Source organism: Pseudomonas resinovorans NBRC 106553, from assembly GCF_000412695.1.
GTDB lineage: Bacteria > Pseudomonadota > Gammaproteobacteria > Pseudomonadales > Pseudomonadaceae > Metapseudomonas > Metapseudomonas resinovorans_A.
The window spans coordinates 2,545,772-2,602,491 of record NC_021499.1 but is presented as its reverse complement, the minus strand read 5'-3'; the positions used below and the strand labels follow the sequence as shown (position 1 = coordinate 2,602,491).

The 56,720-nt window shown below is 65.5% G+C and carries 52 protein-coding genes (2 of these 52 running past the window's edge); 22 read left to right on the top strand and 30 right to left on the bottom strand.

Annotated features, from left to right (window positions below; translation table 11 throughout):
* From PCA10_RS11710 to PCA10_RS11695, 4 genes are all read left to right on the top strand, one after another.
* Positions 1–770, top strand: the 3' portion of a protein-coding gene (locus PCA10_RS11710) for an ABC transporter permease (protein WP_016492291.1). The gene continues 157 nt to the left of window position 1, outside the view; 770 of the gene's 927 nt are visible here — the last part of the coding sequence; its start codon lies beyond the left edge, outside the window; the stop codon is at positions 768–770.
* Positions 770–1,576: an ABC transporter permease gene (locus PCA10_RS11705; protein ID WP_016492290.1), complete on the top strand. Its 807-nt coding sequence runs from the start codon at positions 770–772 to the stop codon at positions 1,574–1,576. Before PCA10_RS11710 ends, PCA10_RS11705 begins: the two co-directional genes overlap by 1 nt.
* A gap of 16 nt (positions 1,577–1,592) precedes the next feature.
* Complete coding sequence (locus PCA10_RS11700) at positions 1,593–2,627, top strand: ABC transporter substrate-binding protein (RefSeq protein WP_016492289.1); 1,035 nt, start codon at positions 1,593–1,595, stop codon at positions 2,625–2,627.
* Between the two features lie 64 nt (positions 2,628–2,691).
* Positions 2,692–4,146 (top strand): amidase, encoded by a 1,455-nt coding sequence (locus tag PCA10_RS11695; protein ID WP_016492288.1) that lies wholly within the window; start codon positions 2,692–2,694, stop codon positions 4,144–4,146.
* 145 nt (positions 4,147–4,291) lie between these two features.
* Here PCA10_RS11695 and PCA10_RS11690 read toward each other — a convergent pair whose 3' ends face one another.
* Together PCA10_RS11690 and PCA10_RS11685 are read right to left on the bottom strand one after the other, a co-directional pair.
* Positions 4,292–4,594, bottom strand: coding sequence for a hypothetical protein (locus PCA10_RS11690; RefSeq protein ID WP_016492287.1), 303 nt, complete (start codon positions 4,592–4,594; stop codon positions 4,292–4,294).
* Entirely contained in the window at positions 4,594–4,803 is a 210-nt protein-coding gene (locus tag PCA10_RS11685; protein ID WP_051148031.1) for a hypothetical protein, read from the bottom strand. The genes PCA10_RS11690 and PCA10_RS11685 overlap by 1 nt, the downstream gene beginning before the upstream one ends.
* 219 nt (positions 4,804–5,022) lie before the next feature.
* Between PCA10_RS11685 and PCA10_RS11680 the strand changes: the two genes are divergently transcribed.
* Positions 5,023–6,162, top strand: a complete 1,140-nt coding sequence (locus PCA10_RS11680; RefSeq protein WP_016492285.1) for a YbdK family carboxylate-amine ligase — start codon at positions 5,023–5,025, stop codon at positions 6,160–6,162.
* A 16-nt stretch (positions 6,163–6,178) separates the two neighbouring features.
* On the opposite strand, the gene PCA10_RS11675 is transcribed toward PCA10_RS11680, so the two are convergent.
* Positions 6,179–6,865: an RES family NAD+ phosphorylase gene (locus tag PCA10_RS11675; RefSeq protein ID WP_016492284.1), complete on the bottom strand. Its 687-nt coding sequence runs from the start codon at positions 6,863–6,865 to the stop codon at positions 6,179–6,181.
* Positions 6,865–7,266, bottom strand: a complete 402-nt coding sequence (locus tag PCA10_RS11670) for an MbcA/ParS/Xre antitoxin family protein (RefSeq protein WP_016492283.1) — start codon at positions 7,264–7,266, stop codon at positions 6,865–6,867. The genes PCA10_RS11675 and PCA10_RS11670 overlap by 1 nt, the downstream gene beginning before the upstream one ends.
* 183 nt (positions 7,267–7,449) lie before the next feature.
* Between PCA10_RS11670 and PCA10_RS11665 the strand changes: the two genes are divergently transcribed.
* The 4 genes from PCA10_RS11665 (at position 7,450) to PCA10_RS11650 (ending at position 10,666) form a co-directional block, all read left to right on the top strand.
* Positions 7,450–8,073, top strand: coding sequence for a TetR/AcrR family transcriptional regulator (locus PCA10_RS11665; RefSeq protein WP_231866622.1), 624 nt, complete (start codon positions 7,450–7,452; stop codon positions 8,071–8,073).
* Positions 8,074–8,134: 61 nt separating this feature from the next.
* Positions 8,135–8,755 carry a LysE family translocator gene (locus PCA10_RS11660; protein ID WP_016492281.1) on the top strand — a complete coding sequence of 207 codons (621 nt, stop codon included), beginning with the start codon at positions 8,135–8,137 and terminating at the stop codon, positions 8,753–8,755.
* Between the two features lie 96 nt (positions 8,756–8,851).
* Positions 8,852–9,520 (top strand): phytanoyl-CoA dioxygenase family protein, encoded by a 669-nt coding sequence (locus tag PCA10_RS11655; protein WP_016492280.1) that lies wholly within the window; start codon positions 8,852–8,854, stop codon positions 9,518–9,520.
* Positions 9,521–9,631: 111 nt separating this feature from the next.
* A complete protein-coding gene (locus tag PCA10_RS11650) occupies positions 9,632–10,666 on the top strand; it encodes a sensor domain-containing diguanylate cyclase (protein ID WP_016492279.1) in 1,035 nt (344 codons plus the stop codon).
* Between the two features lie 71 nt (positions 10,667–10,737).
* Here PCA10_RS11650 and PCA10_RS11645 read toward each other — a convergent pair whose 3' ends face one another.
* From PCA10_RS11645 to PCA10_RS11585, 13 genes are all read right to left on the bottom strand, one after another.
* A complete protein-coding gene (locus PCA10_RS11645; protein WP_016492278.1) occupies positions 10,738–11,217 on the bottom strand; it encodes a VOC family protein in 480 nt (159 codons plus the stop codon).
* 65 nt (positions 11,218–11,282) lie between these two features.
* The gene (locus PCA10_RS11640; protein ID WP_016492277.1) at positions 11,283–11,798 is read right to left on the bottom strand and encodes a hypothetical protein; all 516 of its coding nucleotides are present in this window, start codon (positions 11,796–11,798) and stop codon (positions 11,283–11,285) included.
* Positions 11,799–11,867: 69 nt separating this feature from the next.
* The gene (locus tag PCA10_RS11635) at positions 11,868–12,575 is read right to left on the bottom strand and encodes an NAD(P)H-dependent oxidoreductase (protein ID WP_016492276.1); all 708 of its coding nucleotides are present in this window, start codon (positions 12,573–12,575) and stop codon (positions 11,868–11,870) included.
* 38 nt (positions 12,576–12,613) lie between these two features.
* The gene (locus PCA10_RS11630) at positions 12,614–13,249 is read right to left on the bottom strand and encodes a c-type cytochrome (protein WP_016492275.1); all 636 of its coding nucleotides are present in this window, start codon (positions 13,247–13,249) and stop codon (positions 12,614–12,616) included.
* Between the two features lie 25 nt (positions 13,250–13,274).
* Entirely contained in the window at positions 13,275–13,703 is a 429-nt protein-coding gene (locus tag PCA10_RS11625; RefSeq protein ID WP_016492274.1) for a c-type cytochrome, read from the bottom strand.
* 3 nt (positions 13,704–13,706) lie between these two features.
* Complete coding sequence (locus PCA10_RS11620; protein WP_041770661.1) at positions 13,707–14,225, bottom strand: methylamine dehydrogenase light chain; 519 nt, start codon at positions 14,223–14,225, stop codon at positions 13,707–13,709.
* Between the two features lie 8 nt (positions 14,226–14,233).
* Complete coding sequence (gene mauD / locus PCA10_RS11615) at positions 14,234–14,863, bottom strand: methylamine dehydrogenase accessory protein MauD (protein WP_016492272.1); 630 nt, start codon at positions 14,861–14,863, stop codon at positions 14,234–14,236.
* A complete protein-coding gene (locus PCA10_RS11610; protein WP_016492271.1) occupies positions 14,860–15,426 on the bottom strand; it encodes a MauE/DoxX family redox-associated membrane protein in 567 nt (188 codons plus the stop codon). The genes mauD and PCA10_RS11610 overlap by 4 nt, the downstream gene beginning before the upstream one ends.
* A complete protein-coding gene (locus PCA10_RS11605; RefSeq protein WP_016492270.1) occupies positions 15,420–16,640 on the bottom strand; it encodes an amine dehydrogenase large subunit in 1,221 nt (406 codons plus the stop codon). The genes PCA10_RS11610 and PCA10_RS11605 overlap by 7 nt, the downstream gene beginning before the upstream one ends.
* A gap of 116 nt (positions 16,641–16,756) precedes the next feature.
* The gene (locus tag PCA10_RS11600; RefSeq protein ID WP_016492269.1) at positions 16,757–17,701 is read right to left on the bottom strand and encodes a WD40/YVTN/BNR-like repeat-containing protein; all 945 of its coding nucleotides are present in this window, start codon (positions 17,699–17,701) and stop codon (positions 16,757–16,759) included.
* A 15-nt stretch (positions 17,702–17,716) separates the two neighbouring features.
* Positions 17,717–20,077, bottom strand: a complete 2,361-nt coding sequence (locus tag PCA10_RS11595) for an efflux RND transporter permease subunit (protein ID WP_016492268.1) — start codon at positions 20,075–20,077, stop codon at positions 17,717–17,719.
* Positions 20,078–20,160: 83 nt separating this feature from the next.
* Positions 20,161–22,014 carry a DUF1302 domain-containing protein gene (locus tag PCA10_RS11590; protein WP_016492267.1) on the bottom strand — a complete coding sequence of 618 codons (1,854 nt, stop codon included), beginning with the start codon at positions 22,012–22,014 and terminating at the stop codon, positions 20,161–20,163.
* Between the two features lie 20 nt (positions 22,015–22,034).
* Positions 22,035–23,396, bottom strand: coding sequence for a DUF1329 domain-containing protein (locus tag PCA10_RS11585; RefSeq protein WP_016492266.1), 1,362 nt, complete (start codon positions 23,394–23,396; stop codon positions 22,035–22,037).
* Positions 23,397–23,868: 472 nt separating this feature from the next.
* Here PCA10_RS11585 and qhpR (PCA10_RS11580) point away from each other — a divergent pair, with 472 nt between their 5' ends.
* The 6 genes from qhpR (PCA10_RS11580) (at position 23,869) to PCA10_RS11555 (ending at position 29,396) form a co-directional block, all read left to right on the top strand.
* Complete coding sequence (gene qhpR, locus PCA10_RS11580) at positions 23,869–24,864, top strand: AraC-like transcriptional regulator QhpR (RefSeq protein WP_041770224.1); 996 nt, start codon at positions 23,869–23,871, stop codon at positions 24,862–24,864.
* A 234-nt stretch (positions 24,865–25,098) separates the two neighbouring features.
* Positions 25,099–26,460 carry an NAD(P)/FAD-dependent oxidoreductase gene (locus PCA10_RS11575; protein WP_016492264.1) on the top strand — a complete coding sequence of 454 codons (1,362 nt, stop codon included), beginning with the start codon at positions 25,099–25,101 and terminating at the stop codon, positions 26,458–26,460.
* Between the two features lie 456 nt (positions 26,461–26,916).
* On the top strand, positions 26,917–27,729 hold the full coding sequence (locus PCA10_RS11570) for an AraC family transcriptional regulator (protein ID WP_016492263.1): 813 nt from the start codon (positions 26,917–26,919) through the stop codon (positions 27,727–27,729).
* A gap of 72 nt (positions 27,730–27,801) precedes the next feature.
* Positions 27,802–28,188, top strand: coding sequence for a cupin domain-containing protein (locus tag PCA10_RS11565; RefSeq protein ID WP_016492262.1), 387 nt, complete (start codon positions 27,802–27,804; stop codon positions 28,186–28,188).
* Positions 28,189–28,680: 492 nt separating this feature from the next.
* Entirely contained in the window at positions 28,681–29,148 is a 468-nt protein-coding gene (locus PCA10_RS11560; RefSeq protein ID WP_016492261.1) for a BRO-N domain-containing protein, read from the top strand.
* Positions 29,145–29,396, top strand: coding sequence for a hypothetical protein (locus PCA10_RS11555; RefSeq protein WP_016492260.1), 252 nt, complete (start codon positions 29,145–29,147; stop codon positions 29,394–29,396). Before PCA10_RS11560 ends, PCA10_RS11555 begins: the two co-directional genes overlap by 4 nt.
* Before the next feature lie 130 nt (positions 29,397–29,526).
* Here PCA10_RS11555 and PCA10_RS11550 read toward each other — a convergent pair whose 3' ends face one another.
* From PCA10_RS11550 to PCA10_RS11535, 4 genes are all read right to left on the bottom strand, one after another.
* Entirely contained in the window at positions 29,527–30,729 is a 1,203-nt protein-coding gene (locus PCA10_RS11550; RefSeq protein WP_016492259.1) for an SEL1-like repeat protein, read from the bottom strand.
* A 145-nt stretch (positions 30,730–30,874) separates the two neighbouring features.
* Positions 30,875–32,071 carry an SEL1-like repeat protein gene (locus PCA10_RS11545; protein WP_016492258.1) on the bottom strand — a complete coding sequence of 399 codons (1,197 nt, stop codon included), beginning with the start codon at positions 32,069–32,071 and terminating at the stop codon, positions 30,875–30,877.
* Between the two features lie 80 nt (positions 32,072–32,151).
* Positions 32,152–34,035 (bottom strand): phospholipase D-like domain-containing protein, encoded by a 1,884-nt coding sequence (locus PCA10_RS11540; protein ID WP_016492257.1) that lies wholly within the window; start codon positions 34,033–34,035, stop codon positions 32,152–32,154.
* A complete protein-coding gene (locus PCA10_RS11535) occupies positions 34,032–36,746 on the bottom strand; it encodes a type VI secretion system Vgr family protein (RefSeq protein WP_016492256.1) in 2,715 nt (904 codons plus the stop codon). The genes PCA10_RS11540 and PCA10_RS11535 overlap by 4 nt, the downstream gene beginning before the upstream one ends.
* 304 nt (positions 36,747–37,050) lie before the next feature.
* Between PCA10_RS11535 and PCA10_RS31125 the strand changes: the two genes are divergently transcribed.
* The 4 genes from PCA10_RS31125 (at position 37,051) to PCA10_RS11515 (ending at position 41,525) form a co-directional block, all read left to right on the top strand.
* Positions 37,051–37,173 (top strand): hypothetical protein, encoded by a 123-nt coding sequence (locus PCA10_RS31125; protein ID WP_269451139.1) that lies wholly within the window; start codon positions 37,051–37,053, stop codon positions 37,171–37,173.
* A 363-nt stretch (positions 37,174–37,536) separates the two neighbouring features.
* Positions 37,537–39,291, top strand: a complete 1,755-nt coding sequence (locus PCA10_RS11525; protein WP_016492253.1) for a BCCT family transporter — start codon at positions 37,537–37,539, stop codon at positions 39,289–39,291.
* Positions 39,292–39,483: 192 nt separating this feature from the next.
* Entirely contained in the window at positions 39,484–40,374 is an 891-nt protein-coding gene (locus tag PCA10_RS11520; RefSeq protein WP_041770657.1) for a serine hydrolase domain-containing protein, read from the top strand.
* Positions 40,375–40,595: 221 nt separating this feature from the next.
* Positions 40,596–41,525 carry a malate dehydrogenase gene (locus tag PCA10_RS11515; RefSeq protein WP_016492251.1) on the top strand — a complete coding sequence of 310 codons (930 nt, stop codon included), beginning with the start codon at positions 40,596–40,598 and terminating at the stop codon, positions 41,523–41,525.
* A gap of 304 nt (positions 41,526–41,829) precedes the next feature.
* On the opposite strand, the gene PCA10_RS11510 is transcribed toward PCA10_RS11515, so the two are convergent.
* The 9 genes from PCA10_RS11510 to qhpR (PCA10_RS11470) form a co-directional block, all read right to left on the bottom strand.
* Complete coding sequence (locus tag PCA10_RS11510) at positions 41,830–42,582, bottom strand: class II aldolase/adducin family protein (protein WP_016492250.1); 753 nt, start codon at positions 42,580–42,582, stop codon at positions 41,830–41,832.
* A 15-nt stretch (positions 42,583–42,597) separates the two neighbouring features.
* Positions 42,598–43,575, bottom strand: a complete 978-nt coding sequence (locus tag PCA10_RS11505; RefSeq protein ID WP_016492249.1) for a WD40/YVTN/BNR-like repeat-containing protein — start codon at positions 43,573–43,575, stop codon at positions 42,598–42,600.
* Between the two features lie 15 nt (positions 43,576–43,590).
* The gene (locus tag PCA10_RS11500; protein ID WP_016492248.1) at positions 43,591–45,951 is read right to left on the bottom strand and encodes an efflux RND transporter permease subunit; all 2,361 of its coding nucleotides are present in this window, start codon (positions 45,949–45,951) and stop codon (positions 43,591–43,593) included.
* A 55-nt stretch (positions 45,952–46,006) separates the two neighbouring features.
* The gene (locus tag PCA10_RS11495) at positions 46,007–47,860 is read right to left on the bottom strand and encodes a DUF1302 domain-containing protein (protein ID WP_016492247.1); all 1,854 of its coding nucleotides are present in this window, start codon (positions 47,858–47,860) and stop codon (positions 46,007–46,009) included.
* A 56-nt stretch (positions 47,861–47,916) separates the two neighbouring features.
* Complete coding sequence (locus tag PCA10_RS11490; RefSeq protein WP_016492246.1) at positions 47,917–49,275, bottom strand: DUF1329 domain-containing protein; 1,359 nt, start codon at positions 49,273–49,275, stop codon at positions 47,917–47,919.
* A 129-nt stretch (positions 49,276–49,404) separates the two neighbouring features.
* Positions 49,405–49,800, bottom strand: coding sequence for a hypothetical protein (locus tag PCA10_RS11485; protein ID WP_016492245.1), 396 nt, complete (start codon positions 49,798–49,800; stop codon positions 49,405–49,407).
* Positions 49,797–50,174 (bottom strand): c-type cytochrome, encoded by a 378-nt coding sequence (locus PCA10_RS11480; RefSeq protein WP_016492244.1) that lies wholly within the window; start codon positions 50,172–50,174, stop codon positions 49,797–49,799. The genes PCA10_RS11485 and PCA10_RS11480 overlap by 4 nt, the downstream gene beginning before the upstream one ends.
* Positions 50,171–51,628 carry a flavin monoamine oxidase family protein gene (locus tag PCA10_RS11475; RefSeq protein ID WP_016492243.1) on the bottom strand — a complete coding sequence of 486 codons (1,458 nt, stop codon included), beginning with the start codon at positions 51,626–51,628 and terminating at the stop codon, positions 50,171–50,173. The genes PCA10_RS11480 and PCA10_RS11475 overlap by 4 nt, the downstream gene beginning before the upstream one ends.
* A 193-nt stretch (positions 51,629–51,821) precedes the next feature.
* The gene (qhpR, locus tag PCA10_RS11470) at positions 51,822–52,823 is read right to left on the bottom strand and encodes an AraC-like transcriptional regulator QhpR (protein ID WP_016492242.1); all 1,002 of its coding nucleotides are present in this window, start codon (positions 52,821–52,823) and stop codon (positions 51,822–51,824) included.
* A 379-nt stretch (positions 52,824–53,202) separates the two neighbouring features.
* Here qhpR (PCA10_RS11470) and PCA10_RS11465 point away from each other — a divergent pair, with 379 nt between their 5' ends.
* The 3 genes in view from PCA10_RS11465 to PCA10_RS11455 are tightly spaced (at most 12 nt apart) and all read left to right on the top strand, a layout consistent with a single transcriptional unit that may run on beyond the window.
* Positions 53,203–54,519, top strand: a complete 1,317-nt coding sequence (locus PCA10_RS11465) for an amino acid permease (protein WP_016492241.1) — start codon at positions 53,203–53,205, stop codon at positions 54,517–54,519.
* Positions 54,512–55,786, top strand: a complete 1,275-nt coding sequence (locus PCA10_RS11460; protein WP_016492240.1) for an aspartate aminotransferase family protein — start codon at positions 54,512–54,514, stop codon at positions 55,784–55,786. The genes PCA10_RS11465 and PCA10_RS11460 overlap by 8 nt, the downstream gene beginning before the upstream one ends.
* A 12-nt stretch (positions 55,787–55,798) precedes the next feature.
* A protein-coding gene (locus PCA10_RS11455; RefSeq protein WP_016492239.1) for a phosphotransferase enzyme family protein crosses the window boundary here: on the top strand, positions 55,799–56,720 show its 5' portion. It continues 110 nt past the right edge of the window; 922 of the gene's 1,032 nt are visible here — the first part of the coding sequence; its start codon is at positions 55,799–55,801; the stop codon falls past the right edge of the window.

Genomic DNA, 56,720 nt, shown 5'->3' with positions numbered 1-56,720 from the left:
ACGGCGGGGTAAACCGCGTGTTCAGCACCGAGTCCTACCTGTCTTTGCTGTTCGAGCGCCAGCTGGACGACAGCCTGGCCTTCGCCGATTCCTACCTGGTGATCGCCCTGCGCTCGGCGGGCATCGCCGCCGCCACCACCCTGGTCACCCTGCTGGTGGGCTTCCCGGTGGCGGTCTGGCTGTCCATGCAGCCGCCCCATCGGCGTGGGCTGCTGATCTTCCTGATCACCGTGCCCTTCTGGGCCAACCTGTTGATCCGCACCTACGCCTGGATCCTCCTGCTGCGCGGCAGCGGCGTGGTCAACAACAGCCTGATGGGCCTGGGCCTGATCGACGCGCCGCTGCAGCTGCTCTACACCGACGGCGCCGTACTGCTGGGCCTGGTCTACACCTACGCGCCCTTCGTGGTGCTGCCCATCTACGCCTGCCTGGAGAAGATGGACATGCGCCTGCTGGAAGCCGCGCAGGACCTCTACGCCGGGCGGCTGCGCACCCTGCGCAAGGTGGTGCTGCCCATCGCCCGGCCGGGCATCCTCGCCGGCGCCATCCTCACCTTCGTGCCCTGCCTGGGCGCCATGATCGCCCCGGAACTGCTGGGCGGCGGCACCAAGATGATGCTCGGCAACCTGATCTTCCGGCAGTTCAGCGATGCCCGTAACTGGCCCTTCGGCGCCGCCCTGTCGCTGGTGCTGATGGCCGTGGTGATGCTGGTCCTGACCCTTTATGCGCTGCGTGCCGAACGCCAGCGCCTCGCTCGCGGAGGTGTGTGATGTTGCGCCTGTTCGGCAAGGCCCGCCTGGGCGTGCAGGATTTCCCCGGCTTCGGCGGGTTCAGCTTCCTGTTCTATCTCTACCTCTACGCGCCGATCCTGGTGCTGGTGATCTTCTCCTTCAACGCCAACCAGTCGGCCACCATCTGGACCGGCTTCAGCCTCGACTGGTACCGCGCCGCCTTCGCCAACCAGGCGTTGCGCCAGGCCGCCGGCAACAGCCTGCTGATCGCCGTGTGCGCCAGCCTAGCGGCCACCGCCATCGCCACCCTGGCGGCGCTGGGCACCTCGCGGGGGGCTAGGTTCAAGGGCATGCGCCTGTCCATCGGCGCCATCATGCTGCCCCTGGTGCTGCCGGAAATCGTCGTCGGCGTCGCCACCCTGGCGCTGTTCTCCACCCTTGGCCTGTCGCTGGGCTACGGCAACCTGATCATCGCCCACACGGTGTTCTGCATCCCCTTCGCCTACCTGCCCATCCGCGCCCGCCTCGACGACATGGACCTGTCCCTGGAACAGGCCGCCGCCGACCTCTACGCCGGCCAGTGGCGGACCTTCCGCAAGGTCACCCTGCCGCTGCTGATGCCGGGCATCGTCTCCGGGCTGATGCTGGCCTTTATCGTCTCGCTGGATAACTTCGTGATCTCGATGATGGTTTCCCAGGCCGGCACCACCACCCTGCCGATCTTCATCTTCGGCCTGCTGCGAATGGGCGTGACGCCCGATGTGAACGCCGTTTCCACCTTGATCCTCGGGGTTTCCGTGCTGTTCGTGACCCTGTCCTACCTGCTCGGCAAGAAAAAACACTGAATCGGAGAGCCAACCCATGAACGCAGTGATGAAAACCCTGGGCGCCGGCCTGGCGCTCGGCCTCAGCCTGTCGGCCCAGGCCGACGGCCAACTCAACGTGGTGAGCTGGAGCGGCTACTTCTCGCCGCAGCTGCTGGAGAAATTCCAGAAGGAAACCGGCATCAAGGTCACGGTGGATTCCTACGACTCCAACGAGACCCTGCTGGCCAAGCTCAAGCAGGGCGGCACCGGCTACGACGTGGCCATCCCCTCCCATCAGTTCGTGCCGATCCTGGTGCAGGAGAACCTGCTGGAGCGCTTCGACCCGGCGCAACAGCCCTACTACGCCAGCGTCGTCGACAACCTGCGCAAGCCCAGCTGGGACCCGGAAGGTGGCTACTCGGTGCCCTTCATCTGGGGCACCACCAGCGTCGTGGTGGACACCGCCACCTACAAGGGCCCGACCGACAGCCTGGCGCTGCTGTTCCAGCCGCCGGCGGAGCTGCAGGGCCGGATCAACATGTTCGACTCGGCCGGCGAGGTGATCGACACCGCCAGCGTCTACCTGGACATCCCGCTGTGCAGCGAAGACCCCAAGCAGATGCAACAGGTGCTGAACCTGCTCAAGGCGCAGAAGCCCTTCGTCAAGACCTACAGCTCCAAGGCCGGCTCCATCCGCGAGAACCTGGCCTCCGGCGAGATCGACATGTCGCTGTTCTGGGGCGGCTCATCGATGCGCGCCCGGGAGATGAAACCCAGCCTGCGCTACGTCTACCCCAAGGAAGGCGTGATGGCCTGGGTCGACAACCTGGTGATCCCCAAGGGCTCGCGCAACCCGGATAACGCCAAGCGCTTCATCGCCTTCCTCAGCCAGCCGGAAAACGCCGCGCTGACGCAGAACTTCCTCAAGCACCAGAGCCCGATCAAGGGCGTGGAGCCGTTCCTCGACGCCAGCCTGAAGGACGCCCCGGAACTGCACATCCCCACGGGCACCAAGGTGCTCTTCAGCAAGACCTGCAGCGAAGGCGCCATCCGCCTGGCCGACCGTGTCTGGACCAACCTGATGCGCTGACCACAAAGCCCCGCCCACCCCGGGCGGGGCCATCCGTACCCCGTCGTTTGCCCAAGGCAGAACCATGAGCAAGAACGCCCCCATCAGTGAGCTGGTGCAACTGCCGGCCCACCAGCTGTCCCTGCACATCCGCCAGCGCCAGGTGTCCTGCCGCGAAGTGATGCAGGCCTATCTGGACCAGATCGAACGCTTCAACCCCAGGGTGAACGCCCTGGTCAGCCTGCAGCCGGCCGACACCCTGCTGGCCGAGGCCGACCAACGCGACGCCGAACTGGCCCGTGGCGACTACAAGGGCTGGATGCACGGCCTGCCCCATGCGGTGAAGGACCTGTCCCTGACAAAGGGCATTCGCACCACCCTCGGCTCGCCGCTGTACCGCGACTACATCCCCGAGCGCGACGGCATCATGGTCGAACGCCTGAAGGCCGCAGGCGCCATCATCATCGGCAAGAGCAACACGCCGGAATTCGGCCTCGGCTCGCAGACCTACAACCCCTTGTTCGGCGCCACCGGTTGCGCCTACGACCCCACCCGCACCGCCGGCGGCAGCAGCGGCGGCGCGGCGGCGGCCCTGGCCATGCGCCTGGTGCCGGTGGCCGACGGCAGCGACATGATGGGCTCGCTGCGCAACCCGGCGGCCTTCAACAACATCATCGGCTTCCGCCCCTCCCAGGGCAGGGTGCCCTTCGACGACGCCGCCGACCTGTTCCTCGACCAGCTCGGTTATGAAGGCCCCATGGGCCGCAACACCCGCGACGTGGCCCTGCTGCTGTCGGTGCAGGCCGGTGGCGATGCCCGCGCGCCGCTGTCCATCAACACTGCCGGACAGGACTTCAGCGGCGACCTGCAACGGGATTTCAAGGGTGCGCGCCTCGGCTGGCTGGGTGACTTCGACGGCTACCTGGCCATGGAGGACGGCCTGCTGGGCCTGTGCCGCGCGGCCTTCAAACACTTCGAGGCCCTGGGCTGCAGCATCGACGAGGCCCGGCCCGACTACCCCATGGCCCGGCTCTGGGACACCTGGCGCACCCTGCGCCATTGGCAGGTGGCCAGTTCCCTCGGCAGCCATTACGACGATCCGGTCAGGCGCGAGCAGCTCAAGCCGGAAGCCATCTGGGAAGTGGAGAACGGCCTCGGCCTGTCGGCCCTGGACGTGTCCCGCGCCTCGGCCGCGCGCACCGACTGGTACCGCGCCGTCTGCCAGTTGTTCGAGCGCTACGACTACCTGCTGCTGCCCAGTGCCCAGGTCTTCCCCTTCGACAAGCACCTGCACTGGCCGAAGGAAATCGCCGGCCAGGCCATGGACACCTACCACCGCTGGATGGAAGTGGTGATCCCCGGCACCCTCTCCGGCTGCCCGGTGGCCAACGTGCCGGTGGGCTTCGACAAGCGCGGCCTGCCCATGGGCCTGCAGATCATCGGCCCGCACCAGGCCGACCTCGCGGTGCTGCAACTGGCCCATGCCTATGAACAGGCCAGCGGCTGGACGCACCATGCACCGGGATGCCTGGCGATCTGACCGAGCGAGATTGGTGAGTTCTGGATGCTAGGTAGGATGGGTAGAGCGCAGCGAAACCCATGCAGGGTACAACGCTCGGAGTGATGGGTTTCGCTCTGCTCTACCCATCCTACAAGTACAGGTTTCGTGCAAGGTTCAACGAGCGCTACAACTGCACCCGCGCCGGTCGCTCTTGCTCCGCCCGACTGCCCTGCTGCGGCCGCTGGCCGGACGACGCCGTGCGTTCGGCGGGGTTGGCGCTGAGGCGCTGGAACTCGAACACCGGCGTACTCGCCGGCTTGCTTTGGGGTGGCGTGGCACCCGAGCCGTGGCCGGAATACTGGCCGTAGATACCCAGCATGAACATGCCCATCAGCATGTACACGCCGACCCGTTCGAGGGACCTGGGGTTCTTGCCGGAGGGCTGGTGCAGGACCTGCAGCTTCGGCGACACAGGTGTGCGCTTCATCAGTCGTCCAGGAGCCTGTCCATCAGTTCCAGGCCCAGGCGCTGCGGGTCCCCCAGCTCGCGCTGGCTGATGCCGGCCACCTTGGTCCGCGGAATGGCCAGGTGCTGGTTGCGCAGCGTGATGGAATAGCTGCCATCGGGCTCCCACAAGCACTCGAACTGGAAGCTGACGCTCATTTTGTTCAAGGTGTCCTCAACCTGGCGAAGCATCAAATTATTCATTCTCAGTCATCCCCACCAATCGAGTGGCCGGACTGAAAAACCTAGCAGGGAAAATCGCCACGTACATGTCATCCGGCGGCTATTCATCGGAAAGAATCGCCCGACCGCATGACAACCCCGTTGCAGAGCCCTTGCAGACAAACGGTCCTTGAAACATGGACCAGCGGGTACATCACTTGCCAGTAAGGCAAGATCGAGGCGCCCCGCATGCCCAACGATCCACTCGCACCCGGTTTCGGCGTCGAGGAAACCTTCTTCCTGGTGGACAAGCGCAGTGGCAACCTCCCCGCGCAGTTGCCCGAGGCCTTCCTCCAGGCAGCCCGTGGCGCGTTCCGCGAAGGCTTCAGCCAGGACCTGTTCCAGAGCCTGGTGCGCCTGGACATGGCGCAACCCAGCCTGCTGGAAATCGCCGAAGCCCGCGCCTGGCTGCTGGAGCGACGCACCCGCCTTGCGGCCCTTGCCGCCGAGCACCAGTTGGCGCCCCTGTGCGCCGGCTCCCACCCCTTCGCCAACTGGCACGTACAGGTGCCCTCGGACGACCCGCACTACCAGCCGCTCTTCGAGGACCAGCGGATGATCGCCCACCGCAGCCTGGTCTGCGGCATGCGCGTGCAGGTACTGGTGCCGCCGGAGATCGACCGGATCCAGGTGATGAACCGGGTGCTCGGCTGGCTGCCGCTGCTGATGGCCCTCAGCAGTTCGTCGCCGCTGTGGAACGGCCGCCCCACCGGGTTGATGAGCTATCGCCAGGCGCTCGTTGGGCAGTGGCCACACCGGGGCATGCCCGAGCACTTCCCCGACGAGCCGGCCTTCGCCGCCTATCTGCAGTGGTTGCTCGCCACCGGTTCGATACGCCGGGAAGGCGACCTCGCCTGGTGCGTGCGGCCCTCGCCACGTTTCCCCAGCCTGGAGCTGCTGGCCGCCGATGCCTGCCCCTCGGTGGAGGACGCCCTGTGCGTGGTGGCGCTGTTCCGCGCCCTGGTCAGCTGGGCCATGACCCAGGACGACGGCGACCCGCAGGACACCCCGCTACAGCGCCTGGTGCTGAAGGAAAACCACTGGCGCGCCATGCGCTTCGGTATTCATGGCATGTTCCTCGACGCCTCGGGCGAAGCCAGCCTCTCCGCCGGCACCTGGCTGGCCCGGGCCCACGCCTGCTTCGGCGCACTTGCCGAGGCCGAAGGCGACAGCCAGGCCTTCGTCCGGGGCCGGCATGTGCTGCGCTACGGCAGCAGCGCCGACCGCCAGTTGCTGCGCTACCGCGAAGCCCTGCAAGCGGGCCTGCCTCGGCAGCAGGCGCTGGTGGCGGTGGTGGATGGGTTGGTCGCGGAAACCTGCGGCGGCTAGGCTCCGAGTTTGGTGCTCAACCCACCTGGCTGACTTTCAACACGCAATCGATGCGCTGGGCGCGGCCGTCCCAGATGTAGCGAAAGTGCGGCCCCTGCACCGGCAGGGTTACCGCCGGCGGGCGGAACGCCGCCACGCACTCGTGCCCCGGCAGGCGCACGCTGCGGTACAGCAGGCCCCACTTGCCGGCGTTGCGGTGCAACCCGGCGAAGGCCTGGCTGGCGCCGTAGCTCGTCGGGTCCGGGTCGTGCAGTTCGGCGCGATCACGGACGTCGAGCATCGGGCTGACCACCTTGTTCACGTAGGCGCGCAGGGTGATCTCGATGCTCTCCTCCTGGGTCGCGCGCCAGAAACGCTCCTGGTGGTAGCGGGTTTCGGCGATGGCGGCGTCCAGGGAGCTGGCGCAGTAGTAGACGCCGAAGCTGCCATCGGTGAAGCGACTGGCGCGGCCGATATGGGTGAACACCGCCATGACCACCGTGGCGCCGGCCCCGCTGACGCGGTCCCCCGGCGCGACGCGGGTGATTTCACCGGCCTGGTCGCGCAAGCGCTCGTTGGTCATGGCCTCGAGGGCGTAGGCCAGTTCCAGATCCTCGGGGTCGAGGGTGTCCTCGAACACGGCGATGGGTGGGAAGGCGCTGTTGACCAGGCGATAGGCCTTGCTCCATTCCGGAATCCGTTCCACCAGCAGTTCCTGGGTCATCAACCGCGCACTCCGTCGAGGTAACGCCGCACATCGGCCACATCCACCACCTGGCCGCCGAGCATGTACTCCAGGGCGCTACGGCCGTTGAAGGGCGCGGCGCTGTTGGGCTTGTGCACCCACTCGTAGGCACGCGCCTCCTGATTGCTGAAGAGGATGCGCAGGGACTTGTGGATGCCCATCAGGTAGGAAATGCGCTCCAGGGTGTCGTGGGGCAGGCGCACGTTGGGCAGCTTCTTGTAGCTGTAGTAGGTGGTGTTGCCGACCGAACCCAGCAGAGTGCGCTGCTGTTCGTTGTTGCAGCCCCACTTGTCCATCAGGTTGAAGAAGAACTTCAGCGCAACGCGGCCGGCTTCGCCGCTCTGCAGATCGGGGCTGGCATGGCTGGCGGGAATGCTCATGGTTTCTCCAGGACGAAATACACCTGACTCAACCTTACTACTGATATGAATTATTTCAACACATCAATTCATATCAGAACACGGCATCCTCCATCACTCCGGCCTTGATGGCCGATCAATGGAAAAAAACGCCAAGCTTGCCAAGCGCTTTCGACATAGGCCCTACTAGCCGCGCTGGCTAAAGTGCCAGCGCATGCCTATCGCGAGGCCACCGTCATGCTCGGCGTCACCGTCCACCGCTCCCGCTACCTGGAAAACCGTCATCTGGCGCTGGCCCTGTTCGCCGAGCAGGGCTATGGCCAGGTGAGCATGCGCGACCTGGCCATGCAGCTGGGCATCAAGGCCGGCTCCATCTACCACCATGTGGAAAGCAAAGAGGCGCTGCTGTTCGAGTTCATCGAGGAACTCTACGAACAGCTGCTGCACAACGCCGCCCTGATCGCCCGCCACAACGCCGAGCCGACACAACGCCTGGCCGCGCTGATCGACGCCCACCTCGACCTGCACGGCGACATGGGGCTGCACTTCCGCCTGGCCGAACAGGAAGCCCGCTGCCTCTCCGGCGAGCGCCTGGAGCAGGCCCTGGCCTTGCGCCAGGCCTACGAAGACACCCTGCTGGAGCCGCTGCAAAAACTCGCCAGCGAGCCCCTGGACGCCGGCGGCAAAGCCGCGGTGGCCAGCGTAGTCTCCCTGCTCAACCAGCTGCCGCGATGGATGGATGCCAGCAAACTGCCGGCGGAACAAGGACGCGAGCTGATGACGCGGATGATCCGCGGGACGCTGCGCGGGGCATTGCGCCTGCGCTGAGCATCGTTGTCCGGCCGGGCATGTGCTAGCGTGCCTGGACTCCGCCTTGCAGATGCCGCCCATGCCCTTTCAGGAAAACCTCCTCGCGTTCACCCTCGCCGCCATCCTGCTCACGCTGACGCCCGGCCTCGATACCGCCTTGGTACTACGAACGGCGGCGGTGGAAGGCCGCCAACAGGCCTTGCGCGCCGCCCTGGGCATCAACGCCGGCTGCCTGCTCTGGGGTGCCGCCGTGGCCTTTGGCCTGGGCGCCCTGCTGGCGGTATCGGAACTCGGCTACAACCTCCTGAAGTACTGCGGCGCCGCCTACCTGGCCTGGCTCGGGCTGAAGATGCTGATGCGCCCGCGCAGCTCGCTCGCGCCCGTCGAAACCGGGCGCAAGCAGGGTTCCAACTGGTTCCTCAAAGGCATGCTGGGCAACGTCCTCAACCCCAAGGTGGGCATCTTCTACGTCTCGTTCCTGCCCCAGTTCATCCCCCAGACGCAATCGCTGGTCGCCTGGACCTTCGGCCTGGTGGGCATCCACGTAGCGCTCAGCCTGATCTGGTCCCTGGCCCTGATCGGCTCCACCCGGGCGCTGGGCGATGTGCTACGCCGCGAACCGGTGATCAAGTGGCTGGACCGCACCACGGGCATGATCTTCGTCCTGTTCGCCGCCCGCCTGGCGCTGAGCCGACGCTGAGCCCAGCCCCGTAGCCCGGATGGAATCCGGGAGCGGCGGTTGAGCGTTCCCCGGATTTCATCCGGGCCACGGACTTTCAAGAGCGCAAGGATTCGCATGACAGACCGCGAACAACTCCATCGAGACGGCTTTGTGCTGCTGCGCCGAGCGATCCCGACCCAGTGGCTGGATGAGCTTCGCGCCGTGTTCGATGCGGGCGTCAAGCCGTCGGACCAATGGCCGGTGCCGCGCGGCCAGGACTGGCGCCACTCGCTGCTGGATGTCGATGCCAGGGTTCAGGCGCTGTGTCGTCTGCCGGCGCTGCTGGCCGTGGTGGGCGAGTTGGTGGGCGAACGCTTCTTCCTTTCCCAGGTGGAGGGTCGCGAACCGCTTGCCGGTGGCGGTCATCAGCGGTTGCACCGTGATTTGTCGGCCCAGCGGCCCGGCGACATCGCCAACGCCCTGGCCTACCTCGATGACTATGGCCCCGAGAACGGCGCGACACGCCTCGTCCCCGGCAGCCATCGCCCCGGGCCAGGGGAGCCGCCAGTGGACTTCAACGACGAGTCCCGCGCCAAACAGTTGTCAGGTTCGGCCGGCGACATCCTGGTGTTCGACGTCGACCTGGTGCATGCGGGCAGCCTGAACGTCATCGGCGCGCGCCGTCGCACCCTGCTGATCAGCTATTTCTCGGAGAACCTGTACGCGACGCACCTGGAAACGGCGGCCCTGCGAAACGTTCGGATGAACACCTCCGCGCGATTCGACCCCGCGAACATCACCTGACCCGACCCTGGCTTCGTCGGGGTTTTATTCACTCTGGTGAAACCTGCACCTGTTCAGCACCCCGCCGATTGGCTAAAAATCCCGGTACCCCTTCGCCACCGAAGTGCCTCAATGGACCCGATAATTTCCCTGCTCTGCGAAACCGTTCCCAAAGCCCGAACGCTGGAGGAGCTCACCCGGCCGTTGCTGACCCTGCTCAGCCAGGTCACCGGCATGGAATCGACCTACCTGACCACCATCGATACCGACGAAGGCGTCCAGCGCGTCGAGTTCGCCCGCAACATCGGCGAGATGGTGATCCCCGAAGGGCTGGTGGTGCCCTGGGCGGATACGCTGTGCAAGCGGGCGCTGGACGAAAACCGCCTGTACTCGGACAACGTCGCCGAATGCTGGGGAGACTCGGAGGCCGCCGCGGCCCTGGGTATCCGTACCTACGTGAGCGCCCCCATCCGGTCCCAGGACGGACGGGTACTGGGGACGGTCTGCGCCGCCAGCTCGGACCAGGTGGCACGCACACCGGACGTGGAGCCCCTGCTGATGCTGCTGTCGGGGTTGCTGAGCTACTCCCTTGAACGGGAGCAACTGGTGGATCAACTCCAGAGCGCCAACGCCGAACTGGCCAAGCTGGCCCTGACCGACGCCTTGACCGGCCTCTCCAACCGTCGTGCCATCCTCAATGACGTCGCGCGCCTGTTCGCCCTGGCCCAGCGGGAGCACAAGTACCTGCTGGTGGGGGTCATCGACCTGGATGGCTTCAAGCTCATCAACGACACCTACGGGCACCAGGCCGGCGACCAGTTTCTGCGCGGCGTGGCCGCCCAGCTGCAGCATGGCCTGCGGGCCAGCGACATCCTCGGGCGTACCGGAGGCGACGAATTCGTCGTGCTCGCCCTGGGCACGCCGGCCGAGCACGCGGACCTGGCCGCCGGCATGCAACAGGCCGCCGACCTGCTGCAGGCTCGCCTGACCCAGGCGACGATCGGGCGCTATGCCTTGGGCCACGGCCACGACGACCTCAGCTACAAGGGCGCGAGCGTCGGTGTCGTGGCGGTGACCCCGGACAGCATGACGGCGGAAGACGCCATCAAGCTGGCGGACCACGCCATGTACAAGGTGAAACAGCAGCGCAAGCGCCAGGCCCCATAGGCCGGGGCAAGGGGCACCTGGGTCATTCGATGCAGAAACCTCCGCGCTCAGGACAGGCCCCTGAGCGCCGGTCAGCCCTTCAGCGCCGCCTCGATCGCCGCGATATCGATCTTCTGCATGCCCATCATCGCCTCGAAGGCGCGCTTGGCCGCTGCCGGGTCTGGATGAACGATCGCGGCCGTCAGCACCCGTGGCGTGATCTGCCACGACAGGCCCCACTTGTCCTTGCACCAGCCACATGCGCTTTCCTGGCCACCGTTGCCGACGATCGCGTTCCACAAGCGGTCGGTCTCGGCCTGGTCGTCGGTGGCCACCTGGAACGAGAAGGCCTCGTTGTGCTTGAACGCCGGCCCGCCGTTGAGCCCCAGGCACGGGATGCCCATCACCGTGAACTCGACCGTCAGGACATCGCCCTGCTTGCCCGAGGGATAGTCGCCCGGCGCGCGGAAGATAGCGCCCACCGAGCTGTCCGGAAATGTTTGCGCGTAGAAGGTCGCCGCCTCCAACGCCGCGTCGTCATACCAGAGGCAAATCGTGTTTTTGCTGGTCATCCTGGTTCTCCACGATTGGGATCGACATGGATTCTAGTCGCGCAGCCAGCCTGGGGCGCACCCGATCATCCAGGCCTGTCCGCCGCGCCGCCATCGAAGAACCGCACCGAGCTGCCGTACTTAAGGAAGAAGTCATCCGCGCAGCCCGCGATCTCGGTATAGCGGCCCGCCAGGGCCAGCCGCATCATCTCAAGCTGCACCTCCTCCTGCTCCACCATGTACTCGAGGAACCCCCTGGCATTCGCCGGCCCCTGGCGCCGCAGCTTTTTCAGCCACTGGAGGTACTTCAGGGTTTCGCGGTAGATGAACCTCAGCAACGGCCCGTGCAGCCTGGCGGGCAGCGAGGACACGGCCAAGGCTTTCAGCCGGGTGAACAGTCCGGGCGCCGTGCCCAGCCCCCAGCGCCTGGCGGCATGTGCATAGCGCGGACCATTGAACACCTCCAGGTCCAGGTAGGACTTCCAGAACAATCCGTGCTCATGCCCCGCAAACCGCTCGGCCATACGCTCGATGGCCAGGAACGCGAAGGCACGGTTGGCCAGCTCGTGACGGAACCCCTTGATAAAGGCTTTGGACGCCATTTCGATCAACACCTCATAGAGAAAGACAACGCTCGGCGCGCTGGCCGGCGAACGGGACCGCCCGGCCGATCACAGGGCATTCCTGGGCCTGAGCGCGTCATCGAAATCGTCCAGGGACGGAAACTCCAGCGCCGGGAGCTGGTGCAGGCCGAGCAGGTGCTGGCGGTACTGTTCCAGGTAATCCCGTCTCTCGGCTTCACTGATGTAGGGAACGTGATAGGCCACGAAGGGCGGCAGCACCTCGAGGCCGACATAGGCCAGCATGCCGCGCTGGATGGGCTGCAACAGCGTGGCCAGCTCGCCATGCACCGCACCCGGACCGAACATGTGGCGCTGACCGCCCAGCGAGATGCAGAGCATCGCCTTCTTGCCCTTGAGGCCGCCCCGGTCGTAGATGCGCTTGCCGCCATAGCAGTAGCCGGAGACGAACACGCGGTCGATCCAGCCCTTCATGATCGCCGGCATGCCGAACCAGTAGATCGGGAAGTTGAAGATGATCAGGTCCGCCCACTTGATCCGGTCCAGTTCCACCTGGATATCGGCGGCCAGGGTTCCCTGGCCGTGGCTGTGGCGCTGCTCGAGTGCGTAGACGAGGTACTCCGCATCGGCCCGGGTGGCGAAGTCGTTTGCCGTGGCAACCGGGTTGAAACCCTGGGCATAAAGATCGGAAACCACGACCTCATGGCCCTGTCCACGGAGCAGGTCGGCCGCCAGGCTCTTCATGGCGGCGTTGAAGGATCGGGGTTCGTGGTGGGCATGTACGATCAGGACATTCATGGTTGTTCCAGACAGCGAGTGGTGATGGGACGGTGAAGTCATTGCCCGGCAGCGGAGGTCGGCGCCAGCGTGCCGATGTAGTCGACTATGGCCTTGCGCTCGGCCGCGCCCCCCACCTGGAGGGAAATGCCCCGCATCCAGATGCCGTGCTGGTCGGCATGGGCATCGGCGCCGCGCAGGCCCTCGGCGTAATGGCTGAGCTGGCGCTCCAGGTAGGCGGCGTCGAGGATGCGCAGGTTGGGTGTCTTCAAGAGTGCGTAGCCGTCACCCACGGGGCCGTGGCAGGCGGCGCAAGTGCCCTGATAGGCGGCCTTGCCGCCGGCATTGGCCACGCTCGACTCGCCGCCCGAACCCAGGTCCTGCCCGGCATAGTGCAGGGCCAGGGACGCGAATTCGGCCTCGTCCAGGTTCGCCACCACCGCACGCATCTGGGCGCCATGGCTGTCGCGCGCGTCGTAGCCTCGACGGCCCGTCTTGAAGCCCTGCAATTGCTGGAGGAGGTAATCGGCCTGCTGGCCGGCCAACCGGGGGGCGCCGAGGGCCGGGTTGCCCTGGCCACGATCGCCATGGCAGGCCGCGCAGGTTTGCAGGGTTGCGGCGGCCGGAACCGGCCCGGCCTGGACGTGCAGGGTCGCGGCGAGCAGGAGCGCGCCGCTGCAGATGCAGTACTTCATGTGGTCAGTTTCCCTTGCGCTGTTGTTATTCTTGCCGGGCGATGCGCTCCAGCAGTTCCCGGCGTACGCGCTCGACATCCGCCGGGGGCGACTGGCGCCAGGCGTGCAGTTCGGCGCCGGTATAGGGGGTGAAGCCGGTCGGCAACTCGGCCGCGCTGAAGGTTTCCAGCATCCAGTTGAGAACGTCCGCCAGTGCCTCGTCGGAGAGCCCCGAAAGTGCCGAGCCCGGCACCTGCACCAGGTACTCGCGGCCGCCGGGTACGCCGAGGAACTTGCCCAGCTGCCCCGGGAAGGCCGGCACCTGCCGCGCCGGGTTGCCGCTGCCATCGGGAAGATGACAGCCCTGGCAATTGAGCATGTAGTCGAACTGGCGCGGCTCGGTGGCCGCCGCGCCGGGCGACCCCATCACCAGCGCCACGGCGAGCACCGGAGCGGCGAACACAGGAAGCCCCATGGCCTATTCCTTCACCCCGATCACCACCGACAGGGAGCAGTGATAGGGCATGTCTGCGTGACTGCCGGAGCACCAGTTGATGTCGTTGGAGCTCTGCGGCCGGTACAGCGGCGTGTCGCCTTCGTCGCGCTGGCACACGCAGCGTCCGCAATTGCCCTTGCCGCAGCAGTCGTTGTAGGAGATCACGTAGTCCTTGCCGTCCGCCGGGTTGCGGCAGGTGCCGATCCAGGTGATGTCCGAGCGCACGGTGCCGGGCGGGCAACTGGTGGGCGAACCGCCGCAGCAGCCACAGAGGAAGCCGTCGATGGCGCAGTAGCGCCAGTAGTCGCAGCTGTTGGAGTCGCCCTCCGCCACCAGGCCGCTGGCGGATTGGGCGAAGGCGTTACTGCGATACACCGGCAGCAGCGTGGTCGCGCCGACGCCGGCCAGCAACGTGCCGAGCCCGCCAAGGAACCCGCGCCGGGAGGTTTCCCGCGCCGTGCGCCGGGTGAAGAGTTCGGTGGCTTCGTCAAACCATCGGATCGCCATGTTCAGTGCACCTGCTGGTAGAGGGAAGGTTCGGCCGCCTGCCGCGAGGCCTGCCAGGCCTGGATCGAGGACACGCCCAGGGCCTGGGCCTCGAACAGGCTTTCCAGGTGCTCGCGGGTGTTGACCAGGCCATGGGCGGCCACGCTGCCGGCGGCGTCGATCAGCACCGCATAGGGCAGCTTGCTGATCTGGTAGGCCAGGCCCACCTCGCGGGACAGCAGGTAGGGGAAGTCCTGAAGCCGCTGGGCGGCGATGAAGGCCTCATGGGCAGCGACCTCACCGTCGCTGGCCAGCACGACGCGCAACCGCGCCCCCTCCCGCCCGCGTACCGAGCGCAGTACCGGCAGCAGGGTCTTGCACACCGGGCAGGTCTCGGAGAGGAAGAACAACAGGGTCGACCGGCCCCGCTCGCTGGCCCCGCCCAGGTTGACCGAGCCGCCGGTGAGGCTGGGCAGGTTGAAGCGCGGCGCGGTCTCGCCCGCCTTGATGGACTTGCCCAGGGACAGCGCACCCACCGGGCGGATGCGCTCGTGCAGCAGGCCGATCTGGCGGGCCAGGGCCCAGACGGCGATGGCCAGGCCCAGGGTGGTCAGCCAGGAGAAGATGCAGGAGATCATCAGTGCGTAGGTCATGGCGTGTTCAACTCGTGCAGGGAAGTCCGATTGGCGACCAGCAGGTTCGCCAGCAGGTAGAGGGCCAGGCCGCCACACAGGGCGCCGGCCAGGCTGATGGCGTCGAACCACACCAGGGGGCGGCTCATGGTCGGCAGCAGCAGGGTCAGGGCGGGCAACAGCAGCACCAGGTTGCGCAGCGCCAGGGCCAAACCGGGCGCCTGGGGGCGGCCGCCCCAGTGGCAGCCACAGTCCTGGATTGCCGCTCCGCGCCTCGCCGCCAGGGCGAGCACCACGGCATAGAGCGCCAGCAGCGCCACGGCTGGCAAAGCCGCCAGGGGCCACCAGACACTCGCCACGACGCCGGCGGCAGCCAGCAGTTCGAGGGCCGGCACCAGCACCTTGAACAGCCCGTTCAGCTTCATCAGTGGGCCGCCGAACGCCGCACCGTAGCCCCGCAGCACCAGGGCGAAGCCCTGGCCGTCGCGGACCTTGTGCAGGCCGGCGGAGCCCAGCAGCAACGACAGGCCGCCCGCGCTGGCGAAGTGGACCAGGGGGTCCTGGAGAAAGGCCGCGATCACCATGGCGCCACCAGGTTCATGAAGCCCAGGGGGATATCGCCGATGCTGCGCAGGTGCTCGCCGCTGTCGGCGTCGTAGAGGTTGATGCCCTGGCGCAGCAGCGGCCCCAGGCCGGCCTCGCCCTCGGTCAGGTAGATCCAGGCGGTGAACAGGCTGGGCATGGGCACCAGCCAATCGAGGCTGTACAAGCGCGGCCGCTCGCCCTGGCTGACGCCGATGGCGGTGCTCTGCTCCTCCAGTTCGACCCGCGCCAGGCGCCGTTGCGTGGCGACGTCGTAGACCCAGACCTCGGTGCCCGGCTTCTGGTAGTTCTCCGGCTTGTCCTGGTGCATCAGCACGAACAGGCGCCCGCTGCGTTCGTGCAACGCCGTGCCATGGTTGCCGGCCACGCCCCAGCCATCGGCGCGCTCCTCGTCGCTGACCAGGGACCACTGCCGCGTGGTCTCGATGCCGTCGGGCGTCATGCGGATGCCGTAGGCGTGGTTCTGCTGGGAGACGAAGTACCAGGTGTCGCCATGGCGCACGCCGGTGGTGAGGATCAGGTCCTTCAGCGGATCGAACGCCGGCGCGGTGCGCGATTGCACGCGTACCTGCCCGGCGTCGTCGAGGCCGAGGTGGAAGAAGCCGCCATTACCGCAGATGGCGTAGAAATCGCGCGGGCCGGCCGGATAGATGGAGGCGCAGCCCGGTGTCGGCACTTCGCCAACGAAGCGCCGGGATTCCAGGTCGACGATGGAAATGGACTGGGCCGGGGTGAAGTTGAGCACCAGCAGGAAGCGCTCGTCGTCCGAGAGGACACTCAGCCCGGTGGAGATCAGCGCCGTCATCCGCTTGGCGGGAATGGCGATCTCCTGCTTCGGGCTCAGGGTGCGGGCGTCGTAGACCGTCACCAGGTCCGAGCGGGTGCCACGCACACCACGGCTGAAATGGATCTCGGCGGCGTAGAGCTCGTCGCGGGTGCGGGAGAAGACCAGGCCGTTGGACCAGATACCGGTGTTCAACTGGCCGAGGTTGCGGCCGTCGTCGTCGAACAGGTAGGCGCGGCCATCCACCATGTTGGGGGCGTTGCTGCCCCAGATCCAGAACCAGCCCTGGCCCTTGTGGTCCCCCAGCGTTTCCACATGGGCCTGCTCCGGTTGGAAGGTGGCCACGGCGGGAAGCGCCAGGGCTGCAAGCGACAGGCCGCACAGCAGGTTTCGCAATGAAGGCTTCAGCATGGGGTCATTCCGATGGCGTCAATCGAGGGCCCGGCGGGTCGCGCCGAGCCTGCAGTCTAGGGACAGGGGCGTGGCGCCGGCTTGGCGGGCCGCGTCACCCCGTTTGTCATCTGGCGTCAGGGCCGTGGCAGCACGCCCGCGGGCCCGAACAGCAGCAGCTCACCGTTGGCCCGGGGCGCCAGCGCGGCCAGGTTCAGGCGGTCGTCGCGGATCGTCGCGGTGAAGCGCCCTACCCCCCGGTCCGAAACGCCCACCAGTCCACCGTTGCCCACCAGCGCCACGCGCCCATCGGGCAACTCGGCCAGGGCCGTGACGGCCTCGTGGGCGCCGCTGTCCAGTTCGCGCCAGGTGTCGCCCTGGTCGTCGCTCAGCAACACGCGGCCGCTCATGCCCGCCAGCAACACGCGACCGTCACGCAACCCGAGCCCCGTCCACAGCGAGCCACTGGCCCGGGTATCCAGGGTTTCCCAGGTCGAGCCGCCATCCTTCGAGCGGTAGGCATTGCCCGCCTCGCCGGCGATGAAGAGGCTGCCCTTGGGGCCGGGGAAGACCTGGTTGAGGTGGTAATCGTCGCCCTCGGCGCCCAGGTTCAGGCGCTGCCAGCTGTTCCCGCCATCGCGGGTTTGCGCGGCATAGCCGTAGGCGCCGGTGACGATGCCGTGGCGGGCATTCTCGAACCACACCGACAGCAACACGGGCTGGCCTTCCAGGTCCGCTTGGCGGGCCCAGGTCTCGCCGCCGTCTTCGCTGCGCAGCAACAGGCCGCCATGGCCTACGGCCCAGCCGTGCCCGGCATCGGCGAAGCTGACGGCGGTGAGCAGGCCGTCCACCGGCACGGCGCGGGCCTGGCGCCAGGTGTCGCCATCCTCGGAGAGCACCACCACGCCGTGGTCGCCCACCGCGGCCAGGCGCTCGCCGGCGCGGGCCACGGCTACCAACGGGGCGAACTGCGGCGCGGCCAGGGGCATGGCCGACGCGCCGCCCGCCTCGGCCTGCACGCTGCCTGCACCGGCCAGGATCAGCGCCACTAACAGCGGGCGCAGGGATTCAATCGCGGACATCGACGGTCCTCCTTCTCAATGCGCGAGCAGGGGCGCGCGTACCGGCCCCCGTCGTGGAATCAGGGTGTCCAGCATCACGGCGATAGCCGGCAGCAGGGTGATGGCCATGATCATGTTGACCATGAACATGAAGGTGAGCAGCAGGCCCATGTCGGCCTGGAACTTCAGCGCCGAGAAGGACCAGGTGGCGACGCCGACCGACAGGGTGAGCGCGGTGAACACCGTGGCCACGCCGACTTCCCGCAGGCCCTGCTTGAAGGCGCTGACGATGTCCTGCCCTTGCGCCAGGTGCATCTGCAGGCGGTTGTAGATGTAGAAGGCGTAATCCACGCCTATGCCCACCGCGAGCACCATCACCGGCAGGGTGGCGACGGTCAGGCCGATATCCAGCGCCTTCATGAACCAGTAGCCGAGGAAGGTGGCCAGGGTCAGCGGCAGGCAGCAGGCGACCATGGCCCGCCAGTCGCGATAGACGAGGAACACCAGCAGCACGATGGTCAGGTAGACGTAGAGCATCATCGGCAGCTCGGAGGTCTCCACCACTTCGTTGGTGGCCGCCTGCACGCCGGCGTTGCCGCTGGCCAGGCGCACCGTCACGCCGTCCAGGGAATGCTCGGCGCGATAGCGCTGCACCGCCTGCACCACCTCCTTCAGGGTGCTGGCCTTGTGGTCGGCCAGGTACAGGTTGATCGGCAGCAGGGTGCAGTCCTCGTTGTACAGGCGCAGGGCCTCGGGGACCTGGCGCACCGCTTCACCCAGGGAGAGCTCGTCCAGCGGCAGCGCGGCCCATTTCGGGTTGCCCTCGTTGACGCCGGAGGCGGACAGCTTGGTCAGGGCCGGCAGCGACTGGGCTGAGAGCACGCCGGGGACGTTGCCCAGATACCAGGTGAGGCGGTCCACGTAGGTCATCACGTCGTGGCGGTAGCAACCGCCTTCGGGGGTTTCCACCGCCACGGTGAAGAGATCCAGGCCGAGGGCGAAATGGCTGACCACGCTTTCCACATCCTGGTTGTAGCGCGAGTCCGCACGCAGCTCCGGCGCGCCGGGCAGCACGTGGCCGACATGGCGGCCCTGGCTCTGCCACACCGCCAGGACCATCAGCCCCAGGCACAACAGGCTGCCGATGGCCGCATTGCGTGGCTCGGCGATGCGCCCGAGGCGAACCATGGCGCCGTCACGCCAGCGACGCAGGCGCTCCACCCGCGCCACGTAGGCGGCGTCGAAGCGGAAGTAGCTGGCCAGCAGCGGCAGCATGATGAGGTTGGTGACGATCTTGTAGGCCACGCCCACCGAGGCGGTGATGGCCAGTTCGCGGATCATCGGGATGGGCACCAGGGCCAGGGTGGCGAAGCCGACGAAGGCGGTGATCAGCGCCAGGGTGCCGGGAATCAGCAGGCCGCCGAAGCTGCGGCGGGCGGCGGTCATGCCATCGGCGCCGGCGCAGACCTCCCGGGAAATGAAGTTGACCTGTTGCACCCCGTGGGACACGCCGATGGCGAACACCAGGAAAGGCACCAGGATCGCCAGCGGGTCGAGTCCGTATCCCAGCAGGGTCAGGGTGCCGAACTGCCAGACCACCGACACCAGCGAGCAGAACAACGGCAGGAAGGTCAGCACCCAGGAGCGGGTGTACCAATAGACCGCCAGCGCGGTGAGCACGAAGGCCAGGAAGAAGAAGCCGACGACGCTACTGGCGCCCGCGCCGATATCGCCCATCTGCTTGGCGAAGCCGATGATCTGCACCTCGTAATCGCCATCGGCGAAGCGGGCGCGCAGTTCATCTTCCAGTTGCTGGCTGAAGGCGAGGTAGTTCAGGCGCTTGCCGGTCTGCGGGTCGGGGTCCGCCAGTTCGGCCATGACCATGGCGCCCGAATGGTCGTTGGCCACCAGGCTGCCGACGAAACCGCCGACGAGGGTGCGCTCGCGGATACCGGCGATGGCCCGGTCATCGAGGGTGCCGACGGTGACATCGCCACCCACCACGTCCTCGGCCTTCATGCCCTCCTCGGTGATCTGCACCGCACGGGTGTTGGGCGTCCAGAGCGAGGTGACGCTGCGCCGGTCGATCCCCGGCATGAAGAACAGCGCCTGGGTGAGGTCATGCAGGCGCGTCAGCGCCTCCTTGTTCCAGATGTCGCCTTGCCTGGCGTGCAGCACCACGATGATGCGGTTGGCGCCGAACAGGACGTCGCGGTACTGATTGAAGGTCTTGATGAAGGCGTGCTGCTGCGGCAGCTGCTTGTCGAAGCCGGCCGACATTTCCAGGCGCAGGGCGAACAGCCCCATGACCAGGGTGACGACGGCCAGCACGCCCAGGGTTGCCAGACGCTGGCGGAAGAAGAAGCGCTCGAGCGCCCATACGAGTGAAGCCAACATGGAATGCCTCGATTCAACGCAGGCCCCGGCGGCGCGCCGGGCCGGATTGACTCCGGCCGACGCGCCCCGTGGCCACCGCTGGGTCAGAACGAGTAGGAAAGGCTGCCGGCGAGGAAGTCGCGGTCGGCCATCAGGTTGTTGCCACCGCCACCCCAGTACTGCACCCACTGCAGGTTGCCCTTCCAGCGGTCGCGGTAGTTGAACAGCACGGAGGTGGTGAGCGACTTGCGCCCCTCGACGAAGGGCATGGCGTTAGGCGTGGTGCCGTTGACGTCGTGGCTGAAGTCCAGCTGCGGTGTCACGGTGATGCCGCTGCCGAACAGGTCCGGGTAGTTGATGCCGATCTCGGCCACATAACCCCAGCTGGTCTTGTCCGGCAGCGAGTAGTCCGGCAGGAAGTACGGCGTCTTGCCGGAGGTATCCAGCCCCGGATAGCGGGTGACCACCGCCTCGGCCAGGATGAAGCCGTCGGAGGCGCCCAGGCTGCTGGGAATGAAGCCCAGCGGATCGTTGGCCGAGAAGCTGTAGATGGCGTTGACGTTGGCCTGCCACTTCTCCTCCTCGACGAAGCCCCGGTGGACCCCGGTATCGAACACGCTGTTAGGATTGAAGCCGCCGCTGAAGGCCCGGCCGAAGGGCACCGTCGGGTCGACGCCGACACTGTCGTCGGGTCGATAGGACAGCTCGCCGGCCACCGCCACCGGACCGACCATGGTGTTCATGGACAGGCCGAACAGGTCCTTGTCTTCGCCGTAGTTGATGAAGAAATTGTCCACCACCAGGTTGTCCGGATCGGTCAGCGCCGTGTAGCCGACGAAGGGCAGCTTGTCGTGGTAGCGCTGGTAGTAGAAGCCGAACTCGGTCTCGATGCTCTCTGCGGTCCAGCGCAGCGCCAGGCCGTACTGGCCGCTGTTCTTCGCCTCACGCTCGCCGCCGTAGGGAACGGCCAGCCCCAGGGCCACCAGCGTCGCATCGTCCAGGCCGCTCACCAGCGGATCGCCGCAGTGACCGGTTGGCGTAACGGCGGCACAGGTCCCCGCGCCGAGGAGGCCGTCCACATAGTCGGTGGGGTAATAGATGGGACGCCGCCCCTCCCCCACGATGTCGGCGGTGGAGAAGTAGGTGCCCACCGGATCCAGGCCATAGGCGTTCCATCTGAACTGGTAGTAACCCTCCATGCTCAGGGTGTCGGTGAGGCCCACGCTGAAGGACGCCATGGGCGCGGGGATGAACACCTCTTTCAGCTGGGTGCCCGGGGTGTGGTACTTGGGCAGGCTGAGGGCGTTGATCTGGTTGATGCCGCCGGTGACGAAGATCTCCTCGCCCCAGCTGATCACCTGGTTGCCGACCTTGACCTTGGCCGGCATGTCGCCGATGTCGAAGCTTTTCGCCACCCACAGGTCCAGCAGGTCGAAGCGCTCGGTGGCGTCGCGTCTGGCCTGGTCATCCAGCTCGGTGCGCCGCGTGTTGTCCATCTTGAAGTCCTTGGCCCAGGCGACCCGGCCCAGTGCGCTCCAGCCGTCGCCGAACTTCAGGCTCAGCTCGTGGGTGCCCTTGATCACGTGGGAGAACACGTCGTGCTTGTGGTAGTTCAGGTTGCCGTCGTCGGCGTTGCTGTAGTTGATGTCGGCGTTGGCGTAGCCGTTGCCCCGGCCGAGGTTGTAGTAGCGGCCCAGTTCGTTGCTGGTGCCGTTGTTGCAACCGCCGTTGTCGCCGCCCAGCAGGCGGCAATCCGGGGATTCCAGGCGCGTGGCGAAACCATAGGAAAGCGTCGAGTCGAAACTGCCCGACAGGCCATCCTCGGAGCCGAAGGTGAACGCCTGGCCCGGCTGCGACCAGAGCACGCCGGAGGCTGCCAGCATGGCCAGGGTGAGCAGATTGCGGGCACACGGCGTTCCCTGCGCGGCCGGAGCCGCACATTGCTTGCGGTACTTCATCGAGAGGTTCTCCGGTCCGATCAACGCTCGCCGCGACGGCGCAGTTCGCTGGGGTTGAACAGGCTGTCGGTGACGCGCCCTTCCAGGCCCGCGGTCAGGTCGAGGACCTCGCCTTCCTGGGTGAAGCCGTCGGCCAGGTAGCGTCGCGCCACCAGGTCGTAGCTGACGTACTCGAAGCTGGTGCAGGCCTGGATGCCGGGATCGGCCCACTGGCTGCCTTCCTGGACCCGCCAGAGATTGCCCTTGGCGTCGAAGATGTCCACGTGCAGGAGGCCCCAGCTGTCTTCGTCGAAGTACATCACCCGCTTGGCGAACGAGTGGCGCTTGTCAGCCTTGACGCTCGCCTCGACCACCCAGACGCGGTGCTTCTCGTAACGCTGCACGTCGCGGTTCAGGTAGTCCGGGCCCATCAGGTCCTCGTACTTGTTGGCCTTGTCCACCAGCTTGTAGGAGTTGTAGGGCACCACCATTTCCTTCTTGCCGATCAGCTTGAAGTCGTAGCGGTCCAGGGCACCGGTGAACATGTTGATCTGGTCGACGAAGTACAGGCTGTCGCTGCCGGCAACCGGGTTGTCGTAGGCGAAGGATGGTGCGCGGCGCACCCGGCGTTGCCCCGGGAAGTAGATCCAGGCGTCCTGGGGGCGGTCCAGCAGGCTGTGCAACAGGTACATCTCGCCCGCGCGGGACGACGGCGAGAGTACGTCGTAGAGCAGCTTGGCCTCGATGCCGTCGGTGTCCGCCGGTGACTTCACCGCCGGGTCGTTGTAGGGGTAGTACTCGGTGGCCCACTGCTTGACCTCGAACAGGTCGCCGCCCTTTTCCCGCATCAGCAGCGCGATCTGCGCCCGACGCGCCTTGGCCATGTAGCGCAGCTTGAAGTTCCACAGCACCTCCACGCCGTTCTGCGGCATGGGGAACGGCACCGCCGCCCCCACGGCCTGCTCCAGGCGCCAACCATCGGCGCCGATACGGCTCTGCCCGGCGTTGGCGCGGGTGCGCTCGGCCACCTCGGCGGGTACCGCACAACTGCGGTGAGTCGGGTAGACATCCAGGCGATAACCCGGATAGGCCTTGATCAGCGCCGCCTGCCCTTCCGGTACCTGCGCCTGGTACTGGGCGAGATTGCCGGCATCGATGGAATACAGCGGTTTATCGGCGGCGAAAGGGTCGCCGTGCCCCGGTGTCCAACCGGCGGGCGCCCGGGTCAGGCCACCGTCCCAGGCGGGAATGCTGCCATCGGCGTTGCCGGCCTTTTCGGCGCCGATGGGGGTGAGGTCGCGGCCGAGACGGCTGGCGTCGACCGAGGGGGCGGCCTGCAGGCCGGTGGCGCCGAACAGCGCGCACAGTGCGCCGCCCAGCAAGGAACGCGGGAAGAATCTCATCGGTTTCTCCTGAGGTTTTTGTTGTGGTCTTTCAGGAACGCGGCACTCCGCGAACACTAAGGGTCAGCGAGAGGGCGAGGCCCGAGGCATGGAAGGGACGTGCTGCGTGAATACCGGCATCGTGTCGGTAGTGGGTGTCGTTGCGGTCATGGAACCGGCCCCGCTAATCTTGTTCTTGTTCGGGTGGGCGACCTGCTTGCGCTGGGAAAACGAGGCCAGTCATCACGACCTGGCCAAAATCTTCAGGCTCACCTTGGGCACAAAATTATTGGAAGGCCGGCGCCAAGGATTGCCCGCTCGCGCCAGCCCGTTTGGCATTCGGTGCCATGGGTTTCAGGGAGGCTACAAAAGGGGCACCGGCACCACCACCACTCATTGCCCTTGGGCAACGGGCAGTGGATGATCCGCGCCGGCTGCCCATGCCCGGCAACGAGGGATCGGCGGCAACACAAACAGACAGGCTGTGGAACACATGAGATCAGCGCGTACGGTCCTCTCCGAGAACTTCTTTCGTCGCTTCAGCGAAGTCTTCGCGCCACATCTGGCCGCGGTCGGACTGGACACCCGGATACTTGAAAGAGCGGACGTGGAGATTCCCGGCGAGCAGTACGTGGCGCTCTGGGAGGCCGCCGGAAAGACGAACCCCAATATCGGGCTCGTGCTCGGCAACCAGACCGAAGCGGATGATTTCGGCGCGCTCGGGCATGCCCTGCACTGCGCAACCAGTGTCGAAAAGGTCCTGAAGACGCTTCACCAGTTCATCGTGGTGTTTGCCCAGGAGTCGAGCTTCACCTACGAGACGGACGCCCGCTACGTCTACGTCGACTACCAGGTGACCGACCCGACCGTCATTCACCGAAGGCAGGACTCCGAGTTCGCCATTGCCTCGGCTTTCCGACAGCTCAACCTGATCACCAACAGCCCGATACGGCCGTCGCGCGTCGACTTCGAGCATGACCGGCCGGCCGACGTGTCGGAGCACAAGCGCATCTTCCAGTGCCCGCTGTACTTCAATCAGCCCACCAATCGGATCTACCTGCCCATCGAGACACTGAACCTGCCGGTGCCCCATGGCAACGAGCGCCTGTACAAGGCTCTGGAGCCCTACCTCGAAAAGGAACGCCACGAACGCTACATACCGGATGAGCTGCTGCTGCAGATCACCCGCATGATTGCCGCCGACATGAGCAGCGGCGTGCCCTCCCTGGTCGACATCTGCGAGCAGCTTGGCGTCAGCCGGCGGACACTGCAGCGACGCCTCAAGGAGCACGGGATAGAGTTCTCGTCGTTGGTGGAAGATGTACGCCGGGAGCTGGCGCTCGCCTACATGAAGGATTCGGAGTACTCCATGACGGAGATTTCCTTGCTGGTGGGCTACTCCGAGTCGGGTTCCTTCACCCGGGCCTTCCGGCGCTGGACCGGGCAGTCGCCGCAGCAGTATCGCGCCGCCAACCACCCCCTCTCCTGAGGTTCTCCAGCCAGGTGCCTGCCCCTTCCCGGCGCGCACCGTCCCTCCAGCGGCGCCTGCCTGGCGCGAACTGCTGAAAGTCCTGGCACCCCCTGCCAATTCACCGCCTGAGCCGCCCGCTACCCTGACCTTCCTGGCTCACGTCGGCCCGGGAGATCCCAGCGAAGGATGTAACGAGACTCCGCTCCCCATCCCGGCAAACCGACGGACACATCACCGGCAGAGAGTGAAAGCATGACCCATCGAGACCCGCGACTGGACAGCATGTCCTTCTGGCAGCACGACTATGGGCACTACTCGCCCAACGGCCCCCTGAAGGAAGACCTGAAGGTGGACGTGGCCATCATCGGCGGCGGCTTCACCGGCCTGAACACCGCCTGGCAGTTCAAGCGGGACAACCCCAACGCCCGCGTCGTGGTACTCGAAGCCGCCGTCATCGGCTTCGGGGCCAGCGGCCGCAACGCCGGTTTCAGTACTCGGCTCTTCGGACTCGAGCCCGAGATGGTGCTGCTGCGCTGGGGCAAGCAGAAACTGATCGATGCCCACCACTACCTGGACAAGGCGGTCGCCCACACGAAAGACCTGATCGAGGCGCAAGGTCTGCAATCGGATTACCGCCATACCGGCATGGTTCGCATCAGCTACTCCGGGAAGCAGATGGGCCGCCTGCAGAAAACCCATGAGCTGCTCCAGCAGCTGGGCATCGCCGGGGATCTCACGTGGCAGGACAAGTCCCGGGTTCAGCAGGACTTCCACTCCGAGCGCTTCACCGGTGGGATCTATGAGTCCAACACCGGCAACCTCAACCCGTGCAAGCAGGTTCGAGAACTCAAGCGCCTGGCCGAATCGGCGGGTGTTTCAATCCACGAAACCAGCCCGGTCACCGACATTGAAAGGACCGCCTCGGACATCGTGCTGAAGACGCCCGGTGGCAAGATCACCGCCGACAAGCTCGTGGTCGCCACCAACGCCTACTCCCGCCAGGTGCCGGACACCCGCAGGCTGCAGAACCGGCAGTACCCCCTCTGGACCTATCAGGTCGTCACCGAGCGCCTCACCGCGGAGCAATGGGAGAGCATCGGCTGGAAGGACCGACAGGCATTCGGCGACAACCGGCAACTGCTGCATTACTACCGCCCGACCGCCGACGGCCGCATCGTCATGGGTGGGGGCAACGCGATGGTCTACCGGACACCCGCCATGGACGAAGTGTCCTCGCCCATGAGCTGGCAGCACTGCGAAGCCCATTTGAAGTGGATCTACCCGCAACTGAAGGACGTACGAATCGCCTATCGATGGGGCGGCCCCGTCTCGGTGAACGTCGACATGGTCCCCGAGATCAGCTTCGTCGATGACGAACGCATCATCTATTCCGGCGGCTGCTTTGGCCACGGCGTAGCGCTGACGCACCTCAACGGCCGAACCATCGCGGACCTGCTCGATGGCCGGAAAACCGAACTGACGGACTTCTGGATCGTGAACAGAAAATCCATCTCCATGCCCAACGACACGCTGTCCTTCGTCGCTGGCCGAGTGGCCCGCAGGGCGCTCCAGGCGTTCGACTGGTGGGAAGAGCGAAGCCTGCAAGGCAGATGACAGAACCGCGCTGGCATCATGCGGCCCCGGAACGTCGGTACATGAGGCTACTCCAGCGAGACGAATTCCGTCCGCTCTGGCCGATAGCAGCCATCCGCGACCGGCTGCAACTGACCATTTCCGACTTACCAATAGATAGCCGCAGCAAGTTACTGCTGGCTGCGAAAACTCGTTGGACCGCATCATAGGGTCCGCTCCTCGGACAACCCGAAAACTCCTGCTCGGCCATACGAAGCTTGAGAGCACCGTCCGATACCTGGGGATTGAGGTCTATGACGCCTTGGAAATGGCGGAGCAGTCCACAGCGGCGGTCGAAGTCAGACCGTCGCTAACCCGCCAGAAGCGGGCGCTCAGTGGCCAAGGTCGTTTTCTTGCAAGCGACTAATGACAGGGACACTGCAGCCAAAGCGATTTATCGTTGCCCAGACCACTAGATGAAGCTGGGAGGTCAGCGCAATGAGTGCAGGTTCCGCCAGGCGAGACTGGATGCTTCAAAGTCACTTTCCAAGCAAAGTGGAACGAATCGAAGCCTATTTCAGCGGTCATGGTTACGAGCCCCATCGGCACGACACCTATGCCATCGGTCTAACGATGTCCGGCGTACAAAGCTTTCGCTATCGCGGCGGGATGCGGCACAGCCTTCCCGGCGGAGCGATGGTGCTTCACCCGGATGAGCTTCACGATGGCAGGGCCGGTACCGATGAGGGTTTCCGTTATCGCATGCTCTACATAGACCCGGTGCTGATCCAGCAGGCACTGGGCGGCAAGGCCCTTCCGTTTGTCGCAGACGGTCTATCCAACGACGTACGAGTTCTTCGAGCGATCGACTCGCTCATGCAGGCAATGGAACGCCCCGTCGAGTCGCTGGAGGAGGACGACGCCATCCATGATCTGGCTCACGCACTGGAGGCAGCAGCGGGAAAAGGCCGGGGCCGTCGCGCCATCGACTATCAAGCCGCCGAGCGCGCCCGGTCATACATTCTGGACATGAACGGCGCGAGCATGACGATCGAAGAACTGGAGCGGATCAGCGGGCGGGATCAAAGCAGCCTGTCCCGGGACTTTCGTGCGCTTTATGGAACCAGCCCGTATCGCTACGTGACCATGCGCCGCCTGGATATCTGTCGTGATCTTCTGTTGTCCGGCTCTGACCTCGCAGATGCCGCCCTCGCCGCAGGCTTCTACGATCAGAGCCATATGACACGCCAGTTCCGCAATACCTTCGGGCTTTCACCGGCACGCTGGTTGTTGCTCCTGAAATCCCTCTAGGTTGCAGGATCGTACAAGAGGCCCCTGGAGCGGGTGGGTAGGCTCATGGAAAGCCAACACGAGGAGCCAACCATGCCCAGCCCCCTCTCGCAGCTCAACCAGCAGCCGATCAACCTCCTTCAGAAGCTCTCACTCGTCACTGAGCAGTGGTCACCCAAGGTCGTTGCGGAAATGAACGACTACCAATTCAAGGTCGTACGTATCCAGGGTGACTTCGTCTGGCACTCTCACGCGGAAACGGACGAGGCTTTCTTTGTGATCGAGGGCCAGCTGCGCATCGACTTCCGGGACCGGCACGTGGTGCTCGGCAGCGGCGACTTGTTCGTTGTGCCGAAAGGTGTCGAGCACAAGCCTTACGCCCAGGAGGAGGTGTTGTTGATGCTCATAGAGCCCCGCGGTGTGGTGAACACCGGCGAAGCGGCTGGGGATCGCACGGCAGAGAGCGATGTCTGGATATAGCCGGTTACAGGCCGACTCGAAATGAAAGCCCTGCACTCGAGATCACTTCAAGTCGGATAGCGCTGGTCCCACCAAACACGAAAAAGCCGGCGGGCCAGCGCAACAGCGCTGCCCGCGCGGTCTCGTCCTACAGATATTTCCGCATATCTTTTCTCTGGCCTACAGAGACCTTTCCTACACCTCGTTAGCCTTGAGGCCCTACGCGCGCCCTGGCTAGTGTCCCCTCCGTCACGGTCAATCCCGTGGCCGGGTTTGACAGCCCGAAACAACATTGGCGCGATCGCGCCGCAGGGTGCATGCGAAAGACGGCGGACGTTTTTTGCAGGCTCTTGCACGCATGCAGCTAATAGCTGCACTGCTCTATGGCAGGTCGCGCGGGGAGATCCTCGCGATCTGCCGGTTCCAATGTTGCCGGTCTGTCAACCCCGCGTGACTTGCCACCCTCGATGACAGCGTGGGCGGTGGTCTTCAACTCAACATTGGAGATTAATCATGCACGACGCATACACCCCTCTCGTTTTCCATCACCACCACCAGCGCCTGCGCGCCCTGATGGTCGACAACCAGCCCTGGTTCATCGCCCATGATTTCGCGCGGCTGATCGACCTTCCCGACGCCCAATCCCTGCTCCAGGCCCTGGAGCCCCACGAGCAGCAAACCCTCCGCCTCGGCTACACCCACGACTTCCATGAAGACGCCACCGCCATCAGCGATATCGGTGCCTACAAGGCGTTGTTCCTGTTCGGCGAGCTAGCCCAAAGCCAGATCGGCCGCTGGCTCAGCGAGGTGCTGGTGCCAACGCTGCATGACTATCACCGGGAGCCGGATGCGGCGCCGCGCCGGGACGCGCTGAGCTATGAAGGCCGGCGAATCGGTGTGGTGCGCTGGCAGGGCGAGGTGTGGGTGGCCTGGCGCGATCTGCCGGCCTTCATCGGCTCAAACAAGGAGGCGTCGGTATGAGCGAGGAACTGAGCGAACGCCGGCTGCGGGAGCTGGTGAACCGGCTGGATTCGCGGCTGCATACGGTGCAGGTGCTGGCGGAGGTGCTGCTGGACAACGCGGGGCTCCGGCCCTGCATTCCCGGACCCTATCTCAATGAATACCGTGAAGGCGCGGTGATGGAAGCGGTCATTCTTCTGTCGCGCAGCAGCCAGGAGGATTTCTGGCAGTTGGCGAAGAGCGAGAAATGGCCGTTGAGTTCGCTGTGAGTTGAGGCGTGGGGCCCCTCTTCCGGGTTCGGGGAGGGGCCTTTTGTTGGGGGCAACGGGGTTGCCCCTTTTGCGAATGAAGTCACTACAAGTGCGGCAATGCTAGGCCCAGAGCTCCTACCCAACGCCCCTAAGCCTCATCCAGCATCCCCCACTGCACCCGCTCCAGGCGCTCCGTCACCTTGTCGGTGAAGGGCCAGGGACGTTCATGGACCCGCTGGACGATTTCGGGCGGCAACTCTTCGCCTTCTTCGAAGTAGCGCGTGACCTCGCGCCATTGCACCTCCAGCGCCATCGGCCACATGACTTTCCAGTAGCCCGCGTGAGGGCACAGCGCGCCGCTGTAGGCCGTGCGCAGGGGGAAGCCGTAACCACTGAACACCGGGGAGTCGGGAAGGGGCTTGCCCGTGGCAGGGTCGAGCTTCCTGGCATTGGCGAGCTGGTGGATCAGTGCCTCGCTGGGCTTGGGGGGCGGGACGTTGGCCAGGCGCTCTTCCAGCCATTGCAGCTTGCCGTCCCACGGCGGCAGCTTGGCGGGCGGCAACGGCACGATCTCGTTGATCTCGGGGACCGTGGGGCTGGCGTAAGAGGATCGTGCAAGGATGCGCCAGATCTTTTCGTAGCGATCGGCGCGCTCCAGGTCCTCCGGTTGCGCCAGGTAGTGCAACTCGTTAGTAGGCGGAGGGTTACGAAACGCTTTGTACAAAAAAGAAGCTGATACGCTGTCACCGGCTGCCACACCCAACTGGAACGCTTCAAGAGCGTCCTGATATTGAGTTCCTAGCTTCAAATCAACACCGAGATCAGATGCAGCGTCCCGCTGCCCCTGCTCAGCGGCACAGCGGAGCATTTGCCGAGCCACATCCGGCGCCATATTACTCGGTGCCAACTTGTCACCGACATAGTACTGGGCGTTGGCACTGCCTTCATCGGCAGCCTTGCGGAAGTAACGCAGGGCCATTGCCTCGTCTTGCTGCAAACCCGCCGAGCCTTGATTCAGGAAGATGCCCACGAAGTAGTAGCCGGTAGCCACACCGGCATCCATGAGTTGCTGGCTTAGCCGCAGGTTCTCCTCGCCGGTCAGCCCGTAACGACGGCCCCGCATGCTCCCGTTCTGCAGGTTGATAGTGGCCTTGGCATGGCCGTTTTCGGCGGCGATGCGGTAGAGCCGTTCGATCTGCCCATCCACCGCCTTGTCCTGCTTGAGCTGGTTGTTCTTCTCCAGCCAGCGGGCGTATTTGAATACCTGGTCGCTGTCCGCCGAGGGCTCGGGAAAGCGTTCGTGCGCGCAGGTGAAGGCCAGGTCGGCCTTGATCCGGGAGAGTCGGTCCATGGAGGCATCCTTTTTCCAGGGAATCCCGCCGCTGCCGCAGGCGGCCAAGCATGCAGTGACCAGTAGAAGAATCAGACGCATCCGTCGAAATCGCTCGTGGTGGGTGAGTGGTCATGGAATGCCCTGGTGGGGCACAGCGCAGGCACTAGCCGAGCATTCCCCACTGCACCCGTTCGAGGCGTTCCGTCACCTTGTCGGTGAAGGGCCAGGGACGCTCATGGACCCGCTGGACGATTTCGGGCGGCAGCTCTTCGCCTTCTTCGAAGTAGCGAGTGACCTCGCGCCATTGCACCTCCAGCGCCATCGGCCACATGACTTTCCAGTAGCCCGCGTGAGGGCACAGCGCACCGCTGTAGGCCGTGCGCAGGGGGAAGCCGTAACCGCTGAACACCGGGGAGTCGGGGAGGGGCTTGCCCGTGGCGGGGTCGAGCTTCCTGGCATTGGCGAGCTGGTGGATCAGTGCCTCGCTGGGCTTGGGGGGCGGAACGTTGGCCAGGCGTTCTTCCAGCCATTTCAGCTTGCCATCCCACGGCGGCAGCTTGGCGGGCGGCAACGGCACGATCTCGTTGATCTCGGGGACCGTGGGGCTGGCGTAAGAGGATCGTGCAAGGATGCGCCAGATCTTTTCGTAGCGATCGGCGCGCTCCAGGTCCTCCGGTTGCGCCAGGTAGTGCAACTCGTTAGTAGGCGGAGGGTTACGAAACGCTTTGTACAAAAACGAAGCTGATACGCTGGTGCCTGCTGCCACACCCAACTGGAACGCTTCAAGAGCCTCTTGATACTGCCTTTTACCTTGGAGATTAACCCCTAGAGAAACAGCCGCATCCCCTTGCCCCTGCTCAGCAGCACAGCGGCGCATCTGCCGGGCGATATCGGGGGCAATATCACTCGGTGCCAGCTTTTCAGCGACATAGGCCTGGGCATTGGCGCTGCCTTCATCGGCAGCCTTGCGGAAGTAACGCAGGGCCATTGCCTCGTCTTGCTGCAAACCCGCCGAGCCTTGATTCAGGAAGATGCCCACGAAGTAGTAGCCGGTAGCCACACCGGCATCCATGAGTTGCTGGCTTAGCCGCAGGTTCTCCTCGCCGGTCAGCCCATATCGGCGACCCCGCATGCTGCCGTTCTGCAGGTTGATATTGGCCTTGGCATGGTCGTTTTCGGCGGCGATGCGATAGAGCCGTTCGATCTGCCCATCCACCGCCTTGTCCTGCTTGAGCTGGTTGTTCTTCTCCAGCCAGCGGGCGTATTTGAATACCTGGTCGCTGTCCGCCGAGGGCTCGGGAAAGCGTTCGTGCGCGCAGGTGAAGGCCAGGTCGGCCTTGATCCGGGAGAGTCGGTCCATGGAGGCATCCTTTTTCCAGTGAGTACCGCCGCTGCCACAGGCGGCTAACAATGCAGTGGCCAGTAGAAGAATCCGGCGCATCAGTCGAGATTGCTCATGGTGGTCTTGTCGTAATGGAACTCAACGAGGGGCGTCGAGGGGCCAGGGGAACTCTTGTTGCTTTTAAGGTCTTTGTTTTTGTTGATGATTTCTGTCCATGCATCAAATGCATCTTCCGGATCATCCTGCGCCCCCTTCCCAGCGGTATGCAGGTCGAAGAGCTCGCGCCGCATCGCTCGCGTCACGTCATGCCACTCGTGGGCGATATTCAGTTCGCTGTCCACCTGCATGCTGCGGGTGTTGATATTGGCCGAGCCGTGGGTGGTGAAGACGTCGTTGACGATCATCAGCTTGGAGTGGATGTACACCGGCATCCAGGGCGCGCCCGGCGGCGAGTCGGGGGCCACCAGCGAGCAGACATGGACTTTCAGGCCGGGGATCGTTTCCGGGACCAGCGTCTCGTCTTCGATTTTCTTGATCTGCCGGTCCAGTTCTGCCTGCCATTCGGCAAGCTTCCTGTGCCCATACCGGTCATTGCCGCCCTCGGGCCGGGGCTTGGGTGGCATGTCCCGCGTGGCTTTTTCGATGCGCCGCAGCTTGGTGACCTTGGGAATGGTGTCCGTTCGACCCAGGCTTTCCAGCATGCGCTGGGTGTTGACGGTGCCCTTGCCGATGCCACCATCGGTGACGTTGGTGATCACGAAGAGATGGATCGCCCCATGCAGGACAGGGTCACGTCCGGCCGCGGTCTGCTCGGCGGCAGCCCTTTTTATCGCCTCGGCCAGCGGTGGCCAGCGGAAGTACTGGTTTTCGATATAGATGAGCTGGGTGGCGTTGTTCACCGCCTGCAGGTAGGCGGCCTGGATGTCCTGCTTGCCGGCCTGGGGCTGGGTGCGCAGCAGCTGAGCGAGCAGTTGGGTGCTGCCATCGGCCGCTTCGGATGGCGCCGCGAAGGGGACGCGCAATGTCGCCGTGCCGACGGTGACGGCCCGGCCCTGGACGAGACCCTGGCGAGCACTGAGCAGGTCCTCGCCGGTCTCCTTCAGCCAGGCATCGGCGAAGTTCCGGTGCAGGTGCTCGAGGATCGGCCCGGTCACACGGCAGGAGATGTCCTGGCAGGGCAAGGCGCCACGCGGACCCCGGTCGGGGGCATGGGTTTGCGGGGTGGGGTTGGGTCGCTTGGGGTCGGGGCGTTTCAACGCCGAATGGGCGTTGGTGTCCCAGTACGCGTCGAGCATGTTGTGGCCCATGACGAAGCCGACCGCTTTCTCGGGCAGCTCGTAGTCGACCAGGACACTTTTCTGGTGGTGCGAGGCGGACCATTTCAGAGCGGTGCGCGTTCTCCCGCTCAGTTCCCGGTCCAGGCTGCTTTGCCCGAGATCGGCTTTGATGCGGTCTCGATCGACCCCACTGAAGTCACGGCTGACGAACACCGGCACGCCGCTGTTCACGCGTTGCGCCGCATCGCCATCCGACACCGCATAGGTGCTGAACCAGCGCTCGTCTTCGCGGTGCTGTTCGTCGCTGGCGGTCTGTCCCGCGCGATGCTTGAGGTTCGGGCGTTTGCCGGGTAGGTTTGCCTCCCCTCCGAGACCGGCGCTGTTGAACAGCATTTCCCAACCCAGTATCCGCACGCGCACACCTTCCCGGGCCTTGGCCTCCAGCAGTTTGCCGATGGCGGGCTGCTCGCCGTCACGGATGAAGTACATGGAAGGCTGGAAACCCCAGCAAATGATGTCGATGGAGGCTTCCGCCTTCTCGATGGCCTCGTGCACGGCTTTGAAGGTGGCCTCGCCGTTGATGAGGTAGCGGTAGTCCGTCAGCATCGGCGGGTACTCGGTGCGCTGGACGAACCAGGGAGAGGTGGCGGTGGCTGTATGCGTGTGCTGCAGGGCGATGGGCACCACGATGGCTTGCTGGGTCATGCCGACTCTCCTTCGGTGCCCGGAGTGCCGTCCAGCCGGAAGGCATAGAGCAAGCGCTGGTCCGTGTGCGAGCCAGGTTGTAGCGCTTGGGGGGCGTCTTGAGTGTGGTGGTGGTGCAAGCCTCTGTTCGCCAGATGTGCCTGCTCGGGGTTGCGGTATTCGCTGGGGACCGGGAACTGGTACGCCACGCCATTACTTAGCTTGAGCATGTACTGACGGGTAATGACTGCATGCTGGATGGCGACTTCTCCACTGGCGTCCAGAACACCCTGGTCAACGGGCGCGCCATCGGCGTACAGCGTGTAGGGCATACCCGCCCAGGCCAGCATCGATGCATTCGGAACTTGAAGGATGCTCAACCGCAGGGTTGGGCTGGACTCGAGCTTGGGATACGCCGGATGGGCGGCGGTCATGCTGGCCGGCCCCTGGTAGTCGAAGTGCGCCGCCTTGATCAGGTAGTCACCCTGGGTGCCGGACTCGATGCCGCAGGCATCCAGGCTGATGTAGGTGCCGCCGGCATTGAGGACGATCTTCTTCTTGGCGCTGATGTGGATTTCGTCTTCGCTGCTGACGATGTCCAGGCCATGGCGGGCAATCAGCTCCATCCGGTCGTTCTGCGCCTGGATCTGCACCGCGCCCTGGTTGGCGATGAGTTTCAGCCCCAGCTTGCGCACGAACAGGCTCACGCCCTCCCCCACGCCGATGAACAGGCGCTTGACCACGCTGACGGACGCGTCGTTGCCGGCGTTGGCGATGAGGTTACGCTCGGCGGCCAGTTGCAGATGGTTGCCACTGGTCAGCGCAATGCCCTGGGGAGCGCTGAGCAGCGCCACCGAGGCTTTCAGTTGATCGAGTCGTTCGCGCAGCAGGGTGAGCTGGGCTTGCACGTCGGCGGGGTCGGCTTTGGCGGTTTCGGCATCGTCGGATAGCTTGCGCATCTCGCTGCCGGCTTGTTCGAGGCGGGCCACGGCCTCCTGCATGGCCAGCACCTGGCCCTGGGCACGGGGCTGTTCATCGGCGCTGATGAACACGCCCTTGCCCGCCCGCAGCGCTCCCCAGTTATCGGTACGCAACTCGAAGCCTTCGCCGCGCTTCTGCCGCTGCCCATCCACCAGGTGGCCCAGGTTGAGCTGGCTCTTGCCGCTGTGTTCGGTGCTGAGCTTGATGTGCTCCTGGCCACGGGTGTCGTCCAGGCGCAGTTTGTTGTTGGCCGGGGTGCGCAGGACGTTGCGCTTGTAGTTGTTCAGGGTGACGTGGTCGGGGTGCCGGCTGTCGTGCAGGGCGAAGGCGATGAAGCCTTTGTCGGGGTCGCCGTGCTCGAAGGCGATGGCCACTTCGGTGCCCTGGATCAGCGGCAGGTGCAGCCCATGGGTGTCCCCGGCGTAGGGGCGGGCCAGGCGCAGCCACATGCTTTCCTGGCCGGCGGGCCAGGTGTCGCGGTCGAAGAGGAAGTTGACCTTGTAGCGGCCTTCGAGGTCGATGTGGCTGTAGAGGTCGTCGGGCTGCGGGCTGGTGACCCGCGCCGGGATGGTGCCGACGATCAGCGGCCTTTGCTTCAACAGCGGGCGGAAGCAGATGTGCTCGACATAGGGAATGGCCTCGAAGCGGGCTTCGAAGCTGTGGTCGCGGGCGGCGGTGGCGGTCAGGCGAGTGATGACGGCGCCGGGGGCGAAGGCCTCGGGGGCGCCGCCGTCGATTCCCAGCACCTGCCCGGGGGCCAGGGTCGCGCTGCTGGCGATGCCGGCGAGGCGGGTACGGGCATTGAGGTAGCGCTCGTGCCGCAGGCGAGCGAAGAAGTAGCCGCTCTCGCTTTGCAGGTCTTCGTCCTGGGCGTAGGCGTCGCCCAGTTCGGTGTAGTGCTCGGCGTAGTGGTAGGCCTCGCCGTAGGTGGTGGGGTCGCCCCGGCTCTGGTCGACATCGCCGTCGAGCCGGGCGGCGGCATCGCGTGGGTCGTAGGCGCGGACGTGGATGTCCTTTTCCACCACGCCATGCTGCGATTGCAGGGCCCAGACCGCGTCCTGCCCGCTGGCGCTGGTGCCGGACGGCGGGCGGTACGGCAGGCGAACATCGAACTGGTAGTTGCGCTGGTCGTCGTGGAACTGGACGACGTCGATGTTCAACCGCTCGTCGGCGGTGAAGCGGTACCAGATGCCGACTTCGGCCAGCAGGCGGGTGATGAAGGCCAGGTCGCTCTCGCCGTACTGCATCACCTGTTCGCGCTTGGGGTACTCGCGCGTGAGGTCGAAGAAGAAGTCCTGCCCCGCCCACTGGTGGCGCTCGCTGCGCAGGATCTGATTGACGATCTCGGGCACCGAGAGGTGCTGGTAGATGCGGTATTGGCGGCCGCGTCCGAGCAAGGCCAGGCGCGGTTGCAGGGTGACTTCGTAGCGGGCTTCGTCGTTGGAGCCGGAGAGGCGGCGAAAGCCCGTGACCACCCCATGCAGGGTGCGCAAGGGCTGGGCCGGCGGCAGGCTCAGGCCGGCGAAGGGCAACGGGCTGGGCGGCGGATGCAGGCTGAAGCTGGCGCGCTGACCCAGCAGCTGCTCGGCGGGGAGGTCACGCTCGCTGGAGGTGAATTCCACCTGGTAGCTGAAGGGCTCGCTGAGGGCTTCCGTGCCCGTGAAGGCGAGCACGTCGAGGGCGGCGTCGAGGCCACGGACCTGGAGCTTGTGGCGGCTGTGGTCGAAGAAGGGGCGGAGTGCGGCAAGCATGTGGACGGGCTTCCTTGCGTCAACAACAAACGCAGGAGCCTGCCATGTGAGCCGGCACTACAACTATCAGACGTGTCTGAATGAATTACGAAAAAAGGCAATTTCCTCACGCCGAGATACAGGCAAACATGAGAAGGGAATTTCTGATGGGAGTGTGAAGCGGGCTCACAGGGCTGTTCGGATCATCGACAAAGCCCCCCTCTCCATGAGTAATTTCATAGTCAGGCCGCCTTCGGGATTGCGGGGACACGACGCATGCACCCCAATCGTTTTCTATCACCACCACCAACGCCTGCGCTGTGTGATGGTCGACAAACAGCCCCAGTTCCTCGCCCATGGCTTCTCCCGGCTGATCGGCCAGACCGACACCCTCCCCTTGCTCCAGGCTCTGGAGCCCCACGAGCAGCAAACCCTCCGTCTCGGCTAGAAGATGGAGAAGTTGCCATTGGCGCGAAGTGAGTCGAGGTGCGGCACCTCCTCCGGTTTCGGGGAGGGGCCTTTGCTGGTTGGGCCAACGGCGTTGCCCCCGGGTAGGTTGGCGTAGAGCGAAGCGAAACCCAACGTCGGGCTCGCCAGAACCCCCGTGCCAGAAAGGTGGCGCCCCAAGCCCCCGCCATCGAAATGGTCGCTAAGAGGACGTGTCAGGACGGTTTGGAAATAGATAGGGGGGTGGGGGCACAGGATAATCGCGGGGCCTTCACGCCCGGGTCTATCTCGGGTATTTCGCGGGCAACGATTGGATCGCACAACAACAAAAGCCTGCAGAAGATTCCAAAAGGGGCTGTAACCCATGGCAACGGACAAGAACCTTGAAACTCATGCCCTCGGCGTGACGGACCCATCGAAGACCGAAGAGGCAAGGCAGGATCGGCATCTGGAAGGCAAGCTCGACTGGGTGGTTTTCGGCTTCACCAGCGTCATTGCCATCGCATTCATCGTCTGGGGGATCGTCAGCCAGGCGGGCCTCGCCAGCAGCGCTTCCTCGGCACAGAGCTGGGTGATCGTCCACTTCGGCTGGTTCTTCGTCCTCACCTCCACCTTCTTCGTCATCTTCGTGCTCTGGCTGGCGGCCAGCCGGTACGGCAGGATCCCGCTGGGACGCGATGGCGAAGCCCCCGAATTCCGCACCATTTCCTGGATCGCCATGATGTTCAGCGCCGGCATGGGGATCGGCCTGATGTTCTTCGGCGTCGCGGAGCCGCTGTCGCACTACGTCAACCCGCCGCCGGGCTCGGCCGCAGGCCAATCGAGCGAGGCGCTGCAGGTGGCCATGGCCACCACGCTCTTCCACTGGACGCTGCATCCCTGGGCGATGTACGCCATCGTCGGGCTGGCCATCGCCTACGGCACCTTCCGGCGCGGGCGCTCGCAGCTGATTTCCGCCGCCTTCCGCCCGCTGATCGGCCGGCACGCCAATGGCCCCATCGGCAGCGTGATCGACATGATGGCGATCTTCGCCACGCTGTTCGGCTCCGCCGCCTCCCTCGGGCTCGGCGCGCTGCAGATCGCCGGCGGCCTGGAGTACAACGGCTGGATCGAGCACCCGGGCAAGATCTTCTACATCTCGCTCATCACCCTCCTCACCGTCGCCTTCGTTACCTCCGCGGTGTCCGGCATCGGCAAGGGCATCCAATGGCTCTCCAACACCAACATGCTGCTGGCGTTGGTCCTCGCCCTGTTCGTCTTCCTGGTCGGCCCGACGCTGCTGATGCTGAACCTGCTGCCGGCCTCCATCGGCGTCTACATCAAGCTGCTGCCGGAAATGATCGGCCGCACCAACGCCAGCGGCAACGAGCAGATGGACAACTGGCTGGCCGGCTGGACGGTGTTCTACTGGGCCTGGTGGATTTCCTGGACGCCCTTCGTCGGCATGTTCATCGCGCGTATCAGCCGTGGGCGCAGCATTCGCCAGTTCGTCACCGGCGTGCTGCTGGTGCCGAGCCTGGTGAGCCTGGTCTGGTTCACCATCTTCGGCGGCGCGGCCATCGACGCCCTGCGCGACGGCACCTTCGTGCTGGTCGATGGCGTCGTGAACAGCAACCACGCCCTTTACCAGCTACTGGACAGCTACCCGCTGGCCTCGGTCACGTCCGTGCTGGTGATGGTCCTGGTAGGCATCTTCTTCGTCTCCGGCGCCGATGCCGCGTCGCTGGTCATGGGCACCTTGTCCGAGCACGGCACGACGAAGCCCTCGCGCCGCACGGTGATCTTCTGGGGCGCGCTGACCGGCACCGTCGCTGCGATCATGCTGGCCATCGGAGACCCACGCGACCCGGGCGCCGCCCTCACCGGGCTACAGAGCCTGACCATCGTCGTGTCGCTGCCCTTCGTCCTGGTGATGGCGCTGCTGTGCCTGGCCCTGTACCGCGACCTGCGCAAGGACCCGATGATGCTGCGTCACCTGCGCGCCAACGAACTGATCGAGAAGGCGGTGCTGTACGGCGCGGTCAAGCACGGTGAAGAGTTCTACATCGTCGTGCAGGAGAAGAAGTCTTCCGTCAAGCGCGCCCGTACGGAGACGCAAGTGGGAGTTCCCGAGGTCTGACCCGGCGTCGGCTGCAAGTGTGGCCCCTCTTCCGAACTCGGAGAGGGGCCTTTGTTTGTCAGGGCAATCGCTTGCCTCTCTGATGACGAAGGTCCACTTTGGCCAAAAGCGGATGTTGCGGGTAGAGGAAATAAACCTGTCCCCTTTCGGTCCCGGTTTAGTACCTTCCAGCCTCTACCCCACGAGTACTCGATATTGATCTCCGTCCTCTCCAACGGCCAACCATCAACCCCGCCTGCGCCATTCGAACCTGCCGTGCCATGGTGGAGCTTCACTAAAACGGTATTGGCCGCCACAGCCCTGACACTGGTGCGTGACGGGCTGCTCAGCCTGGATGCTCGACTGCCCGGCAACGCATTCACCTTGCGCCAGCTCCTGCGGCACGAGGCAGGTCTCGCAGACTACGGCGAGCTTCCCGAGTACCACGCGGCCGTTGCCAGCCAGGAAGCGGCATGGCCTACCGACGAAATGATGCGCCGTCTTGATGGCTACCGGCTTCGCTACAGCCCCGGCGAAGGCTGGCGCTACTCGAACGTGGGCTACATGCTGGTCGCAAGACTCATCGAACGTACGACAGACCTGCCGCTTGAAGAGGCGGTCAGGCAACAGGTACTGGCGCCCCTCGGTATCTCGGCTGCTCGTTTTGCAATGCAGCCAGCGGATCTAGCCGAGACCGGGCTCGACGGCTCATCGAACTACGACCCGGCCTGGGTCTATCACGGGCTGTTGATCGGCCCGGTTTCACAGGCCGCCCTGCTTCTTGATCGACTGCTCGCCGGCGACCTGCTTCCCGCCAACCTGCTTCAGGACATGCGGGAAACACGAGTACTCGGCGGGCCGATTGCCGGGCGTCCCTGGGTTTCCCCGGGATACGCCCTGGGCCTGATGCGCAGTGCCATCGAAGGCGGCCTGACCCTGGCAGGGCATACGGGCTGCGGGCCTGGAAGTGTCGTGGCGGTCTATCGCACCTCCGTTGCTGAAGCCTCGGCGTGCTGCGGGATTTTTTCGCCAGGGGCACAGGAGGGGGAAATCGAGGCACAGGTCGTCCGGCAAATCCGTGCGGCGTTGGGGCTGGAACGCTGAGGGCGTTCTCCGGTCGTGCCAGGCGCCTGGCGGATATCAGCCTCTGCTCGGCTAGCGAACCTGACCTGATGCATGGGTCGGTAGCGGCCGTTAAGACGTGACGGAAATAAACCTGCCCCCTACCCTTCGGCCCCTTCAGGTGGCCTTTTTTCATTCGCGGACAATACTTTTCTGCACAGGTGGGCGTGCGGCGGGTGGCGCGCGCCGCAGGGAGGTGCGCGGTGAAAAAACTATCGATTGTGGGTGTCGGCATAGTGGGCGAGGCGGCGGCTCAGATCATCGCCCGGGAAGAGTTCTGTCGCGAGCTGGTGCTGGTCGATGTGCAGGGTGAGTTGGCAAAGGGCAAGGCGCTGGACGTCTGGCAGGCGGCGGTCGAGTCAGGTTCCGACACCCGGGTCTACGGCGGCTCCAACGCCGAATTGCTGCAGGACTCCGAGCTGGTGGTGATCACGGCGGGCGTGCCCCGCAAGCCGGGTCAGTCGCGCCAGGATGTACTGAGCATCAATCTGCCGATTCTCGACGGCATCATGGGGGATATCAATCGCCATGCCCCGGCGGCGACGGTGCTGGTGGTATCGAATCCGGTCGACGTGCTGACCTATCGGGCCTGGAGTCTCAGCGGGCTGGGACGCACCAGGGTGTTCGGGCAGGCAGGGGTGCTGGATACGGCGCGCATGAAGTGCTTCATCGCCGAGGAAACAGGGTTTTCCGCACGGGATATCTCGGCGCTCGTGCTGGGAGGGCATGGCGATAGCATGGTGCCGCTGATGCGCTACTGCACGGTCGGTTCGGTGCCGCTGTCCCACTTCCTGTCCAGCGAGCAGATAGAGAGGATCGTGCAGCGCACGCGTCAGGGCGGCGGCGAGATCCTGGGCCTGAAGAAGGTCGGGAGCGCCTGCGACGCGCCGGGCGTGGCCATTGCACAGATGGTGGATGCCATTGCCAATGGGCGAAACCGCATCTTGCCGACGGTCGCGATTCTCGAGGGCGAGTACGGGCGCACGGGTATCGCCATGGGCGTCCCCTGCGTGCTCTCGGATGAGGGGCTTGTGCGGGTGATCGAGCTGCCTCTGGATACGCAGGAACAGGCGATGTTCGACCACTCCGCCGATCAGGTGGTGCGCGACATCGCTGAAATGAATGCGTTGTGAGCGCGGGTATGTGAGCGGAAAGGGGGGGGCTCCCCCCTCACAGTCGTGACTTCGTCAACCGCCGCAAGCTGGCCGCTCTGTTGGCGCTGTGAACTGTCCGCCTTGGTCCGGCATCCGCCCTTCATGACGGACGACTACCGGCCGCAACTTCCTCGTCGCCCTGCGCCTGTACGGCACAGAGGACGCCTTCTACGACCAGACCTGGAAGACGGTTGACGTGAGGAGGGATGAAGCCGCTCCTACAGGGGACGTGGCGCAGGGGTGTTCGCGAGCAGAGCTCGCTCCTACGGCCCCCCTGGCATGGCTACGAGCAATACGACTCGCGCTGGTCTTCGATCAGGGTCAGCGCAGCCTCCCAGGCCATCTCGATGATGCCGTCGACGTTCGCCCCTTCGAACTGCCGCGCGGTGTGCTCGCACACGTCCTTCGACGGGTAGACCAGCGTGCTGCCGCCGGCCAACGCCTGGACCTGCGCCTGGCAGGCGCGCTCCAGGAAGTGGATCTCGTGGAAGGCCTTGGCCACGCTGCCACCGCCCACCAGCAGGCCGTGGTTGCGCAGGATCATGGCCTTGTGCGGCCCGAGGTCGGCGATCAGGCGCTCGCGCTCATCCAATGAAAAGGCGATGCCCTCGTAGGTGTGGTAGGCCAGCCTGTCGTAGAACTTCAGCGCATGCTGGCTGATCGGTAACAGGCCCTGCTCCTGGGCGGACACGGCGATGCCGGCGGCGGTGTGCGTATGGATCACGCACATCAGATCCGGCCTGGCCATGTGCACGGCCGAGTGGATGACGAAGCCGGCGACGTTGACCCGTTGCTCCTCACCTCCCCGTACGGCCTTGCCGTGCTGGTCGATCAGCACCAGGTCGGACGCCCGCATCCGGTCGAACAGCACCCCGTAGCGGTTGATCAGGAAGTGGTGTTCCGGCCCCGGCACACGCAGGGTCAGGTGGGTGTCGATCAGGTCGGTCATGCGAAAGTGCGCGATCAGCCGATACAGCGCCGCCAGTTCGCAGCGGGCCTGCCATTCGACGGCACTGATGGTTTCAGGTCTGTTCATGGTCGTTCCTCTTGATTAGTCGAGCGGCTTGCCCGGCCCGCCCTTGTCGAGCCCGGGGCTCACACCGGCCTGGCCCAGTATCAGCAGGTCGCCGCCACGCAGGGGAGCCAGGGCGGACAGGTTCTGCCGATCGGGGCGCACCGTGGGGGTGAAGCCAGCCAGGTCGCCACCGGCCACGGCCACCAGGCCACCGTTGCCCACCAGGGCAACCCGCCCATCCGCCAGCGCGCGAATGTCGGTAATCGCCTCCGTGCTGCCGCTGTCCACCTCTCGCCAGCTGTCGCCGCGGTCGTCGCTGAGCAGCACACGGCCGCTCATGCCCGCCAGCAGCACGCGCCCATCGGGCAACGCGGTGCCGCACCAGAGCGAGCCACTGGCCCCGGTGTCCAGCGCCTGCCAGGTCGCGCCGTCGTCCAGGGAGCGGTAGGCGTTCCCGCCCTCCGCGGCAATGAACAGGCTGTGGTCCGGGCCCGGGAAGACCCGGTTGAGGTGGTAGTCGTCGCCCTCCTCGCCCACTGCGAGGCGCTGCCAGCTGTTGCCGCCATCACGGGTCTCGCTGGCGTAGCCGTAAGCACCCACGACGATCCCGTGCTGGGCGTTCTCGAACCAGACCGAGAGCAGCACCGGTGCGTCCTCCAGGCGTTGCTGCAGCGCCCAGGTCTGGCCGGCGTCGCTCGTTTTCAGCAGTACGCCGCCATGACCGACGGCCCAGCCGTTCCGCTCATCGGCGAAGCTCAGGGCGGTGAGCAGGGTGTCCACCGGCACCTTGTCGGCCTGGGTCCAGTTCAGGCCGTCGTCGGAGCGCACCACCACGCCATGGTCGCCCACGGCCACCAGGCGATTGCCAGCGGCGGCCACGGCCACCAGCGACGCCTCCTGCGGTCGGTCAAGGCGCATGGCCGGCGGCTCGGCGGCGCCAGCGGTGCCAGCGGTGCCAGCGGCCAGCGCCAGCAGCAGGGTCGCCAACAGACGCTTGGTTTCATTCTTGGGCATCTGGAGCTCCTTCCATCAGTGGGCGATCAGGGGTGCCCGTACCGGGCCCCGTCGCGGAATCAGCAGGTCGAGCAACACCGCGATGGCCGGCAGCAAGGTAATGGCCATCAGCATGTTGATCATGAACATGAAGGTGAGCAGCAGGCCCATATCGGCCTGGAACTTCAGAGCAGAAAACGACCAGGTGGCGACCCCCACCGACAGGGTGATGGCGGTGAACACCGTGGCGACCCCGACCTCGCGCAAGGCCAGCTGGAAGGCGCCGACGATGTGCATACCCTCCGCCAGGTGCAGCTGCAGGCGGTTGTAGATGTAGAAGGCATAATCGACGCCTATGCCCACCGCGAGCACCATCACCGGCAGGGTGGCGACGGTGAGGCCGATGTCCAGTTCCTTCATGAACCAGTAGCCGAGGAAGGTGGCCAGGGTCAGTGGCAGACAGCAGGCGACCATGGCCCGCCAATCGCGATAGACGAGGAACACCAGCAGCACGATGGTCAGGTAGACGTAGAGCATCATTGGCAACTCGGAGGTCTCCACCACCTCGTTGGTGGCGGCCTGGACCCCGGCGTTGCCGCTGGCCAGGCGCACCTTCACGCCGTCCAGGGAATGCTCGCTCCGATACTGCTCCACCGCCGCGACCACTCGCTTCAGGGTGCTAGCCTTGTGATCGGCCAGATACAGGTTGATCGGCAGCAAGGTGCACTCGGCGTTGTACAGGCGCAGGGCCTCGGGCACCTGGCGGACCGCCTCGGCGAGGGACGACTCGTCGGCGGGCAGTTCCGCCCACTTGGGATTGCCCTCGTTGACTCCCGATGCCGACAACTTGGTCAGCGCCGGCAGGGATTGCGCCGACAGCACGCCCGGAACGTTGCCCAGGTACCAGGTCAGGCGGTCGACATACTTCATCACTTGGTGCTGGTAGCAGCCACCCTGGGGCGTCTCCACCGCTACGGTGAACAGGTCCAGGCCGAGGGCGAAGTGCCCGACGATGCTTTCCACGTCCTGGTTGTAGCGCGAGTCGGCGTGCAACTCCGGCGCCCCCGGGAGCACGTGGCCGACATGCCGGCCCTGGCTCTGCCACACGGCCAGCGCCATCAGGCACAGGCACAGGACGCCGCCGATCGCGGCGTTGCGCGGCTCGGCGATGCGCCCGAGCTTCTGCATGGCCCCGTCGCGCTTCTCGCGCAGACGCTCGATGCGGCTGACGTAGGCGGCGTCGAAACGGAAGTAGCTGGCCAGTACCGGGAGCATGATCAGGTTGGTGACGATCTTGTAGAACACGCCGACCGAGGCGGTGATGGCCAGCTCGCGAATCATCGGAATCGGCACCAGCACCAGCGTGGCGAAGCCGACGAAGGCAGTTATCAGCGCCAGGCTTCCGGGAATCAGCAGGCCGACGAAGCTGCGCCTTGCGGCGGTCATGGCGTCGGCGCCAGCGCAGACTTCCTTGGATATGAAGTTGACCTGCTGCACCCCGTGGGACACCCCGATGGCGAACACCAGGAACGGCACCAGGATCGCCAGCGGGTCGAGGCCGAAGCCCAGCAGGGTGATAGTGCCGAACTGCCAGACCACCGACACCAGCGAGCAGAACAGCGGCAGGAAGGTCAGTACCCAGGAGCGGGTGTACCAGTACACGGCGAGCAGGGTCAGGATGAACGCCAGGGCGAAGAAGGCCACGACACTCCTGGCGCCGGCGCCGATGTCGCCCATCTGCTTGGCGAAGCCGATGATCTGCACGTCGAAGTCGGCGTCGCTGTAGCGGGTGCGCAGTTCGTCTTCGAGGCGCTGGCTGAACTCCAGGTAGTTCAGGCGCTGGCCCGTCGCGGGGTCGGGGTCGGCCAGCTCGGCCACCACCATGGCCCCGCCATGGTCGTTGGCCACCAGGCTGCCGACGAAGCCGCCGATGATGGTGCGCTCACGGATACCGGCGATGGCCGCGGCATCGAGGTTGCCCACCGTGACATCGCCGCCCACCACGTCCTCGGCCTTCATCCCCTCCTCGGTGATCTGCACCGCGCGGGTATTGGGCGTCCACAGCGAAGTCACGCTGCGGCGGTCGATGCCGGGCATGAAGAACAGGGTCTGGGTCAGGTCGTACAGCCGGGTCAGCGCCTCCCGGCTCCAGATATCGCCGTGCCTGGCGTGCAGCACCACGATGATGCGGTTGGCGCCGAACAGCACGTCGCGGTACTGGTTGAAGGTCTTGATGAAGGCGTGCTGCTGCGGCAGCTGCTTGTCGAAGCCGGCCGACATTTCCAGGCGGCTGGCGAACATCGCCATCACCAGGGTGACGACCGCGAGCGCCGCGAGGGTCGCCAGGCGATGGCGGAACAACATGCGCTCGAGCCCGAGCACCAACGAAGAGAGCATGGACGTGCCTTCCTGATAATCGAAGTCAGGCCCCTCCCGTGGAGGAGCCCCGGGGTCAGAACGAGTAGGAGATGTTGCCGCTGAGGAAGTCGCGGTCGGTCATCAGGTTGTTGCCCCCGCCGCCCCAGTACTGCACCCACTGCAGGCCACCCTTCCAGCGGTCGCGGTAGTTGAACAGCAAGGACGTGGTCAGCGACTTGCGCCCCTCGATGAAGGGCAGCGCGTTGGGCGTGGTGCCATTGACGTCATGGGCGAAGTCCAGCTGCGGCGTGACGGTGATGCCGGTATCGAACAGGTTCGGGTAGTTGATGCCGAGCTCGGTCACGTAGCCCCAGGAGGTCTTGTCCGGGATCGAGTAGTCCGGCAGGAAGTACGGCGTCTCACCGGAGGTATCCAGGTCCGGATAGTGGGTGACCACCGCCTCGGCCAGGATGAAGCCGTCGGAGGCACCCAGGCTGCTGGGAATGAAGCCCAGCGGGTCGCTGGCGGAGAAGGTGTAGATGGCGTTGACGTCCGCCTGCCACTTTTTCTCTTCGACGAACCCCGGATGCACACCGGTATCGAACACGCTGAACTTGTTGAAGCTGCCGGTGATGCCCCGGCCGAACGCCACGGTCGGGTCGATGCCGACGCTGTCGTTGGGACGGTAGGACAGCTCGCCCGCCACCGCGACTGGACCGACCATGGTGTTCATGGACAGGCCGAACAGGTCCTTGTCCTCGCCGTAGTTGATGAAGAAATCGTCGATCACCAGGGCGTCCGGGTTGGAGATCGCCGTATAGCCGACGAAGGGCAGCTTGTCGTGGTATCGCTGGTAGTAGAAGCCGAACTCCGTTTCGATCTCCTCGACCGTCCAGCGCAGCGCCACACCGTACTGGCCGCTGTTCTTCGCCTCACGTTCACCGCCGTAGGGTGCCGCCAGCCCGGCGGCCACCAGGGTGGCCTCGTCCAGGCCGCTGATCAGCGGCTCGCCGCAGCGCCCGGTGGGCGTGCTCGCCGCGCAGGTGCCGGGGCCCAGCAGGCCATCGATGTAGCTGGTGGAGTAGAAGATCGGCCGCCGGCCCTCGCCCACCACATCGCTGTTGGAGAAGTAGGTGCCCACCGGATCGATGCCATAGGCGTTCCACCTGAACTGGTAGTAGGCCTCCAGGTTCAGGGTCTCGGTCAGGCCCACGTTGAACGAGGCCATGGGCGCCGGGATGAACACCTCTTTCAGCTGCGTGCCCGGGGTGTGGTACTTGGGCAGGCTGAGGGCGTTGATCTGGTTGATGCCACCGGTGACGAAGATTTCCTCGCCCCAGCTGATCACCTGGTTGCCCACCTTGACCTTGGCCGGCATGTCGCCGATGTCGAAGCTCCTGGCCACCCACAGGTCCAGCAGGTCCAGGCGTTGGGTGGCGTCGCGCTCGGCCTGGTCATCCAGCTCGGTGCGGCGCGTGTTGTCCATCTTGAAGTCCCTGGCCCAGGCGATCCGGCCCAGGGCACTCCAGCCATCGCCGAACTTCAGGCTCAGCTCGTGGGTGCCCTTGATCACGTGGGAAAAGACATCGTGCTTGTTGTAGTTGAGGTCACCGTCGTCGGCGTTGGTGTAGTTGATGTCCGCGTTGGCGTAGCCGTTGCCCCGGGACAGGTTGTAGAACCGACCCAGCTCGGTGTCGGTGCCGTTGTTGCAGCCACCGCTGTCGCCACCCAGGATGCGGCAGTCCTGCGACTCCAGGCGCTGGGCGAAACCATAGGTCAGGGTGGAGTCGAAACTGCCGGAAACACCGTCCTCCGAACCGAAGAGGAAGGCATGGCTGGGTTGCATCCAGAGCAGGCTGGAGGCAGCCATCACCGCCAGGGCGAGGCTGTTTTTGACGCGAGGGAAGCCCGGCACGGCCAAGACCGCGCCTTTATTGTTGTAAGGCATCGAGGTTCCTCTGACTGTCGTGAAGCCGCCCCACGCGCCAGGCGTGGGGCGGGCTCTTAACGTTCGCCGCGGCGGCGCAGTTCGTTGGGATTGAACATCTTGTCGGTGATCCGCCCTTCCTGTGCGGCGGTCAGGTCCAGTACTTCGCCTTCCTGGGTGAAGTAGTCGGCGATGTAGCGCCGGGCGATCAGGTCGTAGCTGGTGTACTCGAAGTTGGTGCAGGCCTGCAGTTGCGGGTCGGCCCACAGGGTGCCTTCCTGCACGCGCCAGAGGTTGCCCTTGGCGTCGTACATGTCCACGTGCAGCAGCGCCCAGCTGTCTTCGTCGATGAAGAACACGCGTTTGGCGAAGGAATGGCGCTTGTCGGCCTTGACCGTGCCTTCCACCACCCAGACACGGTGCTTCTCGTAGCGCTGCTTGTCGCGGTTGAGGTAGTCCTGCCCCACCAGGTCGGCATACTTGTTCGACTTGTCGACCAGCCTGTAGGAGTTGTACGGCACCACCATCTCGCGCTTGCCGATCAGCTTGAAGTCGTAGCGGTCCAGGGCACCGGTGAACATGTTCAGCTGATCGACGAAGAACAGGCTGTCGGTACCGGCGATCGGGTTGTCGTAGGCGAACGACGGCGCACGGCGCACGCGGCGCTGGCCCGGGAAGTAGATCCAGGAGTCCTGGGGTTTATCCAGGTAGCCGTGCACCAGGTACATCTCGCCGGCACGCGACGACGGCGAGAGCACGTCATACAGCAGCTTGGCCTCGTAGCCCCCGGAATCGGCCGGCGACTTCACCGCCGGATCGTTGTAGGGGTAGTACTCGTAGTCCCACTGCTTGAACTCCGACAGCGCCCCGCTCTTCTCCCGCAGCAGCAGGGAAGCCTGCACGCGGCGGCCCTTGCCCATGTAGCGCAGCTTGTAGTTCCACATCACCTCGACGCCGCTTTGCGGCATCGGGAAGGGAATCGCCAGGCCCGGCGCCTGCTCCAGCTGCCAACCGTCGCTGGCGATCCGGCTCTGCCCGGCGAACTCGCGGGTGCGCTGGGCGAGCTGGTCGGGGAAGGTGCAACTGCGGTGGGTCGGATAGACGTCCATGCGGTAGCCGGGATAGGTCTTGATCAACTGGACCTGGCCGGGTGGCAGCTCGGCTTCATGCTGGGCGAGGTTACCGGCGTCGATGCTGTACAGCGGCTTGTCGCCGGCGTAGGGGTCGCCGTGGCCCGGTGCCCAGCCTTCCGGGGCCTTGGTCAGGCCGCCGGTCCAGGCGGGGATGCTGCCATCGGCATTGCCGGCCTTCTCCGCGCCGAAGGGCGTCAGCTCGGTGCCGAGCTTACTCGCGTCGACAGTGGCGGCCTGCGCCCCGGCAGACAGCAGCGCCAGGGAGACCGCACAGTTCAGTAGCGATAACTTGAAGATATTCATTCCGTTCTCCTGCAGGAGATTCTTGTTGTGCTGGGGATGGGCCTGCCCGTGCGCCGGTGGCGACGAGCAGGCCAGACGGTACGAACGGGCCCGCATCGGCGGATATCAAAAAAATGCAAACTGCCCGGGTCAGGAGAGGCTTTCCCGTGCGGCGCCGTTCCTGGTCACCTGCAGGGCGCACCAGAAGAACCCGAGGCCGGAGCCGAGGTACACGGCGATCAACCCCCAGCCCAGTGCGTTCATCTGCCCGGCGAACTGCACCTGGACCAGCAAGGCCACGACGGCGAGGTCCACGCTGGTCAGCAGCAGCGCATTGCGGGCCGGCAGGTCCGCGTTGCCGCGAACGAACCACAGCTCGATGGCGATCCCCAGGTAGACCAGGCCGAGGATGCGGCCCAGCAAGGTGCCGGCGTCACCCAGGTGCAATCCGGTCCACTGGAAGATCAGGTTGGGGTCGAACGCCAGCAACAGGGCGAGGCCGACGGTCAGCACGCTCTTGGGACGGGTGAAGAGAGTGATGTTCATGTCTTGCTCCTTTGCTGTTGTTCGAGGAAGCAGATGATCTTCTGCCGATCGTCCTGTTTGCGCAGGCCGCCAAAGGCCATGGCGGTGCCCGGCAGGAAGTTCATCGGGCCACTGAGGAAGGCGTCGAGCTTTTCGGCGTTCCAGGCGAACCCCGCCTGCTCCAGGGTCGGCGTGTAGCCGAAGCCCTGGGCCGTGCCGACCTGGCGGCCGTACACGTCCTGCAGGCGTGGGCCGACCTTGTGCTCGGCCAGCGAATGGCAGGCGGTGCACTTGGACTCGAACAGCTTCTGGCCGGCCGCGGCATCGCAATCGGCCTGGGCCTTGGCGGCGGTGACGCAGAGGCCAAGGGCGAGGAAGAATCCGGACAGCTTCATCCCAGCAGCTCCTTGACCCGCAGGGCCGCCTTGCCGCCACCGCCGATGGCGCCGTCGATGAAGCCGCGCCAGCCCTCGCCGTGGTCGCCCTGGGCGAAGAACATGCGGCGACCGTGGTCCTTGCCGAAGTGGTCGGCGTACTTGCCGTACCAGCCCGGCCGGTAGCAGGCCCAGGTGCCCTTGCTGTAGGGGTCGAGGTTCCAGTCGTAGCCGAAGCAGTCTTCCACCTCCATTCCCGGGAAGAAGGACTGCATGACCTGCTGCACGGCGTCGCGGTCGAGGACGTCGAGCTTGGCGGGATCGTCGCCGAAGCCGATGAACAGGGTGTGGTCATCGGCCTTGGCGTAGGTGAACACCACGTTCAGGGGATGGTCGGAGTCGGCCAGGCCGTACAGCTTGCCCTCCCCACCCACCTTGCCCTTGACCTTGATCACGGCCTTGACGCCGGTACCGGTGTGGCGCTCATGGGCGGCTTCGAGCAGCTTGGGGTCCAGTGCGGGGGAGAACTCGATGTTGGGCAGCACGTTCATCGGCAGGGCCAGGACCACGCTGCCCGCCACGATGCGCTCGCCCTTGAGGGTGGTGACCACCACATGGTCGCCCTTGTCCTCGACCTTCTTCACCGGGGTGGACAGGCGCACGTCCGGCTTGCCGTCCTCGATCATCGCGTTGATCAGGCTGATGGTGCCGTCCTTGAAGGTGTAGCGAATCGCCGCGTCGTTGAGGACCGACAGGTTCCACCCCGGCAGCGCCCACCAGCGCGCCATCTCGTTGTAGGACACCTGGTCGGAGGGGCAATGGGCCATGCCCACCAGGTAGGCATCCACGGCCGCGCGATGCACCGGCTTGAGCTTCAACTGGTCGAGGCGATCGCGTGCCGTCAGGCCGTCCTGCGCCATGAGTTTGTTCCAGCGGAAACGTGACTCGTAGGGACGCTCCCAGATGTCGCGGGAGTCCGCGAAGTAGGTGTCGAACGCCTGCAGCACCGGCAGCAGTTCCTCGCCGGCCATTTGCGTGCGCTTGCCATCGGCGAGGATCACCATGGTTTCCAGCGACGATTCGGCGCGTTCCGGGGACTCGATGACATTCAGGCCGTAGCGCTGGGTCTCGGCCCAGACGAAGGGTTGCGTCCAGTGGATCCAGGTGCCGCCCAGCTCCACCTTGTGGCCGGCGAACTCGGTGCTGAAGGTGCGGCCGCCAAGGCGATTGCGGGCCTCCAGCAACAGCGTCTTGTAGCCATTCTTGCGGCAATCGCGGGCGGCGGTGACGCCGGCGAAACCGCCACCGATCACCACCACGTCGTACTCGCAACCGGCGGTCTTGCAGCCGTTCTGCTCGGTGGCCATGGCATTGGCCATGACCCCCGCGCCCGCCACCACGACCGCGCCGGCCCCGGCGCCGCGCAGGAATCCACGACGACTAACGCCCTTGGCGTCGTCCTTTTCATCGGCCATCGACCCACACCTCATTTGTCATTGTTCTTGAAGTGAAGGGCGCGAGACGTAGCCGGCCTGGCGCTGTACGTCAGTCGGAAGTCACGCCCATCTGCGGCGATAAGCTAGGGGAAGCCCCCGGCCGCCGGCTTGGCACCTCATGACAAAATCGTTGGCAGCAGCTGACAATCCACGCGGAGATGGACGGCCGGGCTCAGGATCGGCTGCGTTGGCGGAACTGCTGGGGCGTCAGCTGGGTCCAGCGGCGGAAGGCGCGGCAGAAGGAGCTGGCTTCGGAGTAACCGAGCAACAGCGCGATTTCCGTCAGGCTGTAGTCGGACTGCATCACGTAGTTCTCGGCCAGGGAGCGGCGCACCTCCTCCACCAACTGGCTGAACTCGACATTGTGCTCGGCCAGGCGCCGCTGCAACGTTCGCACGCCGATCTTCAGGTCGCTGGCCACCTGTTCCAGGCTGGCGCAGCCACTGCTCAGGCTACTGGCGATCTGATGGGCGACCTGGCTGAGCACATCCGTCGACGCGGCCCGGCTTTGCCGCTGCTGTTCGAGAAACAGCTCGAGGGCCTGGAACAGGCGTGGATCGGCGGTGCGGATCGGCATGTCCAGCAATTCGCGGGCGAAGTACAGCCGATTGTCCGGCTGCTCGAAGCGAATGGGACAGGCGAAGACCTCGCGGTGGCAGGTGAGGTCGCGGGGGGCGCGGTGCTCGAAGTCCACCCGCATGGGCGCCAGTTGCGGATTCCGGGTCACCTCGCGCAGCAGGTTGAGCACGACGCAGATGGTGAGCTCCGCGTCCTGGCGGCGCTGCACGATGGAGGCGTCGGTGACCCGGTACGCCAGGGTTATCCATTTACCGTCGTCTTCGACCGACAACTGCGTTGCCTGGGTCAGCACCACCATGAACCGGGTCAGGCTGCGCAGCACCAGTTCCATGGTCGGCGCACAACGTATCGCATGGCCATAGGCGCCCAGTTCGCCGCTCTCGGTGCGCATGGCTACCTCGAGCCCGATGGACGGCGATACCTCGCGGCCCAGTACCTCCCAGAGGGCGACGTACTGCGTCACGGGAATCTCCGATTCCGGCGCGCTGAGGATCCTCTCGCTCAACCCAACCGCGGCAAGGTGCGGACGAAACAGCTCGGCGTTGCGATGGAAGAAGCTTTCGGCAAGAACGGTATGGCAGCTAGACGACGGCATGGAACGCCCTGGCGCTGAGGCTCGAAAGATCAATGAAGGCTGTCGCGGCCGAAGAGACGCTCCCGGCCGCCGGCCATCGTAGTAAGACTGAAATATTTTGCAAAGAGTCAGCCGGACGAGTGACGAGCGCTCGTCACCCGTCCGGCTCTTTGCATTTTTTTGATATCGCCCCGCTCCGGCCCCTTCGTACCTTCTGCCCGCCCCGTCGCCATCGCGTACGGGCGGCTTAACCCCGGTACAACAACAAGAAGGGTCGCTCCATGCAGCCAACCATCTCCGCCCCGGCCCCGGCCGGCGCCCTCCCTTGCCCGTCGCCCTCCGGCGCACGCGGCTGAACCGCCCCCGATCGCACCCACTCTTCAGGCAAGGGACACCCACCATGCTCAAACAAGGCGTACTCCGCTGGCCCCAGATCGCCGGGCTCGGCATTTCCCTGGTCATCGCCGGACAGTTCTCCGGCTGGAACTACGGACTGGCCGGAAACGGCTGGACCAACATGCTGCTGGCGGTGCTGCTGATGGCGGCGCTCTGCGGCGGCCTCTCGCTATGCGTCGCCGAACTGTCCACGGCGCAGCCCCATGCCGGTGGCGTGTTCGCCTACGCCCAGCTGGCCTTCGGGCCGTTCGCCGGCTACCTGGTCGGCAGCGCCTGCGCACTGGCGCTGTGCATCGGTACCGGCACGGTGGCGAGCTTCCTCGCGGGCTACATGGAGTCGATGTTCGGCATCGGTGGCTGGCCGGTACGCATCGGTCTGTTCGTGCTGATCATCGGCATCCACGTCGTGGGTGTCGGTGAGGCCCTTGGCCTTACCCTGATTGCAGGCGGCGTGGCCGCTGTCGCGCTGCTGACCTTCGGTTGCAGCATGCTGCCCCATGTGCAGTGGAGCACCCTGCTGCCGGCTTCAGGCGAGCTGCTGCAGAACGCCAGTCTGGGCGGCGTGTTCGCCTGCGTGCCCTTCGCCATCTGGATGTTCATCTGCATCGAGCAGGTCAGCTCCGCCGCCGAAGAGGCCGCCGATCCGGGTCGCACCATGCCGCGCGGGATCATCACCGCCGTCAGCACCCTGCTGCTCACCGCACTGATCGTGATGGTTGCCGCGCCGGGCGTGGCTGGCCTCGAGGTCATCGGCAGTGCCGCCGATCCGCTGTATGCCGCCATGACCCATGGCGGGCTCTTCGGAGAAGACGACTGGCTGCCGCTGCTGGTGGGGTCGGGGGCTGTGTGCGGGCTGCTCGCCACCCTGTTCTCCCTGGTCTTCTCCGCCTCCCGGCAAATCTACGCCCTGGCTCGCGACGGCTACTTCCCGACAGCCCTGACCCGCACCAATCGCCGTGGCTCCCCCTACGTAGCCCTGCTGGTGCTGACCGCCATCGGCCTGCCGCTGACCGTGGTGCCACCGGAACGAATGCTGCTGGGACTGGTGCTGCTGATCAGCAGTTGCCACCTGGTGCTGTTCGCCGCCTACCTGCGCCTGCGTCGCAGCCAGGCCCTCGCTGCCCGACCGTTCCGCCTGCCTGGCGGACCGGTGGTGGCCGGGGCCGGCATGGCCCTGACCCTGGTGGTGATCGCCGCCTGCTTCCAGCTGGAAGTGACCCTGCTCAGCGCCCTGGCCGTCGTGATGGCCGCGCTGGTCCTCAACTACGCATTGCGCGCCGGCCGCACCGGCAAGCCCCTGGAGAACCCGGACCATGTCTGAAGCCACCCTGCTGCAACGCCGCCATCGCGTCATGGGCGACGCTTCGCCGCTGTTCTACGACCAACCCCTGGAGCTGGTGAAGGGTGAAGGCGTCTGGCTGACCGACGCCGGCGGCAAGCGTTACCTGGACGTCTACAACAACGTGCCCTCGGTCGGCCACTGCCACCCGAGAGTGGTGGCGGCCATGGCCGAGCAGGCAGCGAACCTGAACATCCATACCCGCTACCTCACCGAGCGCATCGTGACCTACGCCGAGCGCCTCACCGCCACCTTCGCCGAGCCGCTGGACAGCCTGATGTTCACCTGCACCGGCAGCGAGTCCAATGAACTGGCCTTGCGCATGGCGCGCTTCGAGACGGGGCGCATGGGCGTGATAGTCAGCGACTACAACTACCACGGCAACACCGCCAGCCTGGCCGAACTGGCGACCGCCCTGCCCCGCAGCGAACCGTTGCCGCCCCATGTGCGCGCGGTACCCATTCCCTGCCTCTACCACACCCAGGGCAGCGCCGAGGAACTCGCCGAGCGCTATGTCGCGAAGGTGGCCGAGGCCATCGCTTCGCTGCAGGAGGCCGGCTTCGGCCTGGCCGCGCTGCTGATCGATACCCTGTTCGCCAACGAGGGCATTCCGCGCCTCCCGGCCGGCTACCTGGAACGCGTAGCCAGACTGGTACGCGAGGCGGGTGGCCTGCTGATCGCCGACGAGGTGCAGGCCGGTTTCGCCCGTACCGGCGAGCACATGTGGGGCCACCAGGCACACCCGCTGGAGCCGGACCTTGTCACCCTGGGCAAGCCCATGGGCAATGGTTTCCCCCTGGCCGGTGTGGTGGCCGCGCGGGAGCGAGTCGAAGCCTTCGGTCGCCGCCACCTGTACTTCAACACCTACGGCGGTTCGCCAGTGGCCGCCGCGGTGGGCCTGGCGGTGCTCGACGTGATCCGCGACGAACAGCTGCAGGACAACGCCCTGCGGGTCGGCGCCCGCCTCGAAGCCGGCCTGGGTCGGCTGGCCGAGCGTCATCCGCTCATCGGCGACGTGCGCGGCAAGGGCCTGTTCTTCGCCGCCGAACTGGTGCTCGACGGCCAAAGCCGCGAGCCAGCCGGCACCGAGGCGCGGCGCATCGTCAACCAGATGCGCGAACGGGGCGTGCTCATCAGCAAGATCGGCGCCCACGACAACATCCTCAAGATCCGCCCACCGCTGGTGTTCAACGACGACCACTGCGACTACTTCCTCGACACCTTGGACAGCGTCCTCACCGGCCTGTAACGGAGCATTTCAATGACCGATTTTTCCAACCTCGACCAGGCCCGACAGGTCGCCAGCCTGCAGCGCCTGGCCCAGGCCGCGCTGGCACACTGGGATGGCGATTTCGTCGACCTGGAGCTGATCAAGTACCGCGAGAACGCGGTGTTCTGCGCCACCCGCGCCGACGGCACCCGCAGTGCCATGCGCGTGCACCGCATCGGCTACCACTCCAGGGATGCCCTGCGCTCGGAACTGACCTGGATGGAACAGTTGGCCGCCGGCGGCATCGGCGTACCGCAGATCATCCGCACCCGCGCTGGCGAGCACCTGGTGGAGGTACACAGCGAGGAGCTCGGCGAGTCCCGCTATGTGGACATGCTTGGCTGGCTGTCCGGCACGACCCCGGGCTCCGCCGAGCACGGCATTCGTCCGGATACCGATGTCGATGCGCTGTTCTTCGAGGCCGGTGCCCTGGTGGCACGGATCCACCTCTGCTCGGCCCAGTGGCGCCAGCCCAACGACTTCACCCGACATGCCTGGGACGAGGAAGGCCTGCTCGGCGCCGAGCCCTTCTGGGGGCGCTTCTGGGAGCTCGACCTGCTCAGCGCCAAACAGCACGAACTGCTCCAGCGGGCCCGTCAGGAAGCACGGCTGGCACTGCGCAGTTACGGCCGCAACCTGGACAACTTCGGCATGATCCATGCCGACCTGCTGCCGGACAACCTGCTGCTGGATGGCGGCCGCTTGCAGCTGATCGACTTCGACGACTCGGGCTTCGGCTGGCACATGTTCGAGCTGGCCACGGCGCTGTACTTCTGCCAGGACGACGAGCGCTACGAACGGATCAAGCTGGCCCTGTTGCGGGGCTACGACTCGGTCAAGCGACTCAGCGCTGCCGATCTGGCCAGCCTGCCGCTGTTCATGGCGCTGCGCGGCTTCACTTATCTCGGCTGGC

Coding starts and splice junctions, on each gene's coding strand:
- PCA10_RS11705 (WP_016492290.1), top strand. CDS start 770: ATGTTGCGCCTGTTCGGCAAGGCCCGCCTGGGCGTGCAGGATTTCCCC.
- PCA10_RS11700 (WP_016492289.1), top strand. CDS start 1,593: ATGAACGCAGTGATGAAAACCCTGGGCGCCGGCCTGGCGCTCGGCCTC.
- PCA10_RS11695 (WP_016492288.1), top strand. CDS start 2,692: ATGAGCAAGAACGCCCCCATCAGTGAGCTGGTGCAACTGCCGGCCCAC.
- PCA10_RS11690 (WP_016492287.1), bottom strand. CDS start 4,594: ATGAAGCGCACACCTGTGTCGCCGAAGCTGCAGGTCCTGCACCAGCCC.
- PCA10_RS11685 (WP_051148031.1), bottom strand. CDS start 4,803: ATGCTTCGCCAGGTTGAGGACACCTTGAACAAAATGAGCGTCAGCTTC.
- PCA10_RS11680 (WP_016492285.1), top strand. CDS start 5,023: ATGCCCAACGATCCACTCGCACCCGGTTTCGGCGTCGAGGAAACCTTC.
- PCA10_RS11675 (WP_016492284.1), bottom strand. CDS start 6,865: ATGACCCAGGAACTGCTGGTGGAACGGATTCCGGAATGGAGCAAGGCC.
- PCA10_RS11670 (WP_016492283.1), bottom strand. CDS start 7,266: ATGAGCATTCCCGCCAGCCATGCCAGCCCCGATCTGCAGAGCGGCGAA.
- PCA10_RS11660 (WP_016492281.1), top strand. CDS start 8,135: ATGCCCTTTCAGGAAAACCTCCTCGCGTTCACCCTCGCCGCCATCCTG.
- PCA10_RS11655 (WP_016492280.1), top strand. CDS start 8,852: ATGACAGACCGCGAACAACTCCATCGAGACGGCTTTGTGCTGCTGCGC.
- PCA10_RS11650 (WP_016492279.1), top strand. CDS start 9,632: ATGGACCCGATAATTTCCCTGCTCTGCGAAACCGTTCCCAAAGCCCGA.
- PCA10_RS11645 (WP_016492278.1), bottom strand. CDS start 11,217: ATGACCAGCAAAAACACGATTTGCCTCTGGTATGACGACGCGGCGTTG.
- PCA10_RS11640 (WP_016492277.1), bottom strand. CDS start 11,798: ATGGCGTCCAAAGCCTTTATCAAGGGGTTCCGTCACGAGCTGGCCAAC.
- PCA10_RS11635 (WP_016492276.1), bottom strand. CDS start 12,575: ATGAATGTCCTGATCGTACATGCCCACCACGAACCCCGATCCTTCAAC.
- PCA10_RS11630 (WP_016492275.1), bottom strand. CDS start 13,249: ATGAAGTACTGCATCTGCAGCGGCGCGCTCCTGCTCGCCGCGACCCTG.
- PCA10_RS11625 (WP_016492274.1), bottom strand. CDS start 13,703: ATGGGGCTTCCTGTGTTCGCCGCTCCGGTGCTCGCCGTGGCGCTGGTG.
- mauD (WP_016492272.1), bottom strand. CDS start 14,863: ATGACCTACGCACTGATGATCTCCTGCATCTTCTCCTGGCTGACCACC.
- PCA10_RS11610 (WP_016492271.1), bottom strand. CDS start 15,426: ATGGTGATCGCGGCCTTTCTCCAGGACCCCCTGGTCCACTTCGCCAGC.
- PCA10_RS11605 (WP_016492270.1), bottom strand. CDS start 16,640: ATGCTGAAGCCTTCATTGCGAAACCTGCTGTGCGGCCTGTCGCTTGCA.
- PCA10_RS11600 (WP_016492269.1), bottom strand. CDS start 17,701: ATGTCCGCGATTGAATCCCTGCGCCCGCTGTTAGTGGCGCTGATCCTG.
- PCA10_RS11595 (WP_016492268.1), bottom strand. CDS start 20,077: ATGTTGGCTTCACTCGTATGGGCGCTCGAGCGCTTCTTCTTCCGCCAG.
- PCA10_RS11590 (WP_016492267.1), bottom strand. CDS start 22,014: ATGAAGTACCGCAAGCAATGTGCGGCTCCGGCCGCGCAGGGAACGCCG.
- PCA10_RS11585 (WP_016492266.1), bottom strand. CDS start 23,396: ATGAGATTCTTCCCGCGTTCCTTGCTGGGCGGCGCACTGTGCGCGCTG.
- qhpR (WP_041770224.1), top strand. CDS start 23,869: ATGAGATCAGCGCGTACGGTCCTCTCCGAGAACTTCTTTCGTCGCTTC.
- PCA10_RS11575 (WP_016492264.1), top strand. CDS start 25,099: ATGACCCATCGAGACCCGCGACTGGACAGCATGTCCTTCTGGCAGCAC.
- PCA10_RS11570 (WP_016492263.1), top strand. CDS start 26,917: ATGAGTGCAGGTTCCGCCAGGCGAGACTGGATGCTTCAAAGTCACTTT.
- PCA10_RS11565 (WP_016492262.1), top strand. CDS start 27,802: ATGCCCAGCCCCCTCTCGCAGCTCAACCAGCAGCCGATCAACCTCCTT.
- PCA10_RS11560 (WP_016492261.1), top strand. CDS start 28,681: ATGCACGACGCATACACCCCTCTCGTTTTCCATCACCACCACCAGCGC.
- PCA10_RS11555 (WP_016492260.1), top strand. CDS start 29,145: ATGAGCGAGGAACTGAGCGAACGCCGGCTGCGGGAGCTGGTGAACCGG.
- PCA10_RS11550 (WP_016492259.1), bottom strand. CDS start 30,729: ATGGACCGACTCTCCCGGATCAAGGCCGACCTGGCCTTCACCTGCGCG.
- PCA10_RS11545 (WP_016492258.1), bottom strand. CDS start 32,071: ATGGACCGACTCTCCCGGATCAAGGCCGACCTGGCCTTCACCTGCGCG.
- PCA10_RS11540 (WP_016492257.1), bottom strand. CDS start 34,035: ATGACCCAGCAAGCCATCGTGGTGCCCATCGCCCTGCAGCACACGCAT.
- PCA10_RS11535 (WP_016492256.1), bottom strand. CDS start 36,746: ATGCTTGCCGCACTCCGCCCCTTCTTCGACCACAGCCGCCACAAGCTC.
- PCA10_RS31125 (WP_269451139.1), top strand. CDS start 37,051: ATGGTCGACAAACAGCCCCAGTTCCTCGCCCATGGCTTCTCCCGGCTG.
- PCA10_RS11525 (WP_016492253.1), top strand. CDS start 37,537: ATGGCAACGGACAAGAACCTTGAAACTCATGCCCTCGGCGTGACGGAC.
- PCA10_RS11510 (WP_016492250.1), bottom strand. CDS start 42,582: ATGAACAGACCTGAAACCATCAGTGCCGTCGAATGGCAGGCCCGCTGC.
- PCA10_RS11505 (WP_016492249.1), bottom strand. CDS start 43,575: ATGCCCAAGAATGAAACCAAGCGTCTGTTGGCGACCCTGCTGCTGGCG.
- PCA10_RS11500 (WP_016492248.1), bottom strand. CDS start 45,951: ATGCTCTCTTCGTTGGTGCTCGGGCTCGAGCGCATGTTGTTCCGCCAT.
- PCA10_RS11495 (WP_016492247.1), bottom strand. CDS start 47,860: ATGCCTTACAACAATAAAGGCGCGGTCTTGGCCGTGCCGGGCTTCCCT.
- PCA10_RS11490 (WP_016492246.1), bottom strand. CDS start 49,275: ATGAATATCTTCAAGTTATCGCTACTGAACTGTGCGGTCTCCCTGGCG.
- PCA10_RS11485 (WP_016492245.1), bottom strand. CDS start 49,800: ATGAACATCACTCTCTTCACCCGTCCCAAGAGCGTGCTGACCGTCGGC.
- PCA10_RS11480 (WP_016492244.1), bottom strand. CDS start 50,174: ATGAAGCTGTCCGGATTCTTCCTCGCCCTTGGCCTCTGCGTCACCGCC.
- PCA10_RS11475 (WP_016492243.1), bottom strand. CDS start 51,628: ATGGCCGATGAAAAGGACGACGCCAAGGGCGTTAGTCGTCGTGGATTC.
- qhpR (WP_016492242.1), bottom strand. CDS start 52,823: ATGCCGTCGTCTAGCTGCCATACCGTTCTTGCCGAAAGCTTCTTCCAT.
- PCA10_RS11465 (WP_016492241.1), top strand. CDS start 53,203: ATGCTCAAACAAGGCGTACTCCGCTGGCCCCAGATCGCCGGGCTCGGC.
- PCA10_RS11460 (WP_016492240.1), top strand. CDS start 54,512: ATGTCTGAAGCCACCCTGCTGCAACGCCGCCATCGCGTCATGGGCGAC.